Origin of the sequence: Gimesia alba, from assembly GCF_007744675.1 — a bacterium.
Classification (GTDB): Bacteria; Planctomycetota; Planctomycetia; order Planctomycetales; family Planctomycetaceae; genus Gimesia; species Gimesia alba.
This window is the reverse complement of sequence record NZ_CP036269.1, coordinates 2,801,245-2,858,915: the sequence shown is the minus strand read 5'-3', so window position 1 is coordinate 2,858,915 and position 57,671 is coordinate 2,801,245. Positions and strand designations below refer to the sequence as shown.

Genomic DNA, 57,671 nt, shown 5'->3' with positions numbered 1-57,671 from the left:
AATCGATCTTACACTTTAGGCAAACGAATATGTCGTCTGAAATCTCTTTGAAGAATTCAAAAATACTTATCGCAGATGACAACCATCAGAACTGCGAACTGCTGGATGCCTACCTGTTGGATGAAGGCTATGAAACGTTCATGGCGTATGACGGAAAAGAAACGCTGGATAAAGTCGCCGAGATCGAACCGGACCTGATCCTGCTGGATATCATGATGCCCAAACTCAGTGGCTACGAAGTTTGTACGCAACTGAAACAAAATGAAGAGACCAGAGATATCCCCATTCTCATCATTACGGCTTTGAATGAAATGGGAGACATTGAAAAATCCGTTCAAGCGGGCTGTGATGACTTTTTAACCAAACCCGTGAATCGCATTGAACTCACAACGCGTGTCCGTTCTCTCTTGCGTGTCAGACATCTGACAAACGAACGGGATCGACTGCTGGCTTATCTTGCGGAAGTGGAAGGCACGACCAAATCGACTTCCAGTGAAGCATAAATCATAAATGCAAGCCGCTTTCGATGCGGAACGACTGCTTGCACCGCATAGCAATCAACATTCTGTTCATTCCCGGCTCGCGCTGTGAATGAACGTCCCTTATTTCTTTTTCGATAGAGACAAACGCTCTACCGATCTTTTTGATTAGAAAACTCTCATGAGTGATTCAAGCCCGCTCGAGGCTGACGCGACTACCGCCACCGAAACAACCGCTGCCGAAACGAAACCTCTGCCGCGTGTCACACTCAAGCCACGTCGTGCGCTCCCGTTCTTTGGGCGTCATCCCTGGGTGTTTGCCGGTGCCATTTCCCGGATCGAAGGCTCTCCCGAACCAGGTACGGAAGTCATCCTGCAATCGGACAAGGGGGAATTCATTGCCCGGGGTTTATTTAACGCGAACAGCAATATCCGCGTCCGTCTCTACTCCTGGGAGGAAACACAGGAATTCGACGATGCCTTCTGGCTCAATCGCCTGGAACAGGCCGTCGCACTCCGCGAATCCGTGGGACTGCTCAATTCCCTGGAATCAACTGGCTGCCGTCTGGTGTTCAGCGAAGCCGATCAACTCTCAGGGCTGACGATTGACCGCTATGGAGAATGGTTCCTGGTTCAATTCTCAAGCCTGGCACTCTCTTTGAAACAGGATCTGGTCATTCAGTTTCTCAAAGACCGCTTTTCTCCCAAAGGCATCTGGCTGCGAACAGAGAAGGGGATGCGCGAAGCAGAAGGGCTCGAAATCACTGATCAGTTACTCGACGGCGACCCGCCTCCCGAACATTTCTTTCTGGAAGAAAACAACGTCCGCTACGGCATGAGTATGGTCACCGGTCAGAAAACCGGCTTCTACCTGGATCAGCGCGACAATCGTCTCGCTGTCTCTCGCTATGTCAAAAACCACCGCCTGCTGGAACTTCATTGCTACACCGGCGCCTTTGCGTTGAACGCGGTCATCAACGGCGCAGCCCAATCGGTTCTCGCTTATGACTCCTCACAGTCGGCCATTGAGCAGGCGAAAGCCAATGCGGAACTGAACGGCGTCGGCAATCGGGTTCAATTCGAAACCGGGAAAGCCTATGGCGTTCTGGAACAGCTTAAAGCAGACGGAGAACAATTCGACTCGGTCATTTTGGACCCGCCAAAAATGGCCCGTCATCGCAGCGGTGTCAAACAGGCGCTGAAAGGCTACTTCAGCCTGAACCGTCTGGCCTTTGATGTTTTGAAACCGGGGGGGATCCTGGTCACCTGCAGTTGCTCCGGACTGATCAGCCAGCAAGACTTTCAACAGATGCTGGCTTCGGTTTCTCAACACACCGGACGCCACTTACAGATTCTGGAACAGAGAGGGCAACCGGCTGACCACCCCGTTTCTCCCAGTTGTCCTGAAAATCATTACTTGAAATGTTTTATCTGCCGGGTTTTATAATTGACGAAAATCTGCAAATCCACCTGTGAGATAATCTGTCTGATCAAATTCCTGAAAATGAATCACCATGTCGCGTAAGTCGAAAAAAAAACAACGCCTCAAAAAGCTGTTACCACCGCCCGAACAAATGCTGCTGGACTATCTGACTCCGGAATGGAGCGCCACGCGCACGCTCTGTTTTCAATCGAACCTGCATCAACTGACCACGGCACTATTGCAGCGCAACATCGAAGGCACGCACGTGGACTGCTTCAGTTTTGACAAGACCATTTCCAGCCGCATTCAGCACAAGTGCAGCCTCATCCAGGAAGAGCAAACCATTTCCACAGAATGGAGCACCATCTGTGACAGCGAATTCCCGGTCGACGAATATGACGCCGCACTGCTGCCGCTGGCGCAACAGTTTTCCGATGAGTATATCCGTGACTTAACACTCTCCGCTGCACACAGCCTGCAAACGGGAGGCACGTTGATCATCGCTTCGTCGCGCACCAAAGATTATGAATATCATAAGCTCCTGAGATCACTGTTCAACAAAGTCACGCGGATCGTGTCAGACGCCGGCATTATTTATCAGGTAAAGAAACCACAGGATTTGCCTGAGAAGAAAACTCTACTCGATGAATTCGTCGTACGGGAAAGTGAGACGCTGTTGCACGGTTACACGCTGCCCGGCGTTTTCAGTCACCGTCGTCCGAACCAGAGCGCCCGTGCTTTGACCAATCTGATGGAATTGTCAGAGAACGCCACCATTCTCAATGTCGATTGCGGCTCGGGAGTCGTGGCATTCGTCGCCGCCACACGTTGTCCCTCTGCCACAGTGCATGCCATTGACAGCAATGCCCGCGCCGTCAAATGTACGGAGCAGGGGATTGCCAAAAATCAATTGACCAATGTCAGTGTGGAGTTATGTGAGGAAGGTCAGGGCATTTTACCCGAGGCCTATGATTATATTCTCACCAACAAATCCTATTTCAACAGCGAAGAACAAGGCGAAGTCTTTCTACAAAAAAGTCTGCGTGCATTAAAACCGGGAGGGCTGTTACAGTTCTCAACCAAACAATATCAATGGTACGCGCACCGGCTGCTCGATCTCTTTACCGATGTCGCCATTGATGGCGCCGTGCACCATTTCATGCTCAGTGCCAGAAAACCGGAATAACAAACGATTCGCGAATATAACAGAGGGTCACTGATCATTTTTCTCGCACTTCAATGCGCCCCGCCTGACTTCTGCAGAAATGATTTTCAGAATTCGCTCATTTTTTTCTGATCTTTTTCCAAGAGATTCTCGTTGACAACGAAGAACTGATGTGAAAATATCATTGAAGCAACTGAGATTAGCGAATTCGGCACAAGGCAGATCTGCCCATGCCGGTAGTAGATTGATCTTTTCAGAAGGAGGCTGTTATGTCATTATTCCTGTCGATTGCTGTCTTAGCTTCCACCCCACAGGATCCCCAAAGGAATGATCAGCCCATCGAGGCTGTAACCCCGCAAATGAATGCCAATTTTACGACCTTCGACCAACTGGCCGATTCGCTTTCTTCCCGCGTCCAAACTGGCACGCTGCTCTTCAGTAAAGGTGACTGCCTGGCAGTCCGAATTTTTACGCAAAGCGCTTACACCCACGTCGCCATGATTGTCATGCGGAATGGAGAGCCCTTAGTTTACGACAGCATGAACGGAACCGGAGTCCGCTGCCTGACGCTCAAACGATATTTGAACACGCAGCGTCCTGCCACGATCCATGTCTTTCAACCCAGGTCCGCCTTCAACCAGCAAATGACGGCTCAGTATGAACGTTTTCTGGATCAAAAGCTGGGAACGCCGTATTCCATCAAACATCATCTGACGGGAAATCGCGCCAAGGGAGTGCACTGTGCAGAATATGCGATTGATGCCTTAGCGGCCTGCAATCTGATGAAAGCCAATGCACCGGCAAAAGTTTCTCCCGCCTCGCTGGTGACAGGCATCGTAAAATCAGAGCGTTATGTCCCTTCGGTCACGTTCGATCTGGAACGACCTCCGCTGGTTGCAGAAAAACCACGAGGCTGGTGCTCTCAACTCTGGGCTGATACCAAAAACTGCACTTCAGCCTGCTGTATCAAACTGCGAGGCTGGGTCCTCTGTCAATAAGCATCAGCAAACACTGAGTGTTAGGTAGCTTTTATTGAATAGTTATGAGTGTGACTCTCATGATTGTAACCATACCAAAATCGGTATTCACCGCGGCTCACGCCGTGCAGCTGATTTGGTTTTTGGTGATTTCCAGCCGGAATGACTTATTAGCCGAAGGGCATTAGCCCCGGTTCCCTCCATTTGCAGAGAGGCACTCGAATTAAAAAACACTAGCTAGCACGTACTGAGATCTTCTGTGAAAACCCGGAAAGATCTGCAAACACTGCTTGAAACTGCAACGCTTGTCAGCGAAAATCTGAATAAGAGATTTTTTGCTCACGTGTGACACATTTCGTACATGAAAGCTCCAGTATAATGCAGTTCAATGCTCAGACTTCCTCAAGGCCCGTCCCCCTTAAAAATAATCGATCCATCTGCCTCTGGATGCTGTTCGCGATGCTGCTGACAACGACTCCGATCCAGGCTCAGCCAGCTGACAACCAGCAACAGACCGTAGCAATTCAACGCGAAGCCATCGCACTCAGACATCCCCGTGATTATTACGTGCCCCTCAATCTGAAGCCCGTACGTTCACTCTCGCTGGCTTCACCCATCGATGGAATCGTACATGCAATTGATGTCAAACCGGGAGACAAATCAACAGCGAAAGCAGTCTTAGTTCGCCTCGATCCCAGCATCCCTCAGGCGGAAGTCGCCCGCGCAGAAGCAGCACTGGAAGTAGCGACCTTGGAACACAAAAATGCAACAGGCAAAGCAGCCGCGATTGCCAAAGCCAAACTCGATCTCGCACAGGCAGAACTGAAAATCGCCAACATCCGCCTGGAACAGACGATTATCCGTGCCCCTTTTGAAGGGGAAATTTTCCGCATTTTCGCCGCGCCCGGTGCATTTGTCAGAGCAGGGGAGCCCCTGCTGGAACTGGGGGACACCTCAAAACTGCAAGTTGAAATTCCCCTGGCACGCGAACAAGCCCTGAAAGGGGCAAAAATCAACCTGAGCGTGGAAGAACAGGCGACGCAAGCAGACCTCGATCAGATACTTCCGCTCGCGCCCCAATTTGAAAAACTCCGAGATCTGGCGAATTCCATCACGTCTGCTGTGGTGATTCTGGACAACAAAAATAATCAGTTCAGGCCGGGACAAGCGGTGAGCGTGGCTTTGATTCCGCGTTATCCGATTGCCGAAATCCCCACAATTTCTGTCAGCAACACCCCCGAAGGGGAGCGGAAAATTCAGATCGTTCGTGAAAATGTGATCAGAGACCTGAAACCCCAGATTTTGGGACAGATCGGCCCGGAACGCCTGTTTGTGTCTGCGCCCTTCAGCAAGGATGATGAAATCATCGTCAGTACATCACAGCCTCTGCCAGATGGCACACAGGTTCAACCCACCCAGAAGATTGGCAAAACAGAGACTTCCCCGGGAACAACACCCGGACGCCCCGCAGCAAAAGCACCTGAAAAAAAGGTCAGCTTTTAGAATCCATTGTTTCGTTAAGTCGGCAATCTCGTTACACTATATGATGCGAAGAGAGCATCCCTGCCTGATGCAATTCATTCGCAACGTTCACTTCAGGTTCGAACAAGAACCCAGAAAAACAGATCATTGTATTCACTTACGATGAGTTCCGGCGATTCCATGTTGGATCACTTAAAAAGTAAGAGGTTGCGCGGTGGCTGAAGCAAAAACAACAGAAACGACAGAAGATGATAGCATGGTTGATGAGTACAAACTCATCAACCTCATCGCCGATGGCACCACCACTCAGATCTGGGAGGTGAAAGAAGAGGGGGCCACCACCAGTTTCGTTATGAAACGGCTTTTACCGGAACCCATGAAGAACCCGGAAATTGTCGCCACCATGAAACTGGAAGCCAAGGTGGCAGGGGCTCTGGATCACCCGAACCTGATCTACCTGCATAAATTTGTGAAATCCAAACAGCACGTTTACCTGCTGATGGATTACTTCCGCGCTCCCAACCTCCGCTCGCAACTCTCATCCGATCGGCTTAGTGTCCAGTCCCGTTTGCGCAAGCTGATCGAATCCACGGCCATGGCACTGGGACACATGCACGAAAAAGGCTGGGTCCATAAGGATATCAAACCGGAAAATATTCTGATCAGCAAAAGTTCCGAAGTCAAAGTCATCGACTTCGGCCTCGCCGTGCCGGTCGCCAAAGGGCTCGGCAAGCTCTTCGGGAAACCCAAGACCGTCCAGGGAACACGCTCCTATATCGCTCCCGAAACCATCAAAAAACTCCCCCTCGGTCCCGGTGCCGACGTCTATAGTCTGGGGATTACGATTTTCGAAGTCCTCACGGGAAAAACTCCCTTCCACGGCGAAAACCCCAAGGAAGTTTTGCTGAAACACATTGGAGAACGCCCTGTTGCTCCTTCCAGTATTAATCCGAATGTCGCACCGGAATTTGATGAGTTCGTGCTGAAGATGCTGGCTAAGAAACCGGAAGATCGGTTCCAGTCGATGGAAGAAGTCGTCTCTTCGCTCAGAAACGTCAAAATGTTCAAAGCGGAAATTTCGGAAATTATCGCGCAGAACAAAGCCAAAGCAGACCAGGAAGAAAAAGAGTCGATGCAGGAAAAACGACTCGACAGTCGCGCGGACGCCCGCTTGTCACAGCTGGTGAAAGATGACCCGAAACTGGCCGCGGAACTGATTGCCCAGCGAAAAGCAAATACGAAGAAGAAGCCCACACCGGAGCCACCAAAAGAAAAGAAGCCCCAACCAGCACCACAACAGCAACAGCCGCCTCAACCCATGCCCGGTGGATACCCGCCGCAATACCAGCAGCCGATGTACCCACCGCAGCCGATGCCGCCAGGACAACCCATGCCGGGGCAGCCGATGATGTATCCGCCGCAGTATCAGGGGCAACCCATGCCGCCACAAGGGTACCCGCCACAGGGTTATCCACAGCAACCCTATCCACCACAGCAACAACCCCAGCAACCGCCGCCACAGCAGCAGCAACCCCCTCAGCCCCAACCGGGACAGCCACAGCCTGGTCAACCCGCTGCGCCGCCCCCACAACCACCACCGGCGGCTGCTCCCCAGTCACAGGCACCACCAAAGCCTGAACAACCGCCTGCACCACAGCAGCCGGCGGCTCAACAGAGCGACGACAGCAAGAAACAAGAGAAAAACGACGACGATCTGCCCTTCATGGATGAATTGCCGGATGTGATCTAAGTAGATAAAATCTTGCATTAATTGCCGGCATATCCGAAAATGCTCCGCAGCGTTACATAATCACCCTCATTTTTTAAACGTGGTCTCACATATTATGTCAGTCATTAATCAGCTTCCGTTCGAGCGTCCGATTTACGAACTGGAAGAACAGCTCAAAAAAATCGAGCAGGAACCCAACCCGACTCCCAACACCAAAGATGCGATTCGTAACATGCGTCTGGAAATCACACGCATGAAACGTGAGATCTTTGAAAACCTGGATGCCTGGGACACGGTAAAAGTCGCCCGGCACGCGGAACGACCACAGACCCTGGATTACCTCGAACTGGTCTTTGATGAATTCGTAGAACTGCACGGCGACCGGGCCATCGGTGACGACCGGGCCATCCTGACCGGCTTTGCCAAACTCGACGGCCAGAAAGTCATGTTCGTCGGCCAGCAGAAAGGACGCACGCTCAAAGAACGCACCGAATGCTTTTACGGCTGTGCCCACCCGGAAGGCTACCGCAAAGCGCTCTCCAAAATGAAGATGGCCGAAAAGTTCGGCATCCCCATCATCTGCCTGATCGACACCCCGGGCGCGTATCCGGGCATCAAAGCGGAAGAACAAGGGATCTCTTACAACATTGCGATCAACCTCAGGGAAATGTCGCTGCTGAAAACCCCCATCATCTGTGTCGTGATTGGCGAAGGAGGATCGGGCGGTGCCATCGGAATCGGCATCGGTGACCACATTTCCGTCCTGCAGTATGCTTATTATTCCGTGATCACTCCGGAGGGTTGTGCTGGCATCTTGTGGAAGGATGTCAAATTCGCAAACGAAGCGGCTAACGCATTGAAATTCACCAGCCAGAATCTGCTCAACCTGGGAATCATCGACGAAGTCATCCCTGAACCACTGGGCGGCGCCCACCGCGATCACCGACAGATGGCGGCCGCATTGAAAGCATCGCTCTCCGCCAACCTGAAGCAGCTGACAAACACGCCACTCGATCAACTCGTCGACGAGCGCTACGAAAAGTTCCGCAAAATCGGCATGTTCCATGAGTCTGTAGAAGGAGTCGAAGCCGAATAAAACAAACCGGCTTCAAGAACTTATTCAAAACACAAACGCCCGTTGGAATTCCAGAAAGGATCCAACGGGCGTTTTTTGTGGATAGGCAGTGTTTATTTATTAGTTTTGAACGTGATTACCAGGACCTCAATCTAACCCAGGTCGGTTTTAACCGCGGCTAACGTCGTGCGGCTGATCTAGTTTTTGGGTACTTGCCAGCCAGAAAGACTTATTAGCCGAAGGGCGTTAGCCCCGGTTTCTCCTCATTTGCAAAGACCAATTCGAATTAAGAAACGCTAACTGGCGAAACATATTCCGGACGGCAGGATTACTACGACTCTGACGGTAAGCCGGGCTCATGCCATGCCAACAGCAGTGGGACAAAGTTCTGTCAGTCTCTGCACGTCTAAACCACATTTGGATGCTATGCTCTAAGAACAGACGATTCCCGGTCAAAATCTCAACCGAGGACTGCGTCCTGATTCTATTAATCGATCCGCGAGGATGAAAAACGGTCTTTGGTTCGGGACAAAAGAAAACCGGTCTCTCAGAGGCCCGCCAGTGAGTTCAATATGAGAAGTGCGATACGTATTTCACAATTCCAATTTGAGGCCGCCAGAGACGCGATTCTGCGCGTGCAGGTCCGTGATTGTGTACTTCGGGAAGCCGATTTCCAATGGAACGATTCGACGACTTGCAGAGCTCTGAAAGCGGCCAGAATCACAGGGGAATGGGACGCAGAAACAGCACTGCAGAGAACCGGTCAAAAGGTGCGAATCGGGGCACGGAAACGCACGCCTGAAACAACCATTTTTCGTCACCAGATTCTGCATGGTCAGCACGATCTACAGCATCGAATCACAGTGGCAATGAGGGCTCACGCAGAGCGCGTTGAAGTGCAGCAGCAGAACACAATCAATGTGCCGCTCAGAGGCCCTTCCGCAAGGGAGCAGAGGACGCTTTACGAACGGGAATTTCAATCACAAAATCCCGGCCACTAGACGACAGGCAACACAGCCATCCCCAATAATGCACCCCACCACGAACGTCCGATAATGTCCGTTATGTTAAGTTCATGATCAAAAAACGTCTATACATACTACATAACTCTATTAGCGTTTCAAAGTAGCTTGTTCATCACTTCCTTGCAAGTCCAATCCTTTTTTCTTTGACAAAATACATTACAAATTACACCAACAGAACCAAAATCAAATATCAAAATCAACGCGGAACGGCTCACTCTTCAGCTCGCTCGGCCCGCTCGCTTCATCGTTCGCCAAAGCCGTCAAATCAACACGGTAAGCACGCGCCCATACTTGCACAATCGACTTCTCTCGTTCGTCGGATGAACCCCATTTTAGAAACTTGGAAGCAACACCTTTTGAACGCCCTCTTTCGAGTGATCCAATCAACGCAACACGACCAGAACGAAGCAACGATTTGCACCTGTAAGTTTCACCGCTCAAGAATGGTGCTTCATCGTTTAACAACTCAACAATTTCATCAAGTTTTAGATCCACTTCAAGACGTACAACGCTATCTGTTACCTCACGTACCAGCACATCAACAGAGACACCCGATTCGATCAATTCGTAGCCTGTCGTAGAAACAACACCCTGATCGCTCACAGAGCGTTTAGGGACAGGTACAGAGTCACCACGATGAAACGTTCCCATTTCACCATCAGCAAGCATAAACATCGGCTCTGCCATCGTCTTTAACGTCGATCGTGAATCAGAGGCACGCATGACCGCATCAAACTTTGCTTCGATCTTCCCGAGTTCAACCATATTCCCACTGGTCAAAGCAGCCAGGCTGTAACTGACCTCAGCGGCCGGACTCAAATCAAAACCGAGATCTCTGGAATCTTTATCAGTCATTGAGACCACATACAATTGGACCGACCAGCTTACCGCCGCACTATTATGAATCGCATCGATAACCGTATCGACTTTCTGAAGCACCTCCACAGAGTCCGACGCAATAACAATACCATCACTAAGAGTATGAACTTTCCCATTCTGAGTTAAAACCGCTTCCAAGCTTCGCTGTAATGCTTCCTGATCGAGCCGTCGTACACGCCGTACCATCACACCCAGATCTTCCGGTTTCAATTCGCCGATGAAATACATATCACCGTTGCGAGCCACATCTACACCCAAATGACGAGCCACCATTGACAAAACAGATGTCAGATCCTGTTCAATTACTTCCAGTGTCACGCCTCGCTGCATCAACGTTTGATCGGCGACGATGGTTTTCCTGGATTTTCTTGACATCTCCAATAGGAGTGAATAAAGAGGTTGGTCGACTGCCTTGAAGCTTAATAAGTCGCTTTTCTTCATTTGTGAAGCGACTTCGCTTTCTTGTTTCTTGACCTCTTGGACCAATTCCGTCAAATGCTTTTTGAACGGTTGGATTTGTGATTGATTCGATCTTGTCCGACAACCGACGAGTACCGTAACCAATATGAGTAAAAGAGCCATCCGTGAAATATACGTTTCCTTCATCCTTTTTAATTTCCTTGATGATTTTCAATCCAAAATAGGTATAGAGGTCGTCACCACGTCGAACCATCCGCCCGTTTTCGGTAACGGCGTAATCTGAAAACAGCATCCCGATACGATCACCACGCCGTTTCACTTCAGCAACATTTTGATTCATTTCGTTCCGGAACGCTTCCAACTCAGCAGCACGAGCACGCTCACGTTCTAACTCTTCTGCCGCTTCCTTACGCTGCTTGATGGTGACCCATTCACCCAGATTTTCATCATCGGGAACAAGACCATTTGCACCAGATTGACTCTCTGACTTTTCAACAGCAACACCTTTTGCCGTAGCCATCATGCGATCCATCATGTAATGCATCACAGTCACGAATCCACCCAAAGCGAGCCAGGCAACGAGGGCAAATCCAATCGTTCGCGGAAAGATGGTCACAAAATTTTTCTTCAGGAACCACCAATGAAGGCGAAGAAACGAAAGCTTCTGATACATCTTCGGAGGCGGCTCACCGGTGCCGGCTTCCCCATCTTCTGTATCGTTATATGAATTGTAAAAGCGGTAGTAATAAGAGTCCCGCCTCCACTTTCGTTTGGATTCCTCCTTGAACGTCTTACCGTGCCGATGCTCTTTAATCTCCCAAACAGCAGCCGGATAGATTCCCGTATACGCAGCACACATTTCGTACCAGTCAGCCAGTTCAATTTTAAAGAACGGATCAGGCCGACTCTGAGAATCAACCAGGCGAATCAGATACGCTGATTCATCGAGTAGCACTTTGGGAATCTTTGACTGAGCTTGTGTCAAGAGTTCAACAGTCGCACCACGCTTTCGTATTTCACCCAACCATTTTTTCCACTGGTCAATGTGTTCTTTCGAATGACGCTCTTGACTCGCATAGTTATGAATCTCATCAATGGCGATGTGAGCCCCTTTGAGATCCTTACCGCTGAAATATTCCCACGGACCCGACACACCCGCCCGCCATTCGTCGAGGACTTCAGCCGGGAAACGTTGCAACCGTCTATCGATTTCCTCAGGCTCAATCTTGCCGTCAAAGTATTCTTTGATCGCATCCAAATCATGCGGGTAATTCGAATACAAAACCCCCTCTTCATCGGGGAGAAAAATCTTCATGATGTAGAGCACACCACGAACGTACGTTTTGCCCGTTCCAGACGGAGCGGCCGTAACAATCAACTGGTCTCGATAAGCCATCCTTGGCAATCTCCTTTTCTACTTAGCAACAAAAAACGCAACCACATATTTCAATGAACTAAACGGAATCTTGACCGAAGCCCAGAACGCAATCGCTAACATCCCCTCTGTTAATGGAACCCATGCGTTGCAGGCTTGAAAATAAGGAATGAATGTTGATATATCGACGGAGTACCAACCCGGCTCTGTCGGCATCACATAAGCCACAGAAGAATAAATCCAATCCGTCATCACAGTGAAAAACCAACAATAAGCAGAACTGAACCAGCACAAGAGCGAGTTGATCAATTTGTCAAACCACTCCCCAAACCCAAACGCATATTCAAACAATGATTGCATTTTCTTTCATCCTAAAAAGACACGCATAATTGACCGTACTGATATCAGAATCAGTACCACTAAAAGAATATTCCGAAAGGCAGCACGAGCCGTACCCAGAGCCGTTTTCAATGGCCCCGCATCCATCGACCTTTCATCGCTATAAATGGTCACAGTCTGACCAGAACTGAAGTAACCGCCCACAGTCGGCAAAGGAATGATCCAACTCAGTGCTTGATCAGAGCCAGATTGAAACGGAGTGATATCTACGCCGAATTGCTCAAACAAATCGATGTAATCATTCAACACATCGTCCATTGTTTTCTCACACTCTTTACACTCACCACACGTATCCGTCTCAGTACGAGTACATCCACACTCTGAGTTTGCGGGATCGGGATCGATCTCATCACAGCAACCATCCCCGTCCGCATCATCACAGGGTGTCGGTATGCAACCGCCGAATTCTTCATCATAAATTTGCCCTTCCGGACACTGACAAACCCCGTTTTCATCTTCCGTCATCCCCTCTGGGCAGCCAGGCACACACTGTCCGGATTCGTCGCGATGATAGCCCTCTTGACATTCGCCCGGCACACAGTTTCCGTCTGGCCCTCTAATCTCATCTCTCGCACACGGAACAACACAATTGCCGTCAATGTCTCTCACTTCCCCTTCGTTCGGACAAGGTATCGGCACACACTGCCCCTCATCGTCTCGCTGTTGACCTTCAGGACAGGGATCGTCTACACACTCGCCCTGATCATTACGGCTTTGACCAGCGGGACAAGGATCGTCAACACAGTTCCCGTTTTCGTCACGGCTCTGACCTGCCGGGCAAGGATCTTCGATACAATTCCCGTATTCATCTGCCGTATGACCGGGAGGACAAGGTTCTGTTACACAGTTCCCATATTCGTCGCGAGTCTGCCCCGTTGGGCACGGATCAGGCGGGTTTTCCGGATCGGGATTACACACCCCGTACTCATCGCGTACGTACCCTTCCCCACATGGATCAGGAGGATTGTTCGGATCGGGGACACAAAAACCTAATTCATCACGCGTATATCCCGGCCCGCATGGCGGCAATGGGCCATCGGGATCACAGCTCGTACCACTCCATGTATGACCGGGAGGACAGCCGGAAGGATTTCCGTTGCAGTCGCATTGATAAGCAGCCGACCCTATCTGACCATTTGCCACACTACCATAGCCATAATTCAAAGCAAGATTCGTGCTTGGATAGCCTTGAACGGCCCACCACATTTCCGGCAACCCCGGACCTGAAATAGAACACAACTGGCCTATACTGGCATAAGAACAACCACTCAGAGTGCACTTTGACCAACTGTATTCTGTCTCAAGTTGGCCATATATATTTTCAAAAGTATACGCAACTTGAATACCATAATCAGCACTCACAACCCCAGAACCAAACGACTGAACCTGTAGATCAACAATATCATCTCTCAGACATTGAGAATAAGATTCAGAAGGCATAACGAATAAGGACAATGAAACCACCATCAGCCAAAAATTACGTTCCCTTGCAGCCCTACGAATGAGATCCCACATCGTTTGCCCCACATTCAAGCCCGTTGTGATCGCGATAGTCACAAGCAAAAGCAAAACCGCTGATTCATAATCTGAAAACTCTGAGTACATAAGAAAATTCCATTTTGCTTTGTACGAAAAAAAAGGGCAGGAAGAAATTCGGAAAGACCCCCCGACATCCCCCCCGCCCCTTTTCACCAAGGAGACAGAAACCTCAAGCACACTTTATGCAACGCCGCGGAACCACCGCATTGCATACTTCACAATCATGAATGCGATTGTGGCAACAAGAGCAACAGCCACGATAGCAGCCAGCTCCCCCGCCCCGGTTTGGATCAGACCGGGAACGTCAACTGCCGTTGTTACATCAGTGATCGTCAACCCCTGAGCCTGAGCAGACGAACCCAACGACAACGCAAGCAACATGGCAGGAACGACCAAAATTGCTTTTTTACATGAATCCAGCTTTTCAAGAAATCCGTTCAAGAAAATCACCTCTTTTCAGTTACCGAGAAAAAAATGTTTCCAGCCCGAAATCGTAAAAGTTATAAAATGAATCGCCGCTGACATGATGAACCCCGCAAAAATCAATAGAGTGGCAAGTGTAAAGGCATCAGTCGCGATTTCCATTTTTTCACCTCTTTAAACAAAACAGGCTGACGTCTTTTTACTGATCGTCAGCCCTCAATTCTCCACACATATTTTTTGAGAATTTATCTCGAATAATTTGACCGCCTTTTATAATTTCGTTTTCGCTTGTATTGTCGTGAGGAATTCGCCGCTGTATTTGTCCCCATCATTGAAGCGATTGCCCACCTTGCCCCCGGAACCCTCCAGGCAATCAACATACCGATCAGATTCAAACCATTACTGCCATCTGTAAACCACGACAGAGCATATTTTATAATCCTAAAGGCGATGTACATGGTGAGTATCACAAACACGATATCTGCCAATATCAAGACCCCCACCGACCAAGCGGCAGCGATACCAACGGACTGTAAAAGATCTGCGATTCCCACCCCTACTCCTTTCAAAATTCGATTTCGTCACCAAAAGAAAACGCTTCCTTCTGCCCCTTATCGACCTGGACTGATTCTCCACGCATATTTTTTCCTGCAGAACGCCCGGTAAGCAGTTCAACAACCTCAGGAGCCAGCATTAAACGGACCGCCCGCAATTCCCTGAATTCTGCCTTTGTTCTCATGTAATAAATCCACGTTAAAAAACAGAGATTCAAAACCAATGCAAACATAGCCAATACGATAATCTCACGAATCATTAATCTATCTCCTATTCCTGATGATCCTGATAGCTTTCTGAATTGAGAAAGGTTATGTCGTCTTCGCGTTCGCTCCAGCCTTGACCGTCTACCTTGAGAAGATCAGTCTCGACAAGACGTTTTGCCCATTTCAGAACATAAAAAGCACTGAAGTAAAACAAAATCGCGGAAACAGCAAACGACATTGTTGAAGCGACATTTTCAATAAATGGAACCAACATTTCCAAGGCAATTTCATTTTGCATAACCGCCCTGCTCTTTCTTTTCAGCTTCAGATCTCGCCTGTCTGAGATCACGCAAGGTTTGAGCTGCAACAAACGAAAAAAAGACGGTTAGCATTAACAACACCAGGTGAAACAAAATCATAATCGAGTAAGCGATTATATCTAAAAATCCAAACATCAAAATCCTCCTTCCGTGACTAGAAATGCATCATCAAAATTCCCTTCGTACAAAACGCCTGACTGAAATTCACCCTCATAGATTGCTGGTCGGTTGGAAAACAATACGTGCTGTTCTTGGAAATGAACGTCGTATTCAAATTCAGACGACCAGCGGCCCGCCTGCTTCATTTCTGCATACTCATCGAGAGTTAGCACCGTTTCGCGTTTCCCCTCGTAATTTTCGAGACGTTGTGTTGTTGTCACAAAGTCCTCATCAACACTGAAGCAGTAAGCGTGATAACGTTTAACAATTCCCCCCGGATAGGTCACGATTTTACGTTGCAGGACACAGCCCGTTGACTTGCATTTTTCGATACGCTCAACGTGCGGTCTTCTCTTTGATCGCGGTTCGTATTCGTGAGTGCATTTTTTACAGGTACAATCGACCGGATGCAGAACTTCAGGTTTTTTGAGTGCCTCTATTTCAGCCTCAGTCATGGCTTGACGCCAAAATAGTTTTGACGCATGAAATCGGTCTATCCTCTTTGCATAGTTCATAACCCAATCTGGAAAGCCATGATCGGGATATTTAATCAAATATTTCGTAGCGTAATTGATCGCATGTGACACGCTGTTTAGCTGCTTGTTCCTCGAAGTGAATTTGACCGAACCAAACCCCGGTCGATTACCTTCAACCGGTGGAGCCGTTTTAGGTCGGTTCAGATTCCAATAATGACAGACGGCATCAAAATCAATGTATTTGGATTCGACAAGCAAATGATAATGCACGAATTCCGTTTCTTTCTGCCATTCGACGGCACAAAAATAATGGTCCCCCATAGTAAAACGCTTATCACGACGTAGAGCTTTAACCAACTCGCCGATGACCTTTTTCTTTTTGCAGTACTCGAATGCCGCTTGTGGATCGTTACCAAACAATTCCGGATCGATGGTAAGCGTCCACATCTGGCAATGCTTCCAATTCTTGCACGCCGCACGGACACGCTCGCGAAGGACTACCCCCTGACCTTCAGCGCAATCAGGACAAAACCGGGAACGGCAGGAACAACCCACATAGACATAATCCACCTCCACTGTTCGGAATCGTTCGTCGATTTCCTTTTCCACAGTATTGCATTTCTTTTCAAGATAAAGGGGGGCGGCGTCACCGCCGCCCCCCTCATCAACACGCAGACGCCACGGAGGACAATCCACGCCCCCATTGACGCCACTTGTACCGGGATTCGTCCCTGTCTCCCCTGCCCCACTTTGACTCTGAGTGCCTATACTTCCCTGAGTCGATTTTTCGAATAAAAACCCAAAACGTCCTTGCCTTGATCGTGGAATCATGGTACAAAATACCCTTCTTATTGTGTGATAAGTAAGAAACATTGAACCCGCCGAGGAGTGCCATCCTCAGCGGGTTTCTTTATTGGTCAACGGGCACTGTTTCAACTTGCCGAACGCTATAAATTGACCATCCGTTAACAGCGTACCGCTTACGTGCTTCAGCCCTTGCCCGTTCTTCTGAGACCTCTGATACATGCTCAGTCCTAAAGGATGTAGAATGATTCCAATGCGAATCAACTCCAGTCCCCCAAAGCACCACTTCCCATGTTTTTACTTTTTTAGGCATCATGAAACCTCCATAAAAAGAATTGCTAGAACGCTCCTTAAAGTTCATCCGCATTGATCCATCATTTTTAAGGGGGAATCACTGGGTGACCCCCTGAAAATTGACGACTCAAGCGAGCAGAGACAGAGAGGGGCAAGCTTGCTCGTAGGCAAAGAAACGAGCACTGAACCGCTTAGGGCTGGTTAGCGAGCCTAGCGGCTCAGTACCCCCCTCAAATCTCTGATCTAATCAAGCAGACGATGCGGAAGCCCGACCAGCAGCCGGAGCGGTCATTGAATGAAAGTGAAATCGATATCTTTTCTGATTATTGAATTCACTGATTTCAATGTCGCCGCGAACGTCTACACGTTGACCCTCTGCAATCCCTTCAACTACGTTCCCATTGGCTTGACCGCTTAGAGTAGCTCCAATGATCGCAACATCGACGTAATAGAGACCTGGGGTTTTGGATTCTGAAATCCGTGAGACTGTTGCGCCTTCTTTGGCATCAACATTAAAGTGAAGTGGCGAATTAGCCATGATTACACACTTTCCTAAATTTCCGCACGCCCTAGAATTAATTAGAGTTGGGCTAGAATAGGGCATACGGTTCGCGTATAATCTCTGACGCGATGGGTTCTCTGCACTAACCAAACTCATCGTACAGCAGGCTGTTTGTCATGATCCAGCCTGCTCGACCCGGTGCTTCAACACCGGGTTTTTTCATTAATGTATAGCTGCTTTTAGTGACTACACTGCAATAAGAATTCGACTCCAAACGCTGAAAAGCGGATTTAAATCACTGGAGTTATGGAGCAGCTAAGAAGTAGTGTACAAGATGAATTTTTCTTGAGAACTTCGCTAGCATACTATTGTATGCTTGTACGTCTGATCATGTCCGTTATGTTAAGTTCGCGGTGAATTTTAGTCTATTTTTATAGGGTTTTCAATTCCCCATGTTTCGACGTCGCCATTTCTCGCGACGTTTCATTTCGGCTTCACGTCTGCCACTCTCAGCCTCTTAGAAACGGTTCTGTTTCTCTCTGAAAGCGGCTCTATTTTCTTTGATCATTCTCTACCGCGGTTCTATCTTCTCTGTGCACTCTGCATCCGCTCCTGTAGCGCCGAACCGAGTGAATTCAGCGGGACGTTCTGCAGCTCTAACTGACGCAAAACGCGCTTGTCTAACGGCGTCGACACATCGGTTTTCGGGTCCGGATCTCCCCCGATCAAAAGCAGGTCCGCACGCCAGTCTTTTAAGACCGCCATGACCACCTGATCTGGTACTCCGATCAGATCTTCTTCAAACCCTTCGATCAGGTCCTTCTGCGTCTCAGGATAGTCAGAATAGACGGCTGCAATCGCCTGCAACAGCTTTGTCCGCTCCACAGTGGTCTGCTGATTTCCATTTGCATCAAACTGAGCATCATTCGCTGGACCAGCAGCCTTGGGTTGTCCGTTTTTCCAGTGCTCAGTGACACCCTGCAATACTCCGGGAATCTGAGACTTCATCTGGTTCGCAAATGTTTCCCGATCTTCCGGATCCATCGCGTTGTAGGCTTCGATTACCTTATCTTCGAGTTCACCTCGCAGATAACTGGGAATGCTTTTAATAATCTCTTTCAGCAACGAATCCTGCTTCGTCGTTCGCACGTCGGAACCATCTCCCCCGGATCGCTCAAAGAACGGATTAGGCAAATCGTTGGTACCAGGCGGGAACGGATTATCGTCCCCGTGATGATCATGGTCGTGGTCATCGCCAAACAGCTCTCCGTCGTCATGATGGTGAATGGGGACGTTGGGATGATCCAGGTTCTCCAGACAGGAATCCAACACCTCGTGCAGTTCCTTAGGCATCACCGGCGCCATTTCGTTTAAAATGATCGCCGCCGCATAACCGCTGTGTGACTTCACAACCGCAGCCCGAGCCGAATCGGAAATCGTAATCAGGAAGAATGTCAGGAATAAGCAAAAGATGATCCCCTTGAGCAATCCCAGAACGGCTCCCAGATGACGATCAAATTCTTCGAACTTCAATGAATCGATGGCCGACTTCAAACTTCGCGCCAATGTAAACGAAATAAACGAGAAGCCAATATAAATCGCCAGCATCGCAATCCAGCGATTCAGGGGTGGTTTCACATTGATCATCGGTGCCAGCTGTAAAGACAGCGACTCTGCAAAAGCAAAGCAGAGTACCAAAGCCGCGATCGCAGCCAACTGCCAGACCACCCCTTTCGAGGCCCCCTTCCAGACTGCGTAAAAAAGAATGGCAACAATCAGTAAATCAAACCACATTGCGACGTCCTGTCTAACCCTGGTCATCCATGATGAAAAATAGGAGGCGGCCCTCCCCCCTGCCGATACTCCCCCGATTTTTCAGAAAATCGAGGGTAGGGGATTATAGGGAAAAATAGAGGTCAGCGCAAAGACCAGATTTTTGCTCGAAAATGGAAGGGTCAATCGAAACTCCAGCCCGATTTGACAAACAGCAAAGCAGGGTGCATCGGTCAAAAAATACGATGCGGGAAAATGTCGTCTTTAAAACGCTTTTTTACTGTCCAGCAGCAGTGTGATCGGACCATCGTTGATCAGTTCCACATCCATGTGTTCCTGAAAGCGGCCTGTGGCCACTTCGATGCCGTGACCTTTGACCTCCGCGACAAAACTTTGATACAGCACATCAGCCTGTTCGGGACGGGCGGCATTCACAAAACTGGGACGCCGTCCTTTGCGACAATCTCCCAGCAACGTAAATTGACTCACCACCAGCATCTTGCCTTTCACATCCGCCAACGCCAGATTCATTTTGCCGTCAGCATCTTCAAACACGCGCAGACCCACGGTCTTCTGCGCCAGATAAATTACATCATCCTGCGTGTCGTCCTGGCCGACCCCCAGTAACACTAAAAAGCCCTGCTCGATCTGACCTGTGATTTCTCCCTCCACGGTCACACTCGCACGAGACACTCGCTGCACAACGGCTCTCAACTTAGTTCTCCTCGCATTCTTGAATCCCGCGCGAACAGGAAAACGGCTCCAGCGAAATCTCTACTTCTTCGCCACAAATCAATTGCCGCATCAATCTCGCCGTGATCGGCGAAAGCTGTAACCCATCCCGATAATGGCCTGCCGCCATAAATAGATTTTCAAAACCATCAACACTTCCCAGATATGGCAGACCGTCAATCGACTTCGGACGCAAGCCGGCCCAGGCGCGCTCGAACGTCGCTTCTTTCAGACATGGCACAATGGACTCAGCAAACTGAATCAGCCCTCCCACACCTGCCGCTGTGTTTTGTTTATTAAATCCGACATTGCTCTCCGTCGAGCCAATCAAAATTCGCCCGTCACTCCGTGGAACCAGATAGCGACTGCCACACTCAATCACCTGAGTGAATGGCAGACGGTCCATCGACAGCAACACAATCTGTCCCTGAATCGGAACCAGTTCACAACCCAGGCCCAGTCGCGAGAGCACTTCGGGTGACCAGGCCCCCCCTGCAATCACCGTCCGCCCTGCTCTGTGAATTTCTGTGGAAGTACGGACGCCTGAGATTTGAGTTCCCCGCTGTTCAAAGCCGATGATCGGCGTGCCGGGATGAAATTGAACGCCCTGCTTCGCACACGCCAGCAGCAGCGCTTTCAAATGCCGCGGATTGCGAACCTGACACATCTCGGGCAAATAAAAGGCAGCCTGGATTTCCGGACTCAGAAACGGAGCCTGCTCGCGCAGCAATTCTGGCTCAGATTCTTCCAGAACAACGCCCGCCTGTCGCCATTCAGAAACATACTCAGTCCAGCCGGACATTTCATCACGGAGCGCGACATGAAAACCACCGCAGTTGACAAACCCGTTATCAACGCCCGACTCATCCTTCAAACGACTCGACCAGTCGGACCACATCAGTCGACTTGCGGCACGCAATTGAAGACCGGGAGTCGTTGCTGCTTGAAGATCCGCCGGGGGTAACATTCCCGCCCCGGCCCAGGAAGCCTCTTGGCCAAACTGCTGTCGATCAAACACGGCGACTGACAGTCCCTGCTGTGCCAGCTCATAGGCAAGGGACAGGCCAATCACGCCGCCACCAACAATATTTACATCCATCATAAGAATTACGCGCCCTGATCACACTCAATAAAAACGAAAAGCTCAAGGCTGTCGATTATAGCGGACTGGAATCAGAATCACAGGGCTGCCATCCCGACTCTCATCAGGAAGTCATGTTGCGTTTGTGCAAGAACAGCGCGAGCGCATTAATTCTTTACTTTACCGGGCCGTAACGTACGGGCATACGCCGTCGCCAGTGCACGCAAATTGGTGCCATACACTTTCTGGATCGCCGCTTGAGCAGAGGTTCCTGCTTTCAGTTCCCTTAGCAACAGCGCCATTTTAGGCAAGCCACCACTCTTGATGAGAAACTCGACCAGCGTAAAGCCAACCGCCGTCGTTTCTGATGGTGAAAACGTCCCTTCTGCGACCAGTTCTTCGGGGCGCGTCACTTTGGGCGCTGCCTCCAGCGCCTGCTGCCTTAACGATTCGAAATAGCTTTGATCCGAAGCCCCGTTTGAGGCCAGCAGTACTCCCAGACCACGCGAAGCCCACATGGGAACATCCCCTGCTCCGCGTTGAATCGCCGCATTCGTCAGTCCGGCTGTCAAATTGGTCTGCAAGCCGGGCGAATCGGCGGCTGCTTGATCCCCCACATCCTGCAGCACAAGATACGCGTCCAGATAAGTCGGTGACACTTTGGAGTGCCAGGTGGTCGCCGGATCGACACGGCGATCTTCAATCGTCTGATTGAATTCCGAATAGCCAAACCGATCTTTGAACACAAATACGGCCAGCTTCCCTTTCCAGAGCGGCTTCTGTTTTTCGTTAAACAGCTTTCGCAGCGCATCCGCCTGAGTTTGTGCCCAGCCACTGATCTCTTTAAGCCGATCGGCACTCACATTCCCGTAGAACATGAAATCATCTGTCTCAAGCAGCTCTGCCTTTTCATTACTGACGGCGCGTTTCCAGGTTGGTTCAAGGGTTTCCCGCCGCAGATCGGCAAATTTTTCCGGCGACAGATTCGCCAACTCTGCCATCCGTTTTTCATCTTCGGTCGGCACCATGGCGCGGAGGTTCCCTTTGGCATCTTTGCCGTCAAACTTGGCCCCTTCTTCGATCCAAGTTTTCAGATCATTGGCATTTTTGCGTTTGAGCAATGCCTGACCTTGCGGCATTTTAATCGGATCCTGCAACCCCACCAGATGCCAAAGACGACTGTCGTCCGGCTTACCGGGAACAATCACCTCGCCTGTATCGCCGCCCCTGAGAATGTCTTCAAAAGTCACGACGGAAAATCCACTGGCCGGATTATTTCCACTATGACAACGCATGCAGAAATCAAGCATCCAGGGCGCGACGTCTTCCATGAAGGAAACTTTTTCATCACCGGTTGCCATGACAACCTTAACGGGGGCTTTCTTTTTCTTAGCCGAAGCGCCGATCGGGTCTGTCTCTTTTTCTCCATCAAACCGCGCCCCTTCTGCAATCCAGCGACCGATCAATTGAATCTGGGCCGGTTCCAGCGGGCCTGCATTACGAGGCATCCGTTGATTTCCGGGCGCGACTAGCTTGCGGACGATTAAACTGTTATTTGGATTGCCGGGAACGAGTAACAAACCACTCCGCCCCCCCTGCTTCATGCCCAGAAACGTATCCAGCTTTAAATTGGCACTTGTCCGCTGACCACCATGACAGTTCACACATTTTTCATTCAAGATCGGCGCAATCTGAGTCTCAAAGCTGACTCCCTGATTTGCGGCTCCTTTATTTCCGCCGCCCCCCATCACTTTTTCCAGCACTTTGCGGCGGAGGGCAATCACACGCTTCGTACTAACCAGCACCGGGTCGGTTTCCGCCAGCATCGCATCCTGAGCCAGCTGATTCAGTTTCCCTTCTTCGGTATCCGTCAGTTCTTTTGCTTCGTCATATTTTTTCTGTCGAATCAGAACTGCCACTTTGCCCAGGTTCTTCTTGATCGAAGCCAGTTCCTTCCTTTGCTCTAATGTCAGCTTCGCTGCTTCAGCCGGAATCGCCACCACGCTGCAACATAAGATCAGTGCAACGAGGATTCGCGTAACTAGAACGGGCCGGTATGACATAATTTCCCTCATTGTGTTGTAATTCGATATATTGGCACTGGAATGCGTGCCCCCCTGCCCTCTGGAGTTTTGCAGGAAAACGCAGTCGCTGTGGTACGATAGAGACGATTTCTATTCTATCAACGTGCTGTTCTGGATTCTCTGATTCCAGTATAATCAGCCCGAGAATGAGAAAAAAGATCTCCCTTGGACTAAACCTCCACAATTTCAAGCGGATTCGCCTCTTTTTGACAACCACTGAGCAGAAACCGGAGATTTTTCGCGTGATGTTCCAAGACAACGCTGTCTCAGGGCGTCTATAATCAGGTCAAATTGAGAAATTTCACAATAACCTCTTTTAGAACCGTCACTTTCTGTATGCCACTGTCACCAGAATTATCACGGAAACTGGAACAGCTCCAGCAAATTCTGTCTCCCCTGGATCGAATCATCGTCGCCTTTTCAGCCGGTGTTGATAGTACCGTTGTCGCGAAAGCCGCATTTCTGGCACGGGGTGAGCATGCCCTGGCGGTCACCGCGGTCAGCCCCAGTCTGGCGTCCGGCGAAAAAGAAGAAGCGATCCGTCTGGCAGAATTGATTGGCATTCCGCATCGGCTGATTTCCACGTCTGAATTCGCCACCGATGCCTATCGAGCGAATGCCCCTAACCGCTGTTTTTTCTGCAAAACAGAACTGTATCAATTGCTCACGCACGCTGTCGCCCAGGATGAATGGCAAGACGCCACCCTCGTCAATGGTGCCAATCTGGATGACCGGGGAGATCACCGCCCGGGAATGCAGGCGGCGGCCGACTTTCAGGTCCGTAGTCCGCTGATCGAAGCCGGATTTACCAAAGAAAATGTCAGAGACCTGGCCCGGCACTGGGAACTTCCCATCTGGAATAAACCGGCCCACCCCTGCCTTTCCAGCCGCATCGCCTATGGCGTGGAAGTCACCGAAGAACGCGTTCAAAAAATCGATCAAGCCGAAGCGTTTCTGCGGGACGAGTTCCAGATCAACGAACTCCGCGTTCGCCTGGAGCCCAATGAACTGGCACGCATTGAAGTGCCTCTCCCGCAGATCCAGAAACTGACCACTCCCGCCGCGCTCGAACAAATTACCCGGAAATTCCTGCAACTCGGTTTCCAGAACGTCACACTGGACCTGCAGGGCTTTCGTTCTGGCAGCATGAACAGTTTTCTTTCCCTCGACGACCTGCAGATAGCCGCTCAAAATAAATGAGACTCGGAAGGAATTGCAATTCGCCCACTTCCAGAGCAGAATGAATCAAACTTTACCACAATCAATGACAAGGAAACCAGCCGTGGATCCTCACAGCCCTGCCTATATCGATCTCCGTAGCGATACCAAAACCAAGCCAACCCAGGAAATGCTACAGGCCATGATGACCGCCGAGCTGGGCGATGACATGAACGGAGAAGATCCCACCGTGAATCGTCTGGAAGCGATGATCTGTGATATGCTGGGGAAAGAGGCGGCTGTCTTTGCCTGTTCGGGCACGCAATCCAATCAGATGGGGCTCAGATCGCACTGCCTTCCCGGAGATGAATTACTGATTCACGAACTGGGGCACATTGCGATGTTTGAAGGTGGTGGCCCCGCCATCTTGAGTGGCGTCAGCTGCCGTACCCTGACCGGCGAGAAAGGCATGCTGAATCTGGACACACTACGTGGAAAGATTCGCGCCGATGACCAGCACCTGTGTCGCACCCGGCTATTATGCGTCGAAAATACAACAAACGCCGGCGGCGGTCACTATTACCCGCTCGATCAACTCAACGAAATTTGTGACTGGGCTCACGAAAACGGTTTGAAAACACACATGGACGGTGCGCGGATCTTCAATGCGACTGTCGCCGCCGGGTACTCGATCAAGGATGTCTGCGCCCCCCTCGATACGATCTCAATCTGCTTTTCCAAAGGCCTGGGTTGTCCCATGGGATCGATTCTGGCGGGCTCGAAAGAAGAGATCGCGAAAGCACGCCGCTCGCGCAAAGTCTTCGGCGGTGCCCTCCGGCAAGCAGGGATTGTCGCCGCTGCCTGTGTCTATGCACTGGAAAACAATATTGAACGTTTGCAGCAGGACCACGACAACGCCCGCTTCCTCGCCGAGCAACTGGCGCCGATTGAAGGCATCACGACAAATCCCACGGAAACGGAAACCAATCTGGTCTTCTTTGATATCCACCCTGAACTGGGTAACGCCGTGCAACTATCGAAAGCCCTGCACGAGGTTGGAGTCGGCATTGGCGCGATGGGACACACCCGGCTCCGCGCCTGTACTCATTTGGATATCAGTCGGGAACAGATCGAACAGGTTCCCGGAGCGGTACGCGACGTTCTGAAAGCGGGCCTCGATCGCTATCAGGGCATCGCCACAGGGCCTTACGCACGCGGATAATCGGTTTATTTTCACATAAACCACGTGTTTTGAACGACTTAATAAAAAAAGTCACACTCGGCGTTCAGTTCAGGGATTTCCCCCTCCCTGTAATCCGCATAATCGTTACCAGCCAACGTGTCCTGGTTCGAACGGCGGTTTTCCTGTTCCGGAATTAAACTTTTTACAATCGCTACGTCGATGGAATTAAGGTTCAGACTCCCCTCAACGATTGAGGCCGTAAAGACATAGGAACATGTCTTACTACTAAGCCCTATCTCGTTTTATATACCATTGAGCTGGAGGATGTGCAGGAAGCCATTCGACATTCAATATTGATGACAATCTGAAAACAGGTGTTCTTTTGCTACATTATGGAGCAAAATCACTTGAATTCAGTGAATTCAATGAAAGAATTGGCGATGACTGCAGACTACCAGTTGAATCGATCCCCCGTCTTACGATATCATGAACCCCATACAGTAACTAATGGTCGGGAGAATTCTCCCCCGACTGGTTCAGGATCAAGTGACAGGGGGAATGCCGCCATGGATGTTAACGGCACAAGTTCTATTTCCGGATCACTGCCTATTAATAAGCAGATCAGTCCGAGTAACACCAACACCAATAAGACGCCTGCCTCGAAACCGATCTCTTCACCGCAAGATGAATTAGAGATCTCGTCCGCAGGGCGTATGCTGGATGAAATGACGAACGACTCTGAAATGCGAGCAGAACGGTTAGCACAAATCAAGGCAGCCATTGATGATGGTACTTACGAGACCGACGAAAAGCTGGATGCCGCTTTAAGTCGCCTGCTGGATCAATTCAGCGACTCCGAGTAATCATCTCTGGCCGTAGTAGAGATAAATGAGGAAGAGACCAACTGTGCTCGACTTGAATAGTCTGGGGATCGCGATGTCTCCTGTTGAGAAATTCAGAGAGTACATGGAGACGAAGGGGATGAGATTAACTCTGGAACGAGAGTTAATCGTGAATGAAATATTCTCTTCTTCCGAACAGTTTGACGCAGACCAACTGGTTGAGCGAATGTCAGATCAAGGCGTCGGGCGTCGCGTGAGTCGCTCGACGGTCTACCGCACAATTGGTTGGTTGGAAGAGGCCGGTCTGCTGCGAAAAGTGGGACGTGAAAACGACCACGATATTTATCAACCTGAATCAGAATAACCCGCGTACCTGACGACTTTAGAAGAGGAAGAGATCAACAGTGCTCAATTTTGAAAGCCTGGAAATCGCTGTTTCTCCCACGGAGAAATTCAGAGAGTACCTGGCCACAAAAGGAATGAGATTAACTCAGGAACGTGAGTTGATTGTAACTGAAGTCTTCTCTTCCCACGAACACTTTGATGCCGACCAGTTGGTCGACCGGATGTCCGCGCAAAAAACGGGACGTCGCGTCAGCCGCTCCACCGTCTATCGCACGCTGGGTTGGCTCGAAGATGCCGGCCTGTTGAGAAAAGTGGCGCGAACAAACGACCGAGACGTTTACGAACACGATTACGGCTATCCGCAACACGATCATTTCATCTGCAAAAGTTGCGGGGAACTGTTTGAATTTCAGAATGACGATATTGCGGAAATTCTGCAAAAGCTCGCGGATCAAATCAATTTCCGCATGAACGAGCATCGCCTGGAAGTGTATGGCATCTGCGACGAATGTTCGCGACCTCCCCAGCGGCGTCACAAAAAGCTGGACCTGATCTGAAGCGGTATCGGATTGGCTTTCATCCTCGGATGATTTAGCGTCGTTTAATGGGAATGGCCCGGTAGATTCGCAGCAACAGCAGCATCAGAATCAACGCCCCCAGCGCGATACCGCCCAGCATGGCGAGCCCTGTCGCATCCCCATATAATTTTCGAATCGAGAAGACAGGGGGTGCCCCGGGAATCGTCGCCGGCCATTCTGCCAGCCAGATCCAGCGCCAGCCCATCAATACGATCAACGTCGCGGCACACAAATAAGGACCGTACGGCAAATAGGTTTTCCCTGTCGCTGCACGACTGAGGAAGCCGATCAGCAACCCACACAAGGGTGCCAGTAACAGAATCGGCAAAATCGGTTGCCAACCCAAAAAGCTCCCCACCATCGCCATCATTGTCACATCACCCAGCCCTAAGGCTTCCTGCCCGAGCAAACCAGAAGAAACCAGCCGCAACCCCCAAGTCAGTCCGGCACCGGTAATCAGACCAGCCAGGCTCCAGGTCAAACCGTGCCAATGCGAATGTGCTTTGATCCAGTCGGGAATATAAGGTCCTGATAAACCGGGAATCGCCTGATTCCAATCGACCCAGAAATGAACAATCTGCAGTTGCCCTGCTACCGTTGCTCCCACCACGCCGATGACCATACCGGGCATCGTAATCTGATCGGGAATCAGATACTCGCGAAAGTCGATACTGGTCGCTGCCACCAGCAATGTCAGTAAGATATAGTGATAGAGCAATCGCCATTCAAACATTCCTTCGGGAGGAATGACCGAGGGGATCTCCAGACAACGGAGTTGGACGACCATAAAATAATAAAACGCAAACAACACCCCGGTCATTACTTCCAGGAAAACCTCTGAGCGAGGGAGAGGTTTCGAACATGCAGCGCAGCGATTCTGTAGCGGAATCCAGCGTAACACAGGGATCAGCTTCCAGCGTGAAATGCGCGCACCACATGCCTGACAGCGCGAGAGAGGCTGAATGACCGGCTTGAGCGACATCCGCCTCACCCAGGCATTAATCCCCTGCCCCACAATTGCTCCCAGCAGAAATAAAATTCCACAAGGCACCAGGAGTTCGTATCCCGGAGGCAGAACACTATTCAAATGTTTAACTTGAAAGTAAACCATATCTTAAACAAACCTGAACAAAACCCGTTCCGGTATAGGTGATTTTACGGCGAAGCTTTGTTAGACTGACGCGTTAACTGGTTTGATCGTAAGATCATGTTAGACGTGGATATGGTGAAGTCTGTTACGTCCGACCGCAATTGCGGTTGAAGAAAAAAATCAAATTAGATGAAACTGCGCTCAAACAGAATCGTCTGAGATGGTTATTTCACAAACAGATCGTCCGATCAATTCAGAGAACCAAAGCGCTCGCTCACTGCTTTGATAATTTATTTGCGCTCGGAAAGGCCCCGTAATGAGGAGAGTCTACAGACAGATTACGTACTGTACATTTTTAACATGCTGTTTAAGCCTATTAGGTACCGGAGAGATTTTTGCTGACGAAGCATCAAATCCTCCTCCGTTACCCTCTGGTGCTGAAGCGCCTGCTCAATTAGAAGCTTCAGTTGCCTTAAATGGTGCCGACATGGCCTGGATGATGGTCTCATCCGCCTTGGTTTTGATGATGACCGCCCCGGGACTGGCACTGTTTTATGGGGGACTGGTTCGGAAAAAGAACATTCTCGGCGTCATGATGCAATGTGTGTTCCTGATGGGACTCATGTCTGTCATCTGGGCACTCTGGGGCTATAGCCTTGCCTTCGGATCAGACATTCTCGGTGGTTTTGTAGGTGGTTTTGATCATGTCCTGTTAAAAGGGATCATCCCGACCTGGGAAAATGGTGCGGTCGTTGTCCCTGACAATGGTGCGATTCCGACCTCACTGTTTATGGTCTTCCAGATGATGTTTTTCATCATTACTCCCGCTCTGATCTGTGGAGCATTTGCGGAACGCATGAAATTCAGTTCGATGGTCGTGTTCTCAGTTCTCTGGGGAACCTTGATTTACTGCCCTATCGCACATTGGGTCTGGTCAGATACCGGCTGGTTGTGTGAATGGAATGAAGGTGCGGCTTTCCCCGCCTTCGACTTCGCTGGCGGAACTGTTGTACATATCAGTTCCGGATTCTCTGCTTTGGTTTGTGCCATTTTACTGGGAAAACGACTGGGATATGGCCAGGAACCAATGCCACCCCACAATTTGACCTATACTTTCATCGGCGCGACAATGCTCTGGGTCGGCTGGTTTGGCTTCAACGCGGGTAGTGCCGGTGGTGCGAATGCAGCCGCCGTCAATGCGTTTGTCGCCACACATCTGGCTGCCGCCGCGGGAGTTCTCGCCTGGGCTGCTGCCGAGTGGTTTTATAACGGGAAACCGAGTATTCTGGGTGCTTGTTCTGGTGCGGTCGCAGGTCTGGTCTGCATCACCCCCGCCTGTGGGACCGTGACTCCTTTATCAGGAATTATTTTAGGTCTGATTGCCGGGTTTGCCTGCTATTTTGCCTGTACTACTCTGAAATCAAAATTCAAATACGATGACTCGCTGGATGCCTTTGGCGTACATGGCGTAGGGGGAACCGTGGGAGCCATCCTCACGGGGGTCTTTGCGACCAAAGCGATCACCGGAGATGCGGAAGGATCCGGTTTACTGGAAGGCAATACGCAACAGTTCATCAATCAACTGGTGAGCGTTGGTGCGGCGATTGTGATTTCCGTGATCGGCACCATCATCATCCTGAAGGTGATCGACTTAACAATGGGCCTGCGGGTCAGTAAAGATGGTGAAATTCAGGGTCTTGACCTGAGTCAGCATGGTGAAGAAGGATACATTTTCCTATAACATCCTGAGAATTGAGAGCCAGCAGTTGGCTGGCTCTCTTTCTCATGTTTAGGAAAGTGGCTCCAAAAGGCCTTTCGGGCCAATAGTTTTTATTGTTTTTGGGGAATTTAAATTGAGGTATCGAGATTTCTCCCCAAATGCGATATAATAGTTAAGTGTGATAGTCGCTTGGGTTTCTGAAAGCGCTGGAAGAAAACCGAGCATTTTCCTGGGAGTATAATTCCGATGAAAAAAGTGGAAGCTGTCATCAGACATTTCAAACTGGAAGAAGTCAAAGATGCTCTGACAGAAATTGGTGTACAAGGTATGACGGTCTCAGAAGTCCGTGGTTTTGGGCGCCAAAAAGGCCATAAGGAACAATATCGTGGTGCTGAATACACGGTTGATTTTCTACCCAAAGCCAAGATGGAAGTGATCGTTCCCGATGATCAGGTCAAAAGCGTAGTCGATACGATTTTGGAATCAGCGCGGACCGGACAGATCGGCGATGGAAAGATCTTTGTGATGCCAGTCGAAGACATTATTCGTATTCGAACCGGTGAATCAGGCGATACCGCCCTCTAACTATGACCGTAAAGCGAGGGGCGCATTACTGCCCCCTTTTGCTTTACATCATTCCGGGCGTGAGTGCGAATTATGGTTTTTCGAAAGAAGTCTTAGATGAAAAAAATTCAGGCAATCATACGACACTACAAACTGGAAGAAGTCAAAAACGCGATTTCGGAAATCGGTATCAGTGGTATGACTGTCAGTGAAGTACGTGGCTTTGGTCGTCAACGCGGCCACAAAGAGACTTACCGGGGCAACGAATACATCGTCGACTTTCTCCCTAAGGTGAAAGTCGAAATTGTTGTTCAGGACGATATGGTCCCCAAAGTGATTGAAACAATCACTCAGATTGCACGGACCGGCCAGATTGGCGATGGGAAAATCTTTATTACCGATCTGGATGAAGTCATTCGAATCCGCACGGGCGAAACCGGAGCAGAAGCAGTCTGATTGACTGATTGCTTCACATTGCACATCTCTGTCATGAACCCGGGCCACAACCATTTTTTCTTTTTCGTTTCAGCCTGGAACCGATGATGTCACAGCCTTCTCCGCCCTGCTCTACACAACAATTTGTTGTCTACCGCAATCAGGTGGAGCAAGCCCGACAACGGGGGCAGGAACTGCTGCGCACTGGCGCCAGTGGTTTGCAGATCGCAACGGCGATTGCTGAATCCATCGAACAATTGATCCTGCAAATCATTCAGGATCACCTGCAACAGCTTCCTGAAGCACAACAGAAATTGCTGATGCAGAACAGCGCGATCCTTGTCATCGGCGGTTCCGGACGCGGTTTAATGGCACCTTATTCCGATGTCGATCTGCTGTTCCTCTATCGCAATCAAATCGTCAATGAATTCTCGGAGTTTGTCGGGAACGTGGTCCGTAGCTGCTGGGATGCCGGCTTAAAACTGGGACACAGTGTGAGAACCATTGTGGATTCGGTCAAGATGGCACGCACCGAACCCGAGTTCGCCACCGCGATGATTGAAGCCCGCTCGATCTGGGGAGACGAGCACCTCTCTGAACAACTTGTACGCTCTTTTTATCGGCACGTGATTTTATTTCGCAGGCGCATCTTTTTTGAGCAATGTGTGGCAGCGCGCTGGGAAGAGCGCAAGCAGCACGGCGGCGCCGTGATGCAGCTGGAACCCGACATCAAACGTTCGCCGGGCGGCCTGCGCGATATCCACCTGTTGCGCTGGGTTGGCTTCGCCCGTTATGGAACCGCGAACCTGGACATGTTACGTCTGGATGGCCGGATCACCAGTCGCGATGTCCGCACGTTGAAAAATGCGCGAGACTACCTGCTCAAAGTTCGGATTCAACTACATTATGAAGCGGGCCGGCAACAGGACCTGTTTACCAAAGACACACAACTCTGGATGGCGGAACAACGCCAGATTCAAGGCACGAACGGGCAACGCCCCGTGGAACTGCTGATGCAGGAATACTTCCGTCACAGTAAAGCCGTCGCGGAGATTACCGAACGCTTTATCAAAGCACATCGGCCGCAGCCATTTTTGTCGCGGGTCTACGACTTTCTCATGACCCACCGTTCCGATTCCATTCTCAAGATTGTTCCCGATCATCTGGATGTGGTTCCTAAATACCGGGGCCAAGTCTGCAGCAGTCTGGAAGAAATCCTCAGACTATTCGATACCGCTTCACTGTATGGGATTTCGATTGCCCCGGATTTGCTCGATGCCATCCGCGAGTCCGCCTTGAAGCTGCCTTCCGCACTGACCAACCGGTCCATCGATCTCTTTCGCGACATCCTTGCTCGGAGTAACAGCCTGGGCCCCACCTTGAGAATCATGTTTGAAACAGGGATCTTGAATATTCTGATCCCCTATATGAAACACGCCTACTGTCTGCTTCAGTTCAATCAGTACCACAGCTACACCGTCGACGAACACACTTTTCGTGCTATTGAAGCATCCGAAACTTTTGCCGACGATGACTCTGCGTTGGGGAGTTCTTATCGGAATATCGAAAAGAAAGACATTCTGAACCTGTCCATCCTGTTACACGATATCGGGAAAGGCTACGGAGAAGACCATAGTAAAGTCGGTGCGATGATTGCCGCCGAAACCGCGATTCGCATGGGCCTGAAAGAGGAAGAGAAGAATCTACTGGTGTTCCTGGTCCTGGAGCATCTCACGATGGCGCATCTGGCATTTCGCCGCGACATCTCGGATCCTGACATCCTGTTCGCCTTCAGTCAGAAAGTCGGCAGCCCCGAAAAATTACGCATGCTGTACGTGTTGACCGCCGCCGATATTACCGCCGTCGGTCCCGGCGTGTTCACCGACTGGAAATCGGAGCTGCTGGCAGACCTCTATGAGCGCACCATGTTATTACTCGGCGGGAAACATTCCCGCTATCACCGGGACCAGCGATTGGCCCGCGTCAAACAACGCGTGCGCAGCCATCTCAATCTCCCGCAAGTTCCAGAGCATGAGGAAAGCACAGACACGTGGTTTACTGAATTGTTCAATTCGTTTTCGCCGCATTATCTGCTGGTTTCTTCTTCCAAACGGATCGCCGCGGATATCGAAATCCTGCGCGATCTTCCCGCTGATCAGATTGTCGTCGAGGGCGAATTTGAACCCGAGACCAGCACCGTAAATTATCATGTGATTGCACCGGCAATGTACTCGCAATCCTGCTTCCACCGGATGGTCAGTGTCTTCACCGCCAAACGCATGGAGATCGTCTCCGCCCATATTACCACCAGCGTTTCCGGCGGCGGCGTCGACAGTTTCCATGTGATCGATAACGATTTTTCGAAAAAGGTTCCTCGCAGCCGCATCGATAAGATTGAAGAAGAAATCAGAAAAGCGGTCAGCGGCGAAAGTGATGCCAAAACCATGTTTTTAAACAATCAGCGTTTTCAGGAATCAGCCAGCCTGAGTGGAGAGTTCGATCTGGGCCGCGTGGAAATCGATAACCAGTCTTCCAAACGTTGCACGATTATCGATGTCATTGCGCATGACCGTACGGGCTTGCTCTATATCGTCTCGCGCGCGATCAGCCGCATGGGGCTCTCTGTCGTCATGGCGAAAATCTCAACACACCTTGACCAGGTTGTGGATGTGTTTTACGTGCTTGACGAACACGACCGAAAAATCGAAGACGGTGACCGCCTGCAGGAAATCAAACAGCAGCTCGAAACCACGTTGCATGATTTTGAACTGGAAGGCTACAAACGGTATCAACGCGTCTGATACTTTAGAAATCAGAAGATGTGGTGGCATCCCCCGGACCAACACTTAAGTTGGCACGACTTCCAGAAATGTGATTTCGTCATCAACGTGAATCTGACAATCAGAGGCTGACGCCGGTATCAACAGGGTCTTTCCCTGGAATAATTCATAGGTTTCCGCACTGCAGTCTAACTGCCCTGATCCTTCCAGCACAACCAGGATCTGCGGTTGATTCAAGGATTTAAGAGGGAACGAACTTGGGGAGTGATGGCGTCGGATTGTAAAATACTCAGACTCCAGTAGATCTTCAATCTGATGCGTGCCTGCGGACTGGACCCGCGGTTGAAGCAGATCAACGGGGCCTCGTTCAAAGTCAATACTCTCGAAGGCTTTTGTAATATGTAAGGGACGCGGATTTCCCAACTGATCCAGGCGATTCCAGTCAAACAGACGATAGGTAACATCACTGGTTTGCTGGACTTCCGCTAGCAGGACTCCCTCACCAATCGCATGCAAAGTCCCTGAGGGAATGTAAACACAATCCCCTTTCTGAACGGGATAACTGTGTAAACACTCTTCGACAATCCCCTGTTCCAGATGTTGTCTAAGCTGCGTTTCCGTCACACCTGGCTTTAACCCCGCATAAATACAGCTGCCTTCCACAGCATCGAGAATCACCCAGGCTTCCGACTTTCCAGATCGGCTCGCATCGAACCTCTCCTGCTGAGTATCACCAGGATGCACCTGCAGCGAAAGACGATCCGTCGCATCGATAAACTTGATTAATAGCGGAAAGGTCGAATAATACTTCCCCGTTCCATACAGGGCTTCCGGATTTTTCTGAATCAGTTGTGAAAGGGTCCAGCCAGCATACTCACCACCGGCAATCGGAGTGGGTGCCTGGGGATGGTCTGACAACTCCCAACTCTCTCCGTAATCCCCCTCAACTCCAATCAACTTATGCAGTTGCGTGCCCAGACGCTCCCCGCCCCACCGAGTGCGCTTTAGTAATGGCGCAAACTCCAGTGGCAATAATGTGGCCGTCGATTGGACTTCTTGCAATGACATAATTTGGAGAAAAGCAATACCAGTAAAGAAGATAGAAGAATTAGAAAAGATGGAAGCTTCTGTAATCCTAAACCACAAAACCTATCAAATGCAACTATAAACTCTTTGATTTGTGAGAACCGAACTCTCTCTGTTTTTTTGAACCGTTTTACGAAACTAATGTTCTTCAAAGGTTTCAATTGCCATAAACGGGAACTCCTGCTAATCTCTCCCCCCTTAAAGACCCTGGCAACAACAAGGCTTTTTGTACAGTACACATAACAGTAAGTCTTCTAGCTGCCCCCAAGAGAATTTACCACTATTTCTCGATGAAAGGCTCATACGTGGCAGATTTGGTAACCCGTAATCTGGAAATCGAACTTTCCATTGGTGATACAATTCAGGTTGGCGATCAGTTTTTGACTGTGGTTGATATTGAGGGAGATGAAATATTATTTCAACTCGATACCGGAAACCCAGCAGGCCCCGTTTCAAACCTGGACTTATTCTCTGATCCTCCATCCTTCGATTAGAACCACAAGAGTCTATCAAGATTCGGCACGGATTCTCTTTCAATGGATGCCACTTCTAGAATTCTACTTGATAACGCTTGGTCATCTCTCTACGGATTGCTGCTGTCTCGTCTTCAATTTCTTTCCAACTGGTGAAGCGAACACCGGTCGCTTTCGACTGCTCTTCGGTACGGTTCTGTATCTTTACATTTGCGTTCGAGCGTCGGCCGTAATAATTGTTATTCGAGTCGTAATTGTAACTGTAATTTCCATAGACGCTGGCGTTACGTACGCCTGTACGTGATCCGGCTGCGCGTTTCGCAAGGGCAATACCACGGAGTGTTTCTGCAACATCGGAACCATAAGTGAGTAAGTCCTCATCCACGTTTAAGATTGGAAGCCTGTCAATTTTTCGCGCATAACGTTCTGTGTAAACGATATGATTGTCGCGATTTGTTCTGAGGTATTTTCGTAAGTCATCAATCAGAACAGTGACTGACTTAAAGTAAGTCAACGACGCTTGGGCAACCGCATCAGGACTGCCCGGACTTAAATCTTCGTCTTTCAATTCACTGAATTTTGTTGAAGGAATTTCCAGGATACTAAACACACGACGCATTCCATCTTGCGAAAGAAGGCCGCTAAGAATCATCGATTTGTCTTTGAATTCGACTTTCCATTTTTCCAAATCATCCAAATGCACTCCCAGCTTATCTACGATTTCTAAAACCATCGATTTCGCCAAACTGGAATTCTTTGCTGTCTCCGAACTTAAATCGATACGCAATTCTCCTTCGGCTTTGCTTCCAATCTTTACGGAAAATAGAATACCTTGAACTCCGCCGATGATTTCAGCCAGCTCTTTAATCTTTTGTTCATTCCCTTTCAATACTTTCGACTGCTTTAGACCTTCCTCGAGTTTATGAGGTGGAATGCTATCCTTCAGGTCGATCGCCATCGCAATCTGTGGCCCCCCTCTGCGTATCACCTTTGCGGCTTGGCTCAAGTAAGGTGAAATCACCAGGCTGGAGTTCGTTCGCCCGAAGTCGGCCCAGCGCGAAACGGCTTGTCGATTAGCGGGATGCATCACCCCCATATGAGAAGTACTCAGGCTGACAAAGTAAGCATCACTGGGCGTCCATGCTGAATGCAATCCGTTAATCGAATCTACATAGCCACCTTCCGCCCGTGCTATGGAGCGCATAGGGATTGGCTCTTTTAAATCCATGACCGCCAATTCCCAGTTTTGCTCTAAGTCATTCGCAAAGTTGAGTTGCGCTGCAATGACAATTTTATCTGCTTCGGGTGGTAAATAAAGGGGCCGTTCGACATAAGCAGCTTCATGTTTTTTTTGCCAGCCCTCTTTTCGAGCTAACGCGCTGGCATGCATATCAGTCACATCAATCACGACAATTGCGTTGGCACTGGAAGGGATTCTATTAAGCAAGTCGTTGAATTGAGCCCATACTGGAACTTCATAGAAAAGAATCGAGAGTAAACAGGCTGTCACGATAATCAATGACCTTGAAAAAAGTTTCCTTACAAAGGTCAAATACAAAATGGAAAACAGCCGCGGACAAGCTTGATGGAGATGTTTCATGATTCAACCTTTGATGAGTTGCCCTCATGCCCAATTGTTTACATCAGGCATGATTTTTGAAAGCGCGTGAAAAAGATCGAGAATTGGAATAGATCCATCGTACCAAGCAAAATCGTCTTGCGCCTAGCATTTTCATTTTTTCAAAGAACATTAACAGTTCCATTTTTCAACATCATTCAGGATGCAGGAAGCAGTCAGCCTCCTGCATCTACAGCATCTGACGTTCATCCTGGAGGGTCAGGCAAATCAAATGTCCCAGATAACACGCCAATATTCTCACTCGGGTAAAACCATAAGGCGAAGTACAAATAAAGAACTCACCCTGTAAGCATCTGTTAAGAGTCAGCTTAAGCTCAATTCGAAATCTATTTACTTACTTGGTCAGTGTGTTCGGATCTGCGGGAAAAAGACACCATTTGGGAATCTCAGGTCGTGTCAGTTGATTTTGTTTTGCGCGCGTAATGATCTCTTGAAAACGGGGGAGAACTTTAACCCAGAGCATCGCCTGAGAATCCTCATAGATCTGAACCCAGTCTGTTCGATGTTGTAAATAACCGCGCACCTGCAGAGAACGGGGCAGCAATAAGATTTCCGTCGGATACTGATCGAGTAACGGCGTTGGCCCTTCTGAAGTGGCATCCAGCTTTTGAAAATCCACAAACTCCTGTTCCAGCTTGGCCGAGTAGACAGTTCGATAACGACCGTCAAAGGCAACCCGCGATTCCGGGAACGTCTGCCAGATCACATACTGAGCCCAGCCGTAATCGGTCAGGATATTCCCATTTAACTTTTCATCCTGCATGACTTCGATCGTCGCCACCGGCATTCCGGGGGCTCTGCTTTGAGTTTCAACACCAATTTGCCAGGGAGCAATCGACTCATTCCACAGATTGACGATAGTATGCACTCCCAGACCGCAAACGGTTAACACACTTGCCCCAACAAGGAGAGAACGAAAGCCGCGCCGATGATCGCCGGCCCATTGTTGATTCAAGTGCGGAAATAAATTTCGAATCGCATCGGAGATAGGCCGCGGTAATAATATGATGACCGCAATCGCCAGTAAGGCGACATGCCTGATATGGCTCACTGCCTGATACGCAACCACAACAATCAGAATCAGATCGATCCACTCCCACTTTCGCGAACCGAAAAACGCCAGTCCGATCAGTAAAAACGGGATATAGTACAACAACGCCTGCTGCGCTTCCCAGAGTGGCTGCCATTCACGAACGATCTGCTTTGTTATCAGATGATCCCATAACATCTGATGCAGATGAATCCCATAGGGATTCAACAACGTGACGCCCCAGGCGAAACCGATGGCACCTGCCAGTCGATAAAAATCACGACGTTGATAGCGTGACTGAATTACTCCGAGCCCCATCCAGAGCAAAACCACTCCTTGAATTCCCACACCAGCCAGAAAGCCGCCATGCGAGTTTGCCCAAAACAACATCACGGCAGGCAGATACCAGATCGCTTTAGATTGCGGGTGATCAAGAAAATGTCTGAGGATTAATAGCATCAGGGCAAAACAGCCAAAAGTGACCAGTTGCGGGCGGACAAATACCACAAACTGTGCAAGACAGAACGCAGTATAGATCAACAGCAAAACAGCGGCTGCCAGACTCGCCTCGAATTTTCGCAACGCAATCCAGGCGGGAACAAATACAACCAGCAACCAGAAGTTGCGCCAGAGCCAGAGACCGAGATTCCCCAAGTGACTCCAGAGCCAGCCAAAAGAATATTCTGAAAACCACTCATGGTTGATCCAGACAGCACCAGGTTCGGTATAACAGAACGGATCAGTTCGTTCGACCAGAGTACCCTGCTCGATTGCCCGAAGTCCATATAACGTATGGCCCCAGAGGTCCGGATCTGCAATGGTCACCGTGCACATTAAAAACAGGCATGCACCCCAGATCATTGCAGTTGCCAGCGACCATTCCCCCTGCCCCATGCGCCATTCAGTGGGAAGCTGCCCTGAATCAGTTTCCATCACAACGTTTCCTCAACCGTAAAGCTGATCGTTTCTGTTAACAGTTACACAATTGCTTTGGAGATACTCAATAAAAAAAAGATCTGCACACGATGGTACAGATCTTTTTTACTTCACTTGACTCATTCAGTCTGCAATTTCAAAGCAGAGTTCACTTACTTGCTTTTCAGAATATCTTCCAGGCTGGGGAGAGAGTTATGAATTGGCTCCAGAACGGGTAGATTCTCACCATTTGCGGGAGATTCTTCATACGCAGTCAAATCAATTTGCTCATAGATTCGCGAGAACATTTTATGAGAATAAGGAGCCTTCGGATCGCCACCCAGAGCAATAATTTCTCCCTTTTGTCTCAAAATATTCGAATAGTTATACGGGCGAAAGTAATAATAACCATGATAGACGGGAGTATAAGCATAATGAGGATACATGTCCCCGGTTGTTCTACAATCCAACCAGGGCCGTTTCTTGAGCTGGCAACATCCATCGCAATAGGCGCTGCCACACATTCCACATACACCAACTCCACCACCTGTACCGCACCCAGACTGACATGCCCCACCTGACATACAGGAATGAGCTGCAGGATAACTACATTCACATGATGCTAATGAGATTGTTGCGGGAGCACTGACTGTGTTTGCAGGAATGACTTCCCCGTCATACTGCCATACACTTAAACCGATGAGCAATGCAAAACTCGCATTCATGAGATCACCTTTTATATTTTATGTTGTAATAACAACTATTTTAGTTAGGCATACTGGTGGTTAACAATTGAAATACACTCTGAACCCAAAGCACAATGTCTCTCACCATAGATCGTTTTCGACCTGATAGTCGTCAAAGGTAAAGTAGAAAACAGCATAAATCACTAAAATCTTAAAATTTGCACAATCTGGGAAACGTGACAAAATTAATATTAACCTCCCGTATAGGTTTTTCCGATATGATTGATGCTACTGGAATTCTATGAACAATAGATTTCTGTGATTTTCAAGCTTTAGTTCACACCTGAAGTTTGGAAAGCTGGATCCCCAGGGCCTGATAAGAATGAATCAGACCGAGGATCACCACTAGATGCAACAGGAAGTCGCACCAGGGTTTAATATTTGAAATAGATTCCATTAAACGTGGTTTAATGTGAATGTTGATCTATAAAACGAATTACTAACTCCAACATCTCATTACTGACGTCCAAAGGATTGGGAGACAAGTATGTCTATAAACGCCTCATGGAAAAGACGCACAATGCTGGCACTCGCCTGCGGTGTTGCTGTTACAGCGACACCACTTGCTGCACAGGTACCACCAGCTCCTCCTGTTCCAGGAAAAATTAAATCAACCAAATTTACTTCTGGGGCAGCAAACAAGAACAAACCAGTTGTAAGCACCAAAACAAAAGAAAAAGTTCATCAACTCGTTGATCGAATTTATGAATCCGAAGTGGAATTAAGTGTCCAACAACGGCATTCAAAAATTCTGAAAATGAAAATGGACGTCTTCCGCGTAGCGATTGCTGACCCTTCTAAAATCGAAGTTGTCGCTTTCGGGGCACAAGAAGTTGAAGTGATCGGTAAAGAAACCGGCACCACAACCATGACTCTCTGGCTGGGTGAAGAAGCAAACCCCCAGATCTTGAGTGTGCAAGTCAAAGTGGAAGGTGACAACTCTATCGAAGATTTACGCCGTATGGAATATGGCGAATTCCAGAGAATGATCAACGAGTTCTTCCCCAACAGCAAAATTCAGTTAATTCCTTTTGCGGATAAACTGATCGTGCGTGGCCAGGCTCGTGACGAGCAGGAAGCAACCCAAATCATCAGCATCATCCGAGCCCGCTCTGGATCTAGCGGAAACAATGGCGGGATTGGAAATGGGTCATTATTCGCAGAAGGTCAGGCTGCAGATCCCTTTCCTGATGGTGCGGTACTGCCTGAAGCAACTGTCATCGACATGATGAAAGTTCCAGGCGAAAAACAAGTCATGCTGAAAGTTCGCATTGCTCAAATTGACCGCTCTGCCGCACGGACTGCCAGTACAGACTTAATTGTCAACTCTGGAGAATTTGGTTTCAGCCAGATCTTCACCGGAGTCGCACAACAGTTGGCAGGTGGTGGAACTGGTCTGGTCACAGCATCTTTAAACAGTAAACATGTCGACCTGTTCATCTCAGCTCTCGCTCAAAATGGTTATGCGAAAATTTTGGCAGAACCCAACCTGGTTACCATCAGTGGCCGTGCTGCAAACTTCATCTCCGGTGGTGAGTTCGCAGTTCCGACCGTCGTAGGAGTTGGCGGTGCTCAAGCAGCCACCACAACCTTCAAAGGCTTTGGTACTCAATTAACGTTCCTGCCAACCGTGCTTGATAAAGATCGAATTCGATTACAAGTCACTCCGACATTCAGTACCGTCAACCCGGCTCTGTCGGTTAACGGAATTCTGGGTGTGGATACGCAATCGGTCAGCACCACAGTTGATTTACGAGAAGGACAAGTTCTGGCAATCGCCGGTTTGATTCAAGAACAACAGCGTGGAGATTTAAACCGGGTTCCCTTCATTGGAGACATTCCTCTGGTAGGCACTCTGTTCTCCAACAAAGCTGTCTCTCGGGACGAAACAGAACTGATTGTTTTAATCAGCCCTGAACTGGTTCATCCAATGGAACCGGAAGATGCTCCGACTGTATTGCCTGGTATGGAAGTAACCGAACCTGGTGATGTGGACTTCTTCTTCATGAATAATATTGAAGGCAAGCCGGATGTGCATCACAGAAGCACCGTCTGGTACATGCAGAAAAAACGTATTCATCAACAGCAAAAAGATTATATTCATCAGACCAAATCTGACAAATACTATATCAATGGCGACTACGGTTTCTCTGACTAATACTAGTTATTATTTCTTTGCCAAATGATACTTATAAAAATTCCAATCACACTCAGTTTCATGATGTGAAAGAAATACAAGGAAGTAAGCGATGTCTATACAACCCAAAATTGCAAGTTTGCCTGCTATTGCTCTGGCAGCAATACTGGTCAGTGGTTGCCAACATAAACAGCATCACGCTCAGATTCCCTATGATTCTGTAGCACCATTAGGAACAATCAGTGATGACATTTGGCAAAAGCAGGAAGAAAACGGAGAAGCCTCTGACTTCGTGATTGTTGAAAGTGAATTCGTTGGCGCAACCGCAAAGCTGAATGCTGCTGGCGAAGATCACATTAAACAAATCGCAGTTCGTATGATTTCAACTCCTTTTCCGGTTGTCGTTCAGCCCAGTTCGATGTCTGTCAAAGAATCGGATGAATACAAATATCCGGTTAATGGAAATGATGACCTCGACATGCACCGTCGGAACGTGATTGTCAAATTGCTGCAGGCAATGCACGTCCAGGATGCTGACGAACGCGTCGTGGTTGCCCCCGCCTTTACACCTGGCTTCGAAGGGTTTGAAGCTTATCGAGCTTATAACAACGGATTCAGAAACCGCGGAAATGGTGGAGGTGGTGCATTCGGTGGCTTCGGATCTGGATTTGGTGGTGGCATCGGTGGAGGTGGCGCTGGCATCTTCTAATCGAAGAAAGAAATTTTGCTGAAACATTTTATCCGGTGGGCGGGTTCTTTGGAATCCGTCCACTTTTCAATAACATTCATCTCCAATGCCGGATTGAGACAATCTGTTGAATAGTTTTGCACAAAAACAACAGATTCAATGAATGTCTAAATCATACAACTAAAATCGATCTGATTTGAATCCCATTCAATATCAATCTAAAAACGCCAGGAACAGAATTATGAACAACAAAGGATTGTTTTGTTCAACTGTGATCCTTCTTATCACATTTTCCATTCAGGGGTGCTCCCATCTTGGCAATCAGGTTTCCAAGGTAAAATCGGCCCTGCCCGGTCAGAAAAACACCGATAACCTGCTCGCCGCTGCCAGAGCTGATGAAAGTAAAAATGAATTGCTGGCCGCCCGAGAAAAATATGAAAAGTATATCAAAAGAAACCCCAAAAGCGTCATAGCCTGTCACCGCCTCGGTATTGTCTGTACGCGATTAGGAGACTCCGTTGCTGCCACTCGCTATTTTACACAGGCACGTCAACTTGATCCGACCAACTCGGAAGTGTTAAACGATTTTGGATACGCATTGTTTCAGCGTGGACAATACAACGCAGCTGAAAAAATCTTTACTGCCGCATTACAAAATGACGCGAGCAACAAACGCATCATCAACAATCTTGCCTTAACCGTAGGCCACCAGGGACGCTTCAAAGAAAGCTTCACACTCTTCCGCAACGTCATGCCGCCCGCGGAAGCACATGCGAATCTTGCTTACATTCATACTCAAAGAGGAGAAGGCGAACTCGCTCTGCAAGAATATGATCTGGCATTAACCGAAGACCCCACACTGGAAACTGCTGGTCTGGCCGCTGCGGAACTGGCGGAAATGAAAAACATATTCCTGGCAAAACAGACACAAAAACCAGAACAACAACTGGCAGCGAATAAGACCGCTCCTCGAACAGAAACCCCCAAACGTCAAAACATGCCAGCGAAGAGAGTGACAAAATCATTGGCAAAAGCTCCAATCCAGAAGCAGCCTGTAACACAGACCACGCAATTGGTCAGTGCCAAACAACCAGTCGAAAAAACATCCAGAGAGCCTCTTAACGTGACCACTCCAGTTGTCAGAGAAAAGCTGGTCTCCCAGGCTTCCCTGAAAGAAGAAGTTCAGTTCAGGCGAATCGCATCTCAACCCCCGGTTTCCAAACCAGTGACGAAACCGGTCTCCAAACCTGTTAAGAAGGTGGAAGAAGAGTCCTTGGAAATCAACTCCTTCAACACAATCGATGAACTCTCTGTGGAAGACAAACCGGCAATCATCCGCATTTCAAACGAGAGTGAATCAGAAGAGACGCTGTTCCGTTCTCCCCAGGAGTTATCTGAACAATAATGAGTCGTCCCGGTTTCAGACCAAACTAGCGCTTTGTCTGATCCAAGCGAGCTTCAATCGCTTTAACGGTCGCCGCAGTTTGAAACTGAAAGCTCGCATTATCGGTGGTCCGCTTCAGCTCCTCGATTTTCTTCAGAGTTTTTTCAGTCCCGATTTCTTTGAGTACACGCAGCACACCGACCAGAACCACAAAATTTGACGGATCCAGCTGTTCCAGTACGGCCCCTTCTGCCCCGCTGCCATAAGCAATCAGTTTAGGGGAGATCTTATGCCCCTTAATCGGATCGTTCATCAGTTTTGCCACGGCGTTGACACCTTCAGGAGTCTGATGTTTCAGGATCGCTTCCGCGATATTCTCCAATCCCAGAATATTCACTTCTGGCAGGATCTCGATCATGGCAGGCACATCCGCTTTCGTAGACCAGACGACCAATGCCTCTGATGCATCAGCAACAACTGTGATATCTTTGCTGTTCAAAACCCCGATGATAATCTGAGAGACTTCCGGATTCTCCTGCTTTGGTTTTGCCTGGCTTAATTTCTTGAGTGCCGCTTTTCGCTTCAAAATATTTTTGGTCGCCAGATCTGTTAAAATCTCCTTCAGGTCTGCATCGATATTTTCAGGAATCTCGAATTGGGACGCTGCTTCCCGTTTTTTCATCTCGGCCAGATGTTTCTTCCGCAATTCTTCCTGATCAGCTCGGAACCGGGTCAACTCTTCCTCTGAAAGTTGTTTTGAAGAAATCGTAATCGGAATTTTATGGACGCTGGTTTCTGAGCGACGGAACAGTTTGTAGTTTAACAACAGGCTTTTCACGCCCCCCTGTTTTTTATCGAACTGAATCGTACCTGTCCCCGAAAGTTCAATTTCCGGTTCGCCATCTACGGTCCCGACGGTTCGATAAGAGTGCGTGACCGCGATCGTCACATCATCCTCTTTCTCACCAGTGATTTTATATTTGGTCGTCTGCCTGGCTCCCATCGTTTTTTCAACATTCGAATCACGAAACGGCAGAGGAATCCGGTCGGTTGAAATAATTGAGACACTCGTTTTTTCACTTTCCGACCATTCAGAACTCCCATCAGGAGAAAGGGGGATCAGATTAATCTGCGAAAGATGCCCAATCAGATAAGGTAACAACGAAGAACCTTTTACCGTATCGAGCTCGCCAAAACGATTCAACTCTAAGACATGAGCTTCAAATGCGCCTGCCATACTGTGGGCCAGACCGGCAAATGGACTCCGGTGGCGATGGATACGCATCGGCGGAATCAGCAGTCGCTTACTTTTGCTCTTCGTGACAGAATTCAGTTTGCCCGTACACTTCACAGCAAAACTGTCTGCATCCGACTTGATCACTTCATACTGCGCAACACCGGTGAGGAGATCAGTATAGGCTTCCATAGAGACATCGATTTTCACCTGATACGCATACCGCTGCCCTTTCTCCCAACCATACTTCAGCTGCACGCGCTCGGCAGCAGTCCCAGAAACCGGCACGACGAATATCATCAGCGCCAATAACGTTCCAGCCACAGACCATTTTTTGAGTTGAATTCCTGAATACATGGCAGGGCTCCCCAGAAACGCGCTTAAGACGGTTAGTTAACGAACTCACAATAGTATAAGTACTCATCTGTGAATTGCATTACTTTTTTTGACTTTCGAACGTTCTGAAAGCGGTTAACCTTTCAATAACCAGTCAACGGCTGCATTTTCCCTGTTTGCCGATTCATGAAACATCTCGACTTTGTTTAACAAACCAGCAGAATTATAGCTAGCCTGCACCAGTTTCGGGACCGTCGCCGAACTGCCCGCCAGCCAGAGTGCAGCCGGCTCACACAGCGACAACAATCCGGTCACGTCACCATATTTCACAGCACCAGGCCAAAGTCTAAGATCCCGGATGTTCGTAATTTCGGCAAATCGAAACCCGCCGGTATCCACTGCCAGACGACTGATTAACTCTGGTGAATGCGCACAGGCCGCAGCCGCCCGGACTCCGGAAAAGCCGAAACCGGCCAGACTGATTGACTGAGGATTACTTTCATGATGCTTCGCAAAAGATAGCACGTTTAAAATGTCGTGAATCTGCTTGGAAAACACCGGGTGATTATAGCCCAATGTATAACCGGCGAACTCACGCGGGTTCTTCACCACGGGCATTTCCGTCGGCGCAGGCTGCTTCTGGTTGAAATCACCCTGGTACAATACATCAAGTCCCGCCACCGCTGTCCCGGCATCAACCAGTCTCTGAATTGGCGCCGTCAAAGAGCCGTCCTGCTTGAGTAATCCGGCCTTCCCCTTGTCATCCAGCCAGATCACGACCTTTTGATTCCACTGATCCGGCAGTAAAAACAAAGCCGGAGTCGCTTCGCCATAGCGTTTATTCTTAATCAATGTGGAATACTGGCGAAAGCCTTGCTTTTCTTCTTCCGAAATCTGCTCTGCTTCCAGATCATCCGCTGCAGGCAAAGGACGTCCCACCAGCACTTCGAACGCCCCTCCCACAACACGCCGATATTCGGCAAGACTCTTCTGATCATGCGGGGTGAGCCCCTGAATCTGTTTGGCATTATTCCGGGCCAGAGTATGTAGAATTTTGATTTCTGACTGCTCATCGCTGGGAGGACCTGGATACTTCTTATTCCAGACCGACAACTCTTCACGCGTCAAAGGCTCAAAATCGGCTTCGATGATTGGCGTTTTGATTCCCAGCTTGAAATGCTGATTGAAAAATTCATACATCATCGCGCGGCTGACATAATTATAATTATGCGGGAACGGATAATATTTCCCCACCACATTTTCAGGAACACCCATCATTTTGAAGTGCTGTTTGAGTTCGGGCAGGCCCTTGGTCTCAATCTCCTTCGTCCAGTCATTCGCAGCCGTCATGCCCAGGGGACGAGGAGCAACCAGCGCCGCAAACTCAATGTTCCCGGTATCGACTCGCAGATAAGTCGCGTTTTCACAAGTGCACCCCCCCTGCATCGCCGTCGAGACCATCACCGCCGGAAACACCGCTGTGATCCGATTATCAATGGCCGCCAGTATGAATGTCTGTGTTCCACCACCACTGGCACCGGTAATCCCAATCCGCTGCGGGTCCACTTCAGACAACGAACTCACCCAGTCCAGCGTCCGTATCGAATTCAAAGTTTGCAAACCGAGCGCATTGATCAGACGCAATTCCGATTGCGCACTGAATAATCCCCAGTTCTTCTCGCTCGACATCTCCGGCCGCTGTTTGGAGAAACGATGAATCAAATCGTAACTCAGGCAGAATCCATCCGCGTAACCGAGCATGTCATAATGAAAGACCATGCATCCCATCCGCGCCAGTTGCACACAACGGGCCTGCAGTGGATACCGGCCCCCGATTTCATACTTTTCGGCCCCCGCCTTGATATCTGCCTTCACGCGTTGTTCGCCACTGTCATAAAACCGGCCTTCCGCAAAGTGACCGTGTGGAGACAGAACCATCGGGAAAGGCCCCTGCTTCCCTTTGGGCCGATACAGATTCCCGGTGACAAACAATCCGGGAGAACTTTCAAAGAAGACTTTCTCGACCGTGTAATCATCTCGATCGACTTTGCCATGCACGGTTGCATTGATCTTGGTGTTCTCCGGTTCCGGCCAGACTCCAGCGGCCACCTTGATTTGTCGTCGCACATACTCAGCCCGTTCTTCCCATGCTTCCGGTGATTCGCTTGGCATAAACGGGAAATAGCCATTCAGATCTTTTAATTCTCCCAGCCGACTGTCATCGAATGCGGGAATCTCTTCGGCAGCGAAAACATTCCCTGCACGAGAAGCTCCCTGGAAAACGCCTGCTGACAATAATGCCAACCCAATATTTTGCAAAGCTGACCTGCGATCCATTGAGAATTGGTCATCATTCTGAAACATCGTTCCCCCGCTTTCTCGTATGTTGCTCTATGACAGAAAATTATAGCCGGAATTTCAGGCTGAATACGCTGTATCCAGTCTAACCAGAGTCCCTTCACAGATGCCAGCCCGAGCCCGTTTTTTTCAGGATCACATGGCCGACAGATGAGAACAGCAAAGACAGTGACCAATGTCATCTCCCAGACAGAAATTCAAAGCCGCCGGCTACAGCAGGTCACATAGATAAACCAGGCCAACGCTTAAACCCGTTTCTTGCCCCAGACGACTGTTCCCAGAACAAGCAGCAAACCCACTCCTCCCAGCACACTCCAGTACAGGGAAATCGACTCGGGCTGAGGAGCAGGCTGATAACGGGGCACATGCTGGCGTTCCCCTTTGGCTAACGAATCAGGATGATTCGGAAAAGACGCCGCTTTAAGAAACAGGTCTTTCCATAAAACCTGCACAGGAGTTTTGACATCGCTTTGTTGCGCTCCCAGTCGCAGTAGTTCTACATCAGCGGTTCCGAGTTCGACCTCACGTAATTCACGAAAAGCACCGTCTCCCCCATCCATCACGGAAAACGTCAGCAGGCTTCCTTCTCGGACCAGTTTCAGTTTTCCGGAATCGGCTTTTGCTTCGAATAGTTTCACATCATGCTTTCGTTTCTCGTCCTCGGTCGTAGATAAGGTTGCATTGAAAACATGTTTCTGTTTCGGACGCAGCAATCGTCCGATGTTGACCGCCGATTCTTTCTCATCGTGCATTCTCAGATACAGACCGGGCCCCATCCCGTAGCCCGATTCCGGGTTTTTCCACGCGGGAACTTCATAAGAGGCAATGATTTCAAAATCACCCCGAATCTGAAAACGGGGGCTGACTCCTACCGCGTTCAGCTGATAACCCGTTGGCAGGTTGAATAATAAACCATCAGACTGCGGCTCCAGCAACCTGACCGTCCCCCTGCCGAGCGGCACCAGCAATTCATTATCAAACTGCTCACCTAAAAAGCTGAAATAAATTTCGCGATCTGAACTGTCTGCTACCAACGGTGAAAGCATGCTGAGCGTTATCCACAGCACAACTCCCCAATGCAGTCCGGATTTCATCATCTGCTTCATAGTCCCAGCCCCGCACTCTGCTCGCCACCAGCAATGGTTCCCAAGGACCGCCAGACTTCCGCATTGATATTTTCACTGACAAATCGAACAACACCATCGCCCATCAACACATTGACTCCATTCGCGTGCCAACTGGAGGGATTCAGAATCACGCCATCCCAGGTAAAACCATTCTTACAGTTGATGCGGTTGGGAGTCCGTACATGGTTATAGCGAGTCCAGTTCATATTGCCTGCCAACCAGGTTTGCCCCGACTCAACATCATATTGATAAGCGCCTGCTGTCTGGGGAGTCAAACTCCCACAGGCATCGGAAAATTGACTTTCCGTCCAGACCCCCTGTAGATTGTAGAGATCCGATAAGGGGTCGATCACTGTATCATCCCAGGTCCCTTTAGAATGCTCGCTGAACATGGCCGTATTGGACTGGCCGTCTTTCACATCCCCCAGCCGGACACTGCTGTTCTGGCCAAACATGCCATTCCCGTCCCGGCCGGACCAGGAACTTCCATTACAGGACCGGTAGTTATTCGGTCCCCAGCGACCTTTCAGACGATCCAGATCACTGGGACAGAGAAAAACACTCAATCTCGTCTCAGCAGCCGGACCGTTGATCACCTCATTGAACCGCTTTGCTAACTCTTCCTGCGCATCATTGGCCGCATTCACAAAAGGATGAAAGGGAGCAACATTAAAGTTGAGCCGGTTATAGACAACGGCCTGGTCAAGGTAAGGCAGCAACATCGCATGGGCCGAATACCTTCGATCATTGAGTGTCCCCAGCGAAGAAATGGGACCATCATAATCAGTGCCGACACCAAACGGCAGAACTCCGTGCGAACCATGATAAGCATGAACCGCAAGACCGATCTGCTTCAGATGATTGGCACACTGCATTTTGCGGGCTGCTTCCCGCACCCTCTGAACGGCAGGCACTAACAGAGCAACCAACAATCCAATAATGGTTAAAGTGACCAGCAATTCAATCAACGTGAACCCGCGTCGCAATCTGGTTTCAGGGTTCATCTGCTCAATCACCTCTCTTGGAGCTCCCACTTCCTGGATTTCCTGAAAGTGCCCTTAGATCTTCCAGACTATTCGTTTTCCTACTCATTTTCGTTTGAGAATCCTGTTTCCCCGGAAATCACAATAAGCCGCTACGTAGACATACATTAACTTTCAAATCCATCTACTTTTTTTTTGCTTTTGTCTAAATTATTATTAATTTCCTGATTTTCTTTGTTAAGAATCCCTCCTCACTATACAACCTACTAGTGAGACGAGCATATAGTGCTGGCTTTTCATAGATAAACACATATCGTAGAAGATGCTTTTCTCTTATTTTGACGATTTTTTTTAAAGGGTACTTTTAATATCGGTCAACTCACCTACAGTACTGCTAGCAACTCTCTATGAACATTCTGACAAATATCCAGAAAAACATCTTTTTTTTTATAACATAATTTAATAACTATAAATTGTTTTAATTTAATCACTTAGATCAAAACCCTAAAAAAGGATCTTCATAAAAACTTCTAAATGGCATTCGGAATCTCATGTTTTTTGATTGCCATACTTGCCGTGTAGACGACAGTATACTAGAATAAAAGACATATGCGAGACTCAGGATCTTCAGTGCTTATCACACAAATGAAACATCCTCTTTTTCCTGATAACGTATATGGTTTTTTAAATCCCAATTCATGTTTGTTTTGGGTAATACGTTTCTGAATTCCTGTTTGTTCCAGGATTCAATGATTAGTTCACTCTTCTTTAAGAAATGAGGTACTTTGTTATGGCAGGCACCAAAGCAAACCTTACACAACGTCAACAAGAGATTTATGATTTCTTAAAAGACAAAATTATCAATCGGGGATATGGACCAACTGTCCGTGAAATCGGTGCTAATTTTGGCATCCGCTCTCCCAATGGCGTGATGTGCCACCTGAAGGCTCTGGAAAAGAAAGGGCTCATTACCCGCGAATCTCACATGTCACGGGCAATCCAACTCTGCGATCATTCACAGAAGCGAACTCGTCTTCCTTTAGCCGGACAGATTGCCGCTGGCAGCCCTGTTCTTGCCGTACAGGATGATGAGCACATCGATTTCGGACCTTTGTTCGATCCAGATGATCAATTCTGCCTGAAAGTCAAAGGCGTCTCCATGATCGAAGATCAGATCGCGGATGGCGACTATGTGATCGTTCACAAGCAGAATACATGCAAAGAAGGCGACATTGTTGTCGCTTTAGTGGATGGCCAGGAAGCAACACTGAAACGCTACTACTCAGAAGGCGATCGAATTCGTCTTGAGCCAGCGAATTCCAGCATGCAACCAATTTATTCCAAAAACGTTGACATCCTTGGAGTTGTGACTGGGGTTATTCGAAAATACTAAAAGAAACTCACAACGTAGCCTGTGATTGCAGAATTGCAGGCTACAGCCATTTTAAAAATGAGGTCATCAACGCCATGTAGGTGACCTGTCATTTTTCGAAATGCTTTCAAAAAATGCTCTGGTATTTTACCAGAGCATTTTTTTTGGAATCCAAAGCGACCAAACCAACTAGAAAGTGTTTATTTAATAGTTTTGAGCGTGATTTTGCGGTCGACAGAGTGAGCTATGTAAGATCAAACCGTAGCCGATGGTGTGATATAGCCTTTATTTCTTAGACTATGACCGCAAAAAAAGTCACTAGCCGCAGGGCGTTAGCCCCGGTTGGACGTCTTGGGTAGCCACCGTTCGAATCAATAAACGCTACCTAGCCAGCAGCCCGGGTTTGATACTGATTCAGCTTGTTATAAAGTGTCTTCAAAGCAATTCCCAACTCGGCCGCGCATTTGGGCTTATCACCATCATGCTTATCCAGGACGTGGTAAATTACTTCCATTTCTATATCCCGCAGGGTTTTTCCCTCTGTCCCCTCTGTCCAGTTCACAGAAGCCGAACCGGAAGAAATGGGAATCGAAGAATTACGGGTTAAATTGGCTGGTAAATCTTCTGGCATGATCTGCGAACCATCCCATAGAATCACCGCATGTTCTAACGCATTTGCTAATTCCCGGACATTCCCCTTCCAGTCATAAGACTGCAGGATCTCAACCGTTTCCGGTGCCAGAATATCATCGGGAATCGAATCCTTCTTCAAATGCCGCTTCAACAACACACGGGAAATCGCCGGAATATCCCCTTTTCGATCTCGTAAAGAGGGCAAGTTAATCTCAAACGTATTCACGCGGAAATAAAGGTCTTCACGAAATGTGCCTTCATTGACCATGTCCTGCAAATCCCGGTTGGTGGCACAGACAATGCGAACGTCAACATGGAACGTTTCGCTGTCCCCCACTCGCCGAACTTCACCTGATTCCAGAAAACGCAGCAGCTTGACCTGCATGGTTTTGTCTAATTCACCCAGTTCGTCCAGAAAGAGCGTACCGCCATTGGCAATTTCAATCAGGCCCTTGCGTGGCGTATCTGCTCCGGTAAAAGCACCTTTACGATGCCCGAACAATTCGCTCTCTACCAAATTTTCAGGCAATGCGCCACAGTTAACGGGCACAAAGGGCATGGAAGCACGCGCGCTCAAATCGTGCACACGTCGCGCGACCAGTTCCTTACCCGTTCCGGTTTCTCCCAGAATCAGGGCCGTGGAATCGGTCGGTGCAATTTTCTCGATCAGTTTTTTCACCCGCAGCATCGGAGGCGTTTCCCCAACAATCTGGCAGGGACCTTCGACACTCTTCAACCGCGATTCCAGCGCGTAATTCTTATTCTGCAGGGAACGTTTATCAGCCACTTTCTGGAGCACGGTTGCAATATCAATCAACTTGCAAGGCTTAGGCAAAAAGTCGTAGGCACCACGACGAATCGCCTGGATCGCCTCATCAATACTACCGTGACCGGTACTGATAATGACTTCTGTCTCTGGTGAGACCTTATTAATATGATCAACCACATCCCAGCCGCTAAGACCAGGCATCCGCAAATCGACAATTGCGGCGTCGAATGTGATCTTATCTAACGCAGTCAAAGCCGACTGACCATCTTCACAAATGGTGACATCATGTCCCATCCGTGGCAGCTCAATTCGCATCACTTCTCGAATGGCTGCTTCATCATCGACAAACAAGACTCGTAATTTATTGACCGAATTACTCAAGTTGTGCTCCTTCTTCCCGCTTTGGCATCCTGCCAAAGAGAAAGCCATTTAACAAATTTCATAACCGAATGGTATTCAGGAAGGATAAGGGGAAAGGCTCTGAAGAAAAGTTGTTCGAATCTGTCGAACTCATCGTTGTCTCCAGCATCGACATTCAATTGCGTCGCCCCGGAACCGGGACGCCATCCAGGACCTTTCTCTGCACAATACGCGAAACGTAAGGAAGGGGAATTTTCAAGGCAATGTGCTGTACAGAGAACATCCATTTTCTCCTGCATCGTTAACTTTATGTGAATCATTCGTGGGGAGAGACGATTGATATCAGATTTTCAAAATCGTGGCAATCGGAGAATTGCAGAAAGTCAGATTCCAATAAATTTACTTAACTTTTTATGCGGCCTTGCTTTGTGACTTTGTTTTTTTGGGCAGTTCGACAAAAATTGTACTCCCCTTCCCTGGCCCTTCGCTCTCCACTTCGATCTCTCCGCCATGATCCTTAATGATCCGGTGTGTAATCGACATCCCCAGACCAGTCCCCGTGCCATCGGCGCGTTGTGTAAAGAAAGGATCGAATAACCCTTCCTTCACTTCCTGGGTCATCCCGCACCCGTCATCTTTGAAAATCAGAGTCACCGAATCCACATTTTCTCGCACCTGGATTTCCAGATTCCCCCCCACCTCCATCGATTCGAGTGCATTGGTCATAATATTGAGCACAACCTGCTTGATTTCGGCTGGATTACACTCAGCGTTACAATGCTGAGTTGCTTCAAAATGGATATTCCGCCCTTTGAGTCGTTTGATCAGACTGACCATGGAGCACACCTCTTCGATCACGCCGGATAAATCATTCACACTCCGCACGGAATTTTGTCCCCGGGAAAAATCAAGCAGCTTTGAGGTGATCTCCCTGCAGCGCATCGCTTCTCGCTGAATCAAGCCGAGATATTGCTCGACCACCTGAATCTCAGACTCCTCGCAATGCGGCTTCAGATCCTGCATCCGCCCCTGTAGCGATTCAGACGCCATCGAAATCGCAGACAGCGGGTTATTGATTTCATGGGCCACCCCCGCTGCCAGAACCCCGATTCCCGCCAGCCTTTCCGATCGTACCAGCTGTTTACTGCGTTCGTCGACCTTATGGTTCAATTCATCTCTTTTTTCCTTGAACCGCATCGTCATTTGGTTAAAAGCTTCTGCCAACTCAGCCATCTCATCATTCGATTTGATCTTGAATTGATGATCAAAATGCCCCTGAGCCACGATCCGGGCTCCTTCATGCAGATCCTGAATTGGCGTGAGAACGGTCCGGTGTCCGTACCAGATCAGACAGCCAAACGCGATAAAAACGACCACACAAGTGACCCAGACCAGATTTGAGCGGGACCGATAGACTTTTGATGCCCGGTCCAACACGGCTTTGGTACTGGAAGGAACATCTCGGACTTCCATGATCAGCGTTTCCAGTCGTGCGACTTCCAGAATCATCTTATCAGCAACCTCGTGTCGCTCTTGAGGATTCTCCAGCTGAGCCTGCATCAGAGACAGTTTCTCCCATGTTGTTTTGCTCGCACTATGTTCACTGAGTTGTGACTTTACAAATCCTTTCCAGGTCCCCAAAGCCGGGTCCGGTAACTTATCGACTTTAAGCAGAAACCCGTGAATTTCAGCCTCAACTTCATCTAACTGCGTTTGAAACTTCTGCTGATAATGGGCGCTGGCTGCAGAATCCGGACGCGCATTCCTGATCTTCTGAAGTGGCTCATTGAGGGCGGCAACCGAGACAATCATCCGATCGCGGTTGGGCAAATCGTTCAGGGAATATTTAAAATCCTGGACAGTCGCATCATAGGATTGCAGCCCGGAAACAGCCCCGTATGCCAGTAGAATCAGCATACAGACTATAATTCCCAGCCCCAGACCTAACTTCCGCCTGATGGTTTGCGTAAAGAACACACCGACCTCCATGTCACAAGTGCTTCAAAGTCACTGAAATCAGAGCCGGATCATACCTGAAATGAAGCGGGAATCCAATGTTAAATTAGTAAACTTCTACCGGATCCAGGAGGGATACTCTCTTCCGCCTCACACCTGAGTTGCACGTCAATCTTCCTGAGATGACGACGGAGGCCCTTTTTTCCAGCGGGCCTGATGAACCATCTCTTTGCGGTATGAATGCAAGCCGGTCATCAGGATATCAATCGCCCGGGAAAAATCCCGGAACGCCTGCAGATATTTCTTTTTTTCCAGCTCCTCTTTGGCTTCGTAGTAAATCTTGTTATGGGCCGACCATTCAATCGTCCACTCTTCCTCCATCGCGGCCCGCTGCAACTCAGACTCCATTGTCGTCAGGTACTGTAGAAAATCCGTGTTGAATTTCAAACGTTCCGAACGGTAAGGTTTCCATTCCACGGTTTTATTTTTATCCAGGTACTCCTCACGCTTGCTGGACTCGCGTTGTGCAAACACCTTTCGCACCAGCAGCATCACCAACAGGGACATGCCACCAAATGTCAGGAATTCCCCTCTGTCAAATTTTGTTAAGATCCACATCAGGATCCCAATCGCAACCATGAGTGAAGCGCCCCAGACTCCTGCCAGCCACAACCACTCTCCATACCCTTTATCAAGTTCCAGGTCGGGCTCGCGTTCTGGCGGTCGCTCCTGTGAAAGATTTCCATCGGGTAACTCTCCCACCTGGACCACAATCACCGAGATATTATCTGAGCCTCCTCTCAAATTGGCCAGATTGATCATCAACCGACAGGCATCACTGGGCTCCAGATACTTGGCGATCATTCCGATTTCTTCGTCTTTCAGATGGCTTGTCAATCCATCGCTGCACAAGACGTAGCAGTCGCCCTCCATCACCGGATAAGGGCCTTCGATATCGACCTTCACGACCGGTTCGGGACCTAAAGAACGGGTAATCACATTCCGGGGCTCATTCAGATAAACCTCTTCAGGTCGCATACGCCCCTGACGGATCAGTTCCCACTGCAGGCTATGGTCGAATGTCAATTGATCGATACGGTTTTCACGAATCCGGTAAACTCGACTATCCCCCACATGACCAATGACCGCTCCCTCTGAACAAAGACAGAGTGAACTGCAAGTCGTGCCCATGCGCATGAACTCACGATTGGCCATGCCCCGCTCATTGATTGCCTGATTCGCCACCTCAATGGCCGACTTCAATGATTTCGCAACAGGCCCGGGTTTATTTTTAAAAAACGTATGCGGCACGGTCTCTGAGGCTATCTTGCTCGCCAGTTCACCAACGGCGTGCCCCCCCATTCCATCGGCAACAAGAAAGAAGTGCCCATGGTCTCGCCAGCTTTCCTGGTCTTTGCAAATGCGGACCGAGATGGAATCTTCATTATTCCTCCGCCGAAAGCCAACATCACTCTGCGATGCGAACTGAACCGGATGTTCCCAACGCATGCATTCCCCTTAAACAAGCCTGAAAGTCGCTAACTCGATCACCTGATCCTGCTACCTAGTATCTTGGTGTGAAATGGGATCAAACACCAGAGATCACTGGGAGAAAACGGGCTTTTGTTACTGAAAATTAACGAAAACAGATAATTTTGTGGCTGTAAAGCCCCTCGTTTCCGGTGACTGTGATACTCGGTTGACGATGCAGACCAAGTTTTCAGTAATGCCTAAGCATCCGGCATCGACTTTCCGGTCAGATTATAGACGTAAGCCATAATTTCCACGAATACTTCGTATAATTCGAAGGGAATTTCCTGGCCCGTTTTCACTTCACGGTACATCTGCCGCGCTAACGCTTTCCGTTCAATAATCGGAATCCCGTGTTCATTCGCAATCTTACGAATCTGAGACGCAATCTCGCCTGCTCCCTTGGCGACAACAACTGGTGCGGGCATCGACTCCGGATCGTATTTGATCGCAATCGAAATATGAGTTGGGTTTGTAATCACCACATCCGCGGTTTCCACATTCGAGAGTTCCTGCGACATCGCCAGTTTCCGGTGTGCTTCGCGCCGCCGCTGACGAATCAGCGGATCTCCTTCCATGGATTTCATTTCTTCGCGGATCTCCTGCTTGCTCATCATCAGGTCTTTTTCATGCTTCCACTTTTGAAATGCATAATCAACGCCCCCCAGCACAATCAAAGCCAGAGCCAGCAGAATCCCCAGTTCGACGGTGGAATTGAAAATATCACGCAGAATTGTTTCCGGAGGGGCCCCCATCAATGCCAGAAAATTAGGGAAGACCAGATAACTGAACCAGGTCGCGATCAAGACCAGGATGGTCAGCTTCCCCAGACTCACAGCCAGTT

At 49.1% G+C, this 57,671-nt stretch carries 49 protein-coding genes (1 of these 49 running past the window's edge); 22 read left to right on the top strand and 27 right to left on the bottom strand.

The annotated features are described in order from the left end of the window. The first annotated feature begins 29 nt into the window (after nucleotides 1–29). The 8 genes from Pan241w_RS10640 to Pan241w_RS10605 all read left to right on the top strand — a co-directional run bounded on the left by Pan241w_RS10640 (nucleotide 30) and on the right by Pan241w_RS10605 (nucleotide 9,331). Nucleotides 30–503 (top strand): response regulator, encoded by a 474-nt coding sequence (locus Pan241w_RS10640; RefSeq protein ID WP_145214910.1) that lies wholly within the window; start codon nucleotides 30–32, stop codon nucleotides 501–503. Between the two features lie 157 nt (nucleotides 504–660). Next, nucleotides 661–1,926, top strand: a complete 1,266-nt coding sequence (locus Pan241w_RS10635) for a class I SAM-dependent rRNA methyltransferase (protein WP_145214907.1) — start codon at nucleotides 661–663, stop codon at nucleotides 1,924–1,926. Nucleotides 1,927–1,993: 67 nt separating this feature from the next. Beyond that, nucleotides 1,994–3,088 (top strand): methyltransferase, encoded by a 1,095-nt coding sequence (locus tag Pan241w_RS10630; RefSeq protein ID WP_145214904.1) that lies wholly within the window; start codon nucleotides 1,994–1,996, stop codon nucleotides 3,086–3,088. Between the two features lie 248 nt (nucleotides 3,089–3,336). Further along, the gene (locus Pan241w_RS10625; protein ID WP_145214901.1) at nucleotides 3,337–4,065 is read left to right on the top strand and encodes a YiiX/YebB-like N1pC/P60 family cysteine hydrolase; all 729 of its coding nucleotides are present in this window, start codon (nucleotides 3,337–3,339) and stop codon (nucleotides 4,063–4,065) included. A gap of 357 nt (nucleotides 4,066–4,422) precedes the next feature. Then, a complete protein-coding gene (locus tag Pan241w_RS10620) occupies nucleotides 4,423–5,547 on the top strand; it encodes an efflux RND transporter periplasmic adaptor subunit (protein ID WP_145214898.1) in 1,125 nt (374 codons plus the stop codon). 193 nt (nucleotides 5,548–5,740) lie between these two features. Then, entirely contained in the window at nucleotides 5,741–7,276 is a 1,536-nt protein-coding gene (locus Pan241w_RS10615) for a serine/threonine protein kinase (RefSeq protein ID WP_145214895.1), read from the top strand. Between the two features lie 94 nt (nucleotides 7,277–7,370). Further along, the gene (locus Pan241w_RS10610; RefSeq protein WP_145214891.1) at nucleotides 7,371–8,351 is read left to right on the top strand and encodes an acetyl-CoA carboxylase carboxyltransferase subunit alpha; all 981 of its coding nucleotides are present in this window, start codon (nucleotides 7,371–7,373) and stop codon (nucleotides 8,349–8,351) included. A gap of 551 nt (nucleotides 8,352–8,902) precedes the next feature. Then, nucleotides 8,903–9,331 (top strand): hypothetical protein, encoded by a 429-nt coding sequence (locus Pan241w_RS10605; protein WP_145214888.1) that lies wholly within the window; start codon nucleotides 8,903–8,905, stop codon nucleotides 9,329–9,331. 207 nt (nucleotides 9,332–9,538) lie between these two features. Here the strand turns inward: Pan241w_RS10605 and Pan241w_RS29705 are convergent, their stop codons facing one another. The 14 genes from Pan241w_RS29705 to Pan241w_RS10540 all read right to left on the bottom strand — a co-directional run bounded on the left by Pan241w_RS29705 (nucleotide 9,539) and on the right by Pan241w_RS10540 (nucleotide 23,355). Next, nucleotides 9,539–10,078, bottom strand: a complete 540-nt coding sequence (locus Pan241w_RS29705) for a type II and III secretion system protein (RefSeq protein ID WP_261344303.1) — start codon at nucleotides 10,076–10,078, stop codon at nucleotides 9,539–9,541. A 454-nt stretch (nucleotides 10,079–10,532) separates the two neighbouring features. Further along, nucleotides 10,533–12,050 (bottom strand): P-loop NTPase family protein, encoded by a 1,518-nt coding sequence (locus Pan241w_RS10595; protein ID WP_145214882.1) that lies wholly within the window; start codon nucleotides 12,048–12,050, stop codon nucleotides 10,533–10,535. Between the two features lie 18 nt (nucleotides 12,051–12,068). Continuing rightward, complete coding sequence (locus Pan241w_RS10590) at nucleotides 12,069–12,389, bottom strand: hypothetical protein (protein ID WP_145214880.1); 321 nt, start codon at nucleotides 12,387–12,389, stop codon at nucleotides 12,069–12,071. Nucleotides 12,390–12,395: 6 nt separating this feature from the next. Next, the gene (locus Pan241w_RS10585) at nucleotides 12,396–13,634 is read right to left on the bottom strand and encodes a hypothetical protein (protein ID WP_145214877.1); all 1,239 of its coding nucleotides are present in this window, start codon (nucleotides 13,632–13,634) and stop codon (nucleotides 12,396–12,398) included. Between the two features lie 513 nt (nucleotides 13,635–14,147). Next, the gene (locus Pan241w_RS10580) at nucleotides 14,148–14,408 is read right to left on the bottom strand and encodes a hypothetical protein (protein WP_145214874.1); all 261 of its coding nucleotides are present in this window, start codon (nucleotides 14,406–14,408) and stop codon (nucleotides 14,148–14,150) included. Between the two features lie 547 nt (nucleotides 14,409–14,955). Next, nucleotides 14,956–15,129, bottom strand: coding sequence for a hypothetical protein (locus tag Pan241w_RS10575; RefSeq protein ID WP_198000461.1), 174 nt, complete (start codon nucleotides 15,127–15,129; stop codon nucleotides 14,956–14,958). 86 nt (nucleotides 15,130–15,215) lie between these two features. Continuing rightward, nucleotides 15,216–15,449, bottom strand: a complete 234-nt coding sequence (locus Pan241w_RS10570; RefSeq protein ID WP_145214868.1) for a hypothetical protein — start codon at nucleotides 15,447–15,449, stop codon at nucleotides 15,216–15,218. After that, complete coding sequence (locus Pan241w_RS29370; protein WP_198000460.1) at nucleotides 15,439–15,606, bottom strand: hypothetical protein; 168 nt, start codon at nucleotides 15,604–15,606, stop codon at nucleotides 15,439–15,441. Before Pan241w_RS29370 ends, Pan241w_RS10570 begins: the two co-directional genes overlap by 11 nt. After that, nucleotides 15,606–16,979: a rolling circle replication-associated protein gene (locus Pan241w_RS10565; protein WP_145214865.1), complete on the bottom strand. Its 1,374-nt coding sequence runs from the start codon at nucleotides 16,977–16,979 to the stop codon at nucleotides 15,606–15,608. Before Pan241w_RS10565 ends, Pan241w_RS29370 begins: the two co-directional genes overlap by 1 nt. A gap of 472 nt (nucleotides 16,980–17,451) precedes the next feature. Next, nucleotides 17,452–17,742, bottom strand: coding sequence for a hypothetical protein (locus Pan241w_RS10560; RefSeq protein WP_145214861.1), 291 nt, complete (start codon nucleotides 17,740–17,742; stop codon nucleotides 17,452–17,454). 546 nt (nucleotides 17,743–18,288) lie between these two features. Continuing rightward, nucleotides 18,289–19,500, bottom strand: a complete 1,212-nt coding sequence (locus Pan241w_RS10555) for a CvpA family protein (protein WP_198000459.1) — start codon at nucleotides 19,498–19,500, stop codon at nucleotides 18,289–18,291. Between the two features lie 243 nt (nucleotides 19,501–19,743). Beyond that, a complete protein-coding gene (dtd, locus tag Pan241w_RS10550; RefSeq protein WP_145214855.1) occupies nucleotides 19,744–20,193 on the bottom strand; it encodes a D-aminoacyl-tRNA deacylase in 450 nt (149 codons plus the stop codon). 1 nt (nucleotide 20,194) lies between these two features. Then, entirely contained in the window at nucleotides 20,195–21,313 is a 1,119-nt protein-coding gene (gene thiO / locus Pan241w_RS10545; RefSeq protein ID WP_145214852.1) for a glycine oxidase ThiO, read from the bottom strand. Nucleotides 21,314–21,459: 146 nt separating this feature from the next. After that, nucleotides 21,460–23,355: a c-type cytochrome domain-containing protein gene (locus tag Pan241w_RS10540; RefSeq protein WP_198000458.1), complete on the bottom strand. Its 1,896-nt coding sequence runs from the start codon at nucleotides 23,353–23,355 to the stop codon at nucleotides 21,460–21,462. A gap of 357 nt (nucleotides 23,356–23,712) precedes the next feature. On the opposite strand from Pan241w_RS10540, the gene larE reads away from it, so the two are divergent. The 5 genes from larE (at nucleotide 23,713) to Pan241w_RS10515 (ending at nucleotide 27,461) form a co-directional block, all read left to right on the top strand. Then, nucleotides 23,713–24,576, top strand: a complete 864-nt coding sequence (gene larE / locus Pan241w_RS10535; RefSeq protein WP_145214846.1) for an ATP-dependent sacrificial sulfur transferase LarE — start codon at nucleotides 23,713–23,715, stop codon at nucleotides 24,574–24,576. Between the two features lie 82 nt (nucleotides 24,577–24,658). Then, nucleotides 24,659–25,756, top strand: coding sequence for a low-specificity L-threonine aldolase (gene ltaE, locus Pan241w_RS10530; protein WP_198000457.1), 1,098 nt, complete (start codon nucleotides 24,659–24,661; stop codon nucleotides 25,754–25,756). A gap of 527 nt (nucleotides 25,757–26,283) precedes the next feature. Beyond that, nucleotides 26,284–26,580, top strand: a complete 297-nt coding sequence (locus tag Pan241w_RS29365) for a flagellar biosynthesis anti-sigma factor FlgM (RefSeq protein WP_198000456.1) — start codon at nucleotides 26,284–26,286, stop codon at nucleotides 26,578–26,580. A 43-nt stretch (nucleotides 26,581–26,623) separates the two neighbouring features. Beyond that, a complete protein-coding gene (locus Pan241w_RS10520; protein WP_145214840.1) occupies nucleotides 26,624–26,923 on the top strand; it encodes a Fur family transcriptional regulator in 300 nt (99 codons plus the stop codon). A gap of 40 nt (nucleotides 26,924–26,963) precedes the next feature. Beyond that, entirely contained in the window at nucleotides 26,964–27,461 is a 498-nt protein-coding gene (locus tag Pan241w_RS10515; protein ID WP_145214836.1) for a Fur family transcriptional regulator, read from the top strand. Between the two features lie 34 nt (nucleotides 27,462–27,495). Here the strand turns inward: Pan241w_RS10515 and Pan241w_RS10510 are convergent, their stop codons facing one another. After that, nucleotides 27,496–28,593: a prepilin peptidase gene (locus Pan241w_RS10510; RefSeq protein ID WP_145214833.1), complete on the bottom strand. Its 1,098-nt coding sequence runs from the start codon at nucleotides 28,591–28,593 to the stop codon at nucleotides 27,496–27,498. Between the two features lie 466 nt (nucleotides 28,594–29,059). Here Pan241w_RS10510 and Pan241w_RS10505 point away from each other — a divergent pair, with 466 nt between their 5' ends. The 4 genes from Pan241w_RS10505 to glnD all read left to right on the top strand — a co-directional run bounded on the left by Pan241w_RS10505 (nucleotide 29,060) and on the right by glnD (nucleotide 34,092). Then, complete coding sequence (locus Pan241w_RS10505; protein ID WP_232107409.1) at nucleotides 29,060–30,313, top strand: ammonium transporter; 1,254 nt, start codon at nucleotides 29,060–29,062, stop codon at nucleotides 30,311–30,313. Between the two features lie 225 nt (nucleotides 30,314–30,538). After that, nucleotides 30,539–30,877 (top strand): P-II family nitrogen regulator, encoded by a 339-nt coding sequence (locus tag Pan241w_RS10500; RefSeq protein WP_145214827.1) that lies wholly within the window; start codon nucleotides 30,539–30,541, stop codon nucleotides 30,875–30,877. A gap of 96 nt (nucleotides 30,878–30,973) precedes the next feature. Further along, the gene (locus Pan241w_RS10495; protein ID WP_145214824.1) at nucleotides 30,974–31,312 is read left to right on the top strand and encodes a P-II family nitrogen regulator; all 339 of its coding nucleotides are present in this window, start codon (nucleotides 30,974–30,976) and stop codon (nucleotides 31,310–31,312) included. Between the two features lie 83 nt (nucleotides 31,313–31,395). Next, entirely contained in the window at nucleotides 31,396–34,092 is a 2,697-nt protein-coding gene (gene glnD / locus Pan241w_RS10490; RefSeq protein WP_145214821.1) for a [protein-PII] uridylyltransferase, read from the top strand. Nucleotides 34,093–34,137: 45 nt separating this feature from the next. Here glnD and Pan241w_RS10485 read toward each other — a convergent pair whose 3' ends face one another. Next, complete coding sequence (locus tag Pan241w_RS10485) at nucleotides 34,138–35,139, bottom strand: type I phosphomannose isomerase catalytic subunit (protein WP_145214818.1); 1,002 nt, start codon at nucleotides 35,137–35,139, stop codon at nucleotides 34,138–34,140. A 323-nt stretch (nucleotides 35,140–35,462) separates the two neighbouring features. Between Pan241w_RS10485 and Pan241w_RS10480 the strand changes: the two genes are divergently transcribed. After that, nucleotides 35,463–35,651, top strand: a complete 189-nt coding sequence (locus Pan241w_RS10480) for a hypothetical protein (RefSeq protein WP_145214815.1) — start codon at nucleotides 35,463–35,465, stop codon at nucleotides 35,649–35,651. 55 nt (nucleotides 35,652–35,706) lie between these two features. Here the strand turns inward: Pan241w_RS10480 and Pan241w_RS10475 are convergent, their stop codons facing one another. The 3 genes from Pan241w_RS10475 to Pan241w_RS10465 all read right to left on the bottom strand — a co-directional run bounded on the left by Pan241w_RS10475 (nucleotide 35,707) and on the right by Pan241w_RS10465 (nucleotide 39,660). Continuing rightward, complete coding sequence (locus Pan241w_RS10475) at nucleotides 35,707–37,230, bottom strand: hypothetical protein (RefSeq protein ID WP_145214812.1); 1,524 nt, start codon at nucleotides 37,228–37,230, stop codon at nucleotides 35,707–35,709. A gap of 373 nt (nucleotides 37,231–37,603) precedes the next feature. Then, entirely contained in the window at nucleotides 37,604–39,232 is a 1,629-nt protein-coding gene (locus Pan241w_RS10470; protein ID WP_145214809.1) for a hypothetical protein, read from the bottom strand. A gap of 155 nt (nucleotides 39,233–39,387) precedes the next feature. Continuing rightward, a complete protein-coding gene (locus Pan241w_RS10465) occupies nucleotides 39,388–39,660 on the bottom strand; it encodes a hypothetical protein (RefSeq protein WP_145214807.1) in 273 nt (90 codons plus the stop codon). Nucleotides 39,661–40,447: 787 nt separating this feature from the next. Between Pan241w_RS10465 and Pan241w_RS10460 the strand changes: the two genes are divergently transcribed. The 3 genes from Pan241w_RS10460 (at nucleotide 40,448) to Pan241w_RS10450 (ending at nucleotide 44,190) form a co-directional block, all read left to right on the top strand. Then, nucleotides 40,448–42,118, top strand: coding sequence for a type II and III secretion system protein family protein (locus Pan241w_RS10460; RefSeq protein ID WP_145214804.1), 1,671 nt, complete (start codon nucleotides 40,448–40,450; stop codon nucleotides 42,116–42,118). A gap of 91 nt (nucleotides 42,119–42,209) precedes the next feature. Continuing rightward, complete coding sequence (locus tag Pan241w_RS10455; protein WP_145214801.1) at nucleotides 42,210–42,806, top strand: hypothetical protein; 597 nt, start codon at nucleotides 42,210–42,212, stop codon at nucleotides 42,804–42,806. Nucleotides 42,807–43,026: 220 nt separating this feature from the next. Continuing rightward, on the top strand, nucleotides 43,027–44,190 hold the full coding sequence (locus Pan241w_RS10450; protein WP_145214798.1) for a tetratricopeptide repeat protein: 1,164 nt from the start codon (nucleotides 43,027–43,029) through the stop codon (nucleotides 44,188–44,190). Nucleotides 44,191–44,215: 25 nt separating this feature from the next. Here Pan241w_RS10450 and Pan241w_RS10445 read toward each other — a convergent pair whose 3' ends face one another. From Pan241w_RS10445 to Pan241w_RS10430, 4 genes are all read right to left on the bottom strand, one after another. Further along, nucleotides 44,216–45,760, bottom strand: a complete 1,545-nt coding sequence (locus tag Pan241w_RS10445; RefSeq protein WP_145214796.1) for a HEAT repeat domain-containing protein — start codon at nucleotides 45,758–45,760, stop codon at nucleotides 44,216–44,218. 114 nt (nucleotides 45,761–45,874) lie between these two features. Continuing rightward, nucleotides 45,875–48,076 carry an alpha/beta hydrolase family protein gene (locus tag Pan241w_RS10440; protein WP_198000455.1) on the bottom strand — a complete coding sequence of 734 codons (2,202 nt, stop codon included), beginning with the start codon at nucleotides 48,074–48,076 and terminating at the stop codon, nucleotides 45,875–45,877. A 266-nt stretch (nucleotides 48,077–48,342) separates the two neighbouring features. Next, entirely contained in the window at nucleotides 48,343–49,143 is an 801-nt protein-coding gene (locus Pan241w_RS10435; RefSeq protein ID WP_198000454.1) for a DUF1583 domain-containing protein, read from the bottom strand. Nucleotides 49,144–49,199: 56 nt separating this feature from the next. Beyond that, nucleotides 49,200–50,258, bottom strand: coding sequence for a DUF1559 family PulG-like putative transporter (locus tag Pan241w_RS10430; protein ID WP_145214788.1), 1,059 nt, complete (start codon nucleotides 50,256–50,258; stop codon nucleotides 49,200–49,202). Nucleotides 50,259–50,997: 739 nt separating this feature from the next. Here Pan241w_RS10430 and lexA point away from each other — a divergent pair. Further along, a complete protein-coding gene (gene lexA, locus Pan241w_RS10425) occupies nucleotides 50,998–51,600 on the top strand; it encodes a transcriptional repressor LexA (protein ID WP_145039453.1) in 603 nt (200 codons plus the stop codon). Between the two features lie 364 nt (nucleotides 51,601–51,964). Here lexA and Pan241w_RS10420 read toward each other — a convergent pair whose 3' ends face one another. The 4 genes from Pan241w_RS10420 to flhB form a co-directional block, all read right to left on the bottom strand. Next, nucleotides 51,965–53,362, bottom strand: coding sequence for a sigma-54-dependent transcriptional regulator (locus Pan241w_RS10420; protein ID WP_145214785.1), 1,398 nt, complete (start codon nucleotides 53,360–53,362; stop codon nucleotides 51,965–51,967). Between the two features lie 390 nt (nucleotides 53,363–53,752). Beyond that, the gene (locus Pan241w_RS10415) at nucleotides 53,753–55,318 is read right to left on the bottom strand and encodes a sensor histidine kinase (protein WP_198000453.1); all 1,566 of its coding nucleotides are present in this window, start codon (nucleotides 55,316–55,318) and stop codon (nucleotides 53,753–53,755) included. A gap of 147 nt (nucleotides 55,319–55,465) precedes the next feature. Continuing rightward, a complete protein-coding gene (locus Pan241w_RS10410; protein ID WP_145214736.1) occupies nucleotides 55,466–56,806 on the bottom strand; it encodes a PP2C family protein-serine/threonine phosphatase in 1,341 nt (446 codons plus the stop codon). Nucleotides 56,807–57,027: 221 nt separating this feature from the next. Then, a protein-coding gene (flhB, locus tag Pan241w_RS10405; protein ID WP_145214734.1) for a flagellar biosynthesis protein FlhB crosses the window boundary here: on the bottom strand, nucleotides 57,028–57,671 show its 3' portion. 433 nt of this gene lie beyond the right edge of the window; the window shows 644 of its 1,077 coding nt (coding positions 434–1,077); the start codon falls outside the window, past its right edge; it ends in the stop codon at nucleotides 57,028–57,030.

Coding starts and splice junctions, on each gene's coding strand:
- Pan241w_RS10640 (WP_145214910.1), top strand. CDS start 30: ATGTCGTCTGAAATCTCTTTGAAGAATTCAAAAATACTTATCGCAGAT.
- Pan241w_RS10635 (WP_145214907.1), top strand. CDS start 661: ATGAGTGATTCAAGCCCGCTCGAGGCTGACGCGACTACCGCCACCGAA.
- Pan241w_RS10630 (WP_145214904.1), top strand. CDS start 1,994: ATGTCGCGTAAGTCGAAAAAAAAACAACGCCTCAAAAAGCTGTTACCA.
- Pan241w_RS10625 (WP_145214901.1), top strand. CDS start 3,337: ATGTCATTATTCCTGTCGATTGCTGTCTTAGCTTCCACCCCACAGGAT.
- Pan241w_RS10620 (WP_145214898.1), top strand. CDS start 4,423: ATGCAGTTCAATGCTCAGACTTCCTCAAGGCCCGTCCCCCTTAAAAAT.
- Pan241w_RS10610 (WP_145214891.1), top strand. CDS start 7,371: ATGTCAGTCATTAATCAGCTTCCGTTCGAGCGTCCGATTTACGAACTG.
- Pan241w_RS10605 (WP_145214888.1), top strand. CDS start 8,903: ATGAGAAGTGCGATACGTATTTCACAATTCCAATTTGAGGCCGCCAGA.
- Pan241w_RS29705 (WP_261344303.1), bottom strand. CDS start 10,078: ATGCGTGCCTCTGATTCACGATCGACGTTAAAGACGATGGCAGAGCCG.
- Pan241w_RS10595 (WP_145214882.1), bottom strand. CDS start 12,050: ATGGCTTATCGAGACCAGTTGATTGTTACGGCCGCTCCGTCTGGAACG.
- Pan241w_RS10590 (WP_145214880.1), bottom strand. CDS start 12,389: ATGCAATCATTGTTTGAATATGCGTTTGGGTTTGGGGAGTGGTTTGAC.
- Pan241w_RS10585 (WP_145214877.1), bottom strand. CDS start 13,634: ATGTGGTGGGCCGTTCAAGGCTATCCAAGCACGAATCTTGCTTTGAAT.
- Pan241w_RS10575 (WP_198000461.1), bottom strand. CDS start 15,129: ATGAGAACAAAGGCAGAATTCAGGGAATTGCGGGCGGTCCGTTTAATG.
- Pan241w_RS10570 (WP_145214868.1), bottom strand. CDS start 15,449: ATGCAAAATGAAATTGCCTTGGAAATGTTGGTTCCATTTATTGAAAAT.
- Pan241w_RS29370 (WP_198000460.1), bottom strand. CDS start 15,606: ATGTTTGGATTTTTAGATATAATCGCTTACTCGATTATGATTTTGTTT.
- Pan241w_RS10565 (WP_145214865.1), bottom strand. CDS start 16,979: ATGTTTCTTACTTATCACACAATAAGAAGGGTATTTTGTACCATGATT.
- Pan241w_RS10560 (WP_145214861.1), bottom strand. CDS start 17,742: ATGGCTAATTCGCCACTTCACTTTAATGTTGATGCCAAAGAAGGCGCA.
- Pan241w_RS10555 (WP_198000459.1), bottom strand. CDS start 19,500: ATGTGGTTTGATTTACTGATTGTTGCCATTCTTTTTTACGCAGTCTGG.
- thiO (WP_145214852.1), bottom strand. CDS start 21,313: ATGATGGATGTAAATATTGTTGGTGGCGGCGTGATTGGCCTGTCCCTT.
- Pan241w_RS10540 (WP_198000458.1), bottom strand. CDS start 23,355: ATGTCATACCGGCCCGTTCTAGTTACGCGAATCCTCGTTGCACTGATC.
- larE (WP_145214846.1), top strand. CDS start 23,713: ATGCCACTGTCACCAGAATTATCACGGAAACTGGAACAGCTCCAGCAA.
- Pan241w_RS29365 (WP_198000456.1), top strand. CDS start 26,284: ATGGATGTTAACGGCACAAGTTCTATTTCCGGATCACTGCCTATTAAT.
- Pan241w_RS10510 (WP_145214833.1), bottom strand. CDS start 28,593: ATGGTTTACTTTCAAGTTAAACATTTGAATAGTGTTCTGCCTCCGGGA.
- Pan241w_RS10505 (WP_232107409.1), top strand. CDS start 29,060: ATGGCCTGGATGATGGTCTCATCCGCCTTGGTTTTGATGATGACCGCC.
- Pan241w_RS10500 (WP_145214827.1), top strand. CDS start 30,539: ATGAAAAAAGTGGAAGCTGTCATCAGACATTTCAAACTGGAAGAAGTC.
- Pan241w_RS10495 (WP_145214824.1), top strand. CDS start 30,974: ATGAAAAAAATTCAGGCAATCATACGACACTACAAACTGGAAGAAGTC.
- glnD (WP_145214821.1), top strand. CDS start 31,396: ATGATGTCACAGCCTTCTCCGCCCTGCTCTACACAACAATTTGTTGTC.
- Pan241w_RS10485 (WP_145214818.1), bottom strand. CDS start 35,139: ATGTCATTGCAAGAAGTCCAATCGACGGCCACATTATTGCCACTGGAG.
- Pan241w_RS10475 (WP_145214812.1), bottom strand. CDS start 37,230: ATGAAACATCTCCATCAAGCTTGTCCGCGGCTGTTTTCCATTTTGTAT.
- Pan241w_RS10470 (WP_145214809.1), bottom strand. CDS start 39,232: ATGGAAACTGATTCAGGGCAGCTTCCCACTGAATGGCGCATGGGGCAG.
- Pan241w_RS10465 (WP_145214807.1), bottom strand. CDS start 39,660: ATGTATCCTCATTATGCTTATACTCCCGTCTATCATGGTTATTATTAC.
- Pan241w_RS10460 (WP_145214804.1), top strand. CDS start 40,448: ATGTCTATAAACGCCTCATGGAAAAGACGCACAATGCTGGCACTCGCC.
- Pan241w_RS10455 (WP_145214801.1), top strand. CDS start 42,210: ATGTCTATACAACCCAAAATTGCAAGTTTGCCTGCTATTGCTCTGGCA.
- Pan241w_RS10450 (WP_145214798.1), top strand. CDS start 43,027: ATGAACAACAAAGGATTGTTTTGTTCAACTGTGATCCTTCTTATCACA.
- Pan241w_RS10445 (WP_145214796.1), bottom strand. CDS start 45,760: ATGTATTCAGGAATTCAACTCAAAAAATGGTCTGTGGCTGGAACGTTA.
- Pan241w_RS10440 (WP_198000455.1), bottom strand. CDS start 48,076: ATGGATCGCAGGTCAGCTTTGCAAAATATTGGGTTGGCATTATTGTCA.
- Pan241w_RS10435 (WP_198000454.1), bottom strand. CDS start 49,143: ATGCTTTCACCGTTGGTAGCAGACAGTTCAGATCGCGAAATTTATTTC.
- lexA (WP_145039453.1), top strand. CDS start 50,998: ATGGCAGGCACCAAAGCAAACCTTACACAACGTCAACAAGAGATTTAT.
- Pan241w_RS10410 (WP_145214736.1), bottom strand. CDS start 56,806: ATGCGTTGGGAACATCCGGTTCAGTTCGCATCGCAGAGTGATGTTGGC.